This is a genomic window from Leifsonia sp. GW821-FHT13C05, from assembly GCF_058806515.1.
This window is the reverse complement of record NZ_JBXAPT010000001.1, coordinates 681,649-737,218: the sequence shown is the minus strand read 5'-3', so window position 1 is coordinate 737,218 and position 55,570 is coordinate 681,649. Positions and strand designations below refer to the sequence as shown.

General features: G+C 68.5%; 54 protein-coding genes and 3 tRNA genes (1 of these 57 cut by a window edge). 40 read left to right on the top strand and 17 right to left on the bottom strand.

All coding sequences use genetic code 11. The annotated features are described in order from the left end of the window. The 3 genes in view from AC1ROC_RS03575 to AC1ROC_RS03565 are tightly spaced (at most 13 nt apart) and all read left to right on the top strand, a layout consistent with a single transcriptional unit that may run on beyond the window. Positions 1-856, top strand: the 3' portion of a protein-coding gene (locus AC1ROC_RS03575) for an Fpg/Nei family DNA glycosylase (RefSeq protein ID WP_492998150.1). It extends 137 nt beyond the left edge of the window; only the last 856 of its 993 coding nucleotides appear in the window; its start codon lies beyond the left edge, outside the window; the stop codon is at positions 854-856. A 13-nt stretch (positions 857-869) separates the two neighbouring features. Next, positions 870-1,508: an FMN-binding negative transcriptional regulator gene (locus AC1ROC_RS03570; protein ID WP_492998148.1), complete on the top strand. Its 639-nt coding sequence runs from the start codon at positions 870-872 to the stop codon at positions 1,506-1,508. After that, on the top strand, positions 1,505-3,070 hold the full coding sequence (locus tag AC1ROC_RS03565) for an amidohydrolase (RefSeq protein WP_492998146.1): 1,566 nt from the start codon (positions 1,505-1,507) through the stop codon (positions 3,068-3,070). The genes AC1ROC_RS03570 and AC1ROC_RS03565 overlap by 4 nt, the downstream gene beginning before the upstream one ends. A 93-nt stretch (positions 3,071-3,163) precedes the next feature. On the opposite strand, the gene AC1ROC_RS03560 is transcribed toward AC1ROC_RS03565, so the two are convergent. Continuing rightward, on the bottom strand, positions 3,164-3,646 hold the full coding sequence (locus tag AC1ROC_RS03560; protein WP_434948467.1) for a Dps family protein: 483 nt from the start codon (positions 3,644-3,646) through the stop codon (positions 3,164-3,166). 178 nt (positions 3,647-3,824) lie between these two features. Here AC1ROC_RS03560 and AC1ROC_RS03555 point away from each other — a divergent pair, with 178 nt between their 5' ends. The 5 genes from AC1ROC_RS03555 to AC1ROC_RS03535 all read left to right on the top strand — a co-directional run bounded on the left by AC1ROC_RS03555 (position 3,825) and on the right by AC1ROC_RS03535 (position 7,509). Further along, positions 3,825-5,252: a sensor histidine kinase gene (locus AC1ROC_RS03555; RefSeq protein WP_492998143.1), complete on the top strand. Its 1,428-nt coding sequence runs from the start codon at positions 3,825-3,827 to the stop codon at positions 5,250-5,252. 108 nt (positions 5,253-5,360) lie between these two features. After that, positions 5,361-6,017 (top strand): response regulator transcription factor, encoded by a 657-nt coding sequence (locus AC1ROC_RS03550; protein ID WP_085368485.1) that lies wholly within the window; start codon positions 5,361-5,363, stop codon positions 6,015-6,017. Positions 6,018-6,087: 70 nt separating this feature from the next. After that, entirely contained in the window at positions 6,088-6,300 is a 213-nt protein-coding gene (locus AC1ROC_RS03545) for an antitoxin (RefSeq protein ID WP_492998141.1), read from the top strand. Positions 6,301-6,456: 156 nt separating this feature from the next. Beyond that, positions 6,457-7,035: a P-loop nucleotide/nucleoside kinase family protein gene (locus AC1ROC_RS03540; RefSeq protein WP_492998139.1), complete on the top strand. Its 579-nt coding sequence runs from the start codon at positions 6,457-6,459 to the stop codon at positions 7,033-7,035. Between the two features lie 9 nt (positions 7,036-7,044). Continuing rightward, positions 7,045-7,509: a GNAT family N-acetyltransferase gene (locus AC1ROC_RS03535; RefSeq protein ID WP_492998137.1), complete on the top strand. Its 465-nt coding sequence runs from the start codon at positions 7,045-7,047 to the stop codon at positions 7,507-7,509. 18 nt (positions 7,510-7,527) lie between these two features. On the opposite strand, the gene AC1ROC_RS03530 is transcribed toward AC1ROC_RS03535, so the two are convergent. After that, a tRNA-Gly gene (locus AC1ROC_RS03530) sits at positions 7,528-7,598 on the bottom strand. A gap of 196 nt (positions 7,599-7,794) precedes the next feature. Here AC1ROC_RS03530 and AC1ROC_RS03525 point away from each other — a divergent pair. From AC1ROC_RS03525 to clpX, 7 genes are all read left to right on the top strand, one after another. After that, positions 7,795-7,872 (top strand) — tRNA-Pro (locus AC1ROC_RS03525). 49 nt (positions 7,873-7,921) lie between these two features. Then, positions 7,922-9,343: a trigger factor gene (gene tig, locus AC1ROC_RS03520; protein WP_492998135.1), complete on the top strand. Its 1,422-nt coding sequence runs from the start codon at positions 7,922-7,924 to the stop codon at positions 9,341-9,343. 298 nt (positions 9,344-9,641) lie between these two features. Continuing rightward, positions 9,642-10,559: a DMT family transporter gene (locus AC1ROC_RS03515; RefSeq protein WP_492998133.1), complete on the top strand. Its 918-nt coding sequence runs from the start codon at positions 9,642-9,644 to the stop codon at positions 10,557-10,559. 138 nt (positions 10,560-10,697) lie between these two features. Beyond that, positions 10,698-11,288: an ATP-dependent Clp protease proteolytic subunit gene (locus AC1ROC_RS03510; protein ID WP_055893424.1), complete on the top strand. Its 591-nt coding sequence runs from the start codon at positions 10,698-10,700 to the stop codon at positions 11,286-11,288. Positions 11,289-11,313: 25 nt separating this feature from the next. After that, positions 11,314-11,982 (top strand): ATP-dependent Clp protease proteolytic subunit, encoded by a 669-nt coding sequence (locus AC1ROC_RS03505; RefSeq protein WP_168689343.1) that lies wholly within the window; start codon positions 11,314-11,316, stop codon positions 11,980-11,982. A 20-nt stretch (positions 11,983-12,002) separates the two neighbouring features. Continuing rightward, the gene (locus tag AC1ROC_RS03500) at positions 12,003-12,752 is read left to right on the top strand and encodes an AAA family ATPase (protein ID WP_492998130.1); all 750 of its coding nucleotides are present in this window, start codon (positions 12,003-12,005) and stop codon (positions 12,750-12,752) included. A gap of 110 nt (positions 12,753-12,862) precedes the next feature. Further along, positions 12,863-14,137, top strand: a complete 1,275-nt coding sequence (gene clpX / locus AC1ROC_RS03495; protein WP_085368477.1) for an ATP-dependent Clp protease ATP-binding subunit ClpX — start codon at positions 12,863-12,865, stop codon at positions 14,135-14,137. A 75-nt stretch (positions 14,138-14,212) separates the two neighbouring features. On the opposite strand, the gene AC1ROC_RS03490 is transcribed toward clpX, so the two are convergent. Further along, positions 14,213-16,249, bottom strand: coding sequence for a M3 family metallopeptidase (locus tag AC1ROC_RS03490; protein ID WP_492998128.1), 2,037 nt, complete (start codon positions 16,247-16,249; stop codon positions 14,213-14,215). A gap of 119 nt (positions 16,250-16,368) precedes the next feature. Between AC1ROC_RS03490 and AC1ROC_RS03485 the strand changes: the two genes are divergently transcribed. The 3 genes from AC1ROC_RS03485 to AC1ROC_RS03475 are packed head-to-tail and all read left to right on the top strand — an operon-like array spanning position 16,369 to position 18,553. Beyond that, a complete protein-coding gene (locus AC1ROC_RS03485; RefSeq protein WP_492998126.1) occupies positions 16,369-17,052 on the top strand; it encodes an ArsR/SmtB family transcription factor in 684 nt (227 codons plus the stop codon). Then, a complete protein-coding gene (locus AC1ROC_RS03480) occupies positions 17,049-18,353 on the top strand; it encodes an MFS transporter (protein ID WP_492998124.1) in 1,305 nt (434 codons plus the stop codon). Before AC1ROC_RS03485 ends, AC1ROC_RS03480 begins: the two co-directional genes overlap by 4 nt. Beyond that, positions 18,350-18,553 (top strand): hypothetical protein, encoded by a 204-nt coding sequence (locus AC1ROC_RS03475; protein ID WP_492998122.1) that lies wholly within the window; start codon positions 18,350-18,352, stop codon positions 18,551-18,553. Before AC1ROC_RS03480 ends, AC1ROC_RS03475 begins: the two co-directional genes overlap by 4 nt. Before the next feature lie 29 nt (positions 18,554-18,582). On the opposite strand, the gene AC1ROC_RS03470 is transcribed toward AC1ROC_RS03475, so the two are convergent. The 5 genes from AC1ROC_RS03470 to AC1ROC_RS03450 all read right to left on the bottom strand — a co-directional run bounded on the left by AC1ROC_RS03470 (position 18,583) and on the right by AC1ROC_RS03450 (position 23,910). Beyond that, positions 18,583-18,849: a hypothetical protein gene (locus AC1ROC_RS03470; protein ID WP_168689348.1), complete on the bottom strand. Its 267-nt coding sequence runs from the start codon at positions 18,847-18,849 to the stop codon at positions 18,583-18,585. Further along, a complete protein-coding gene (locus tag AC1ROC_RS03465; protein ID WP_492998120.1) occupies positions 18,849-19,313 on the bottom strand; it encodes a GNAT family N-acetyltransferase in 465 nt (154 codons plus the stop codon). The genes AC1ROC_RS03470 and AC1ROC_RS03465 overlap by 1 nt, the downstream gene beginning before the upstream one ends. A gap of 115 nt (positions 19,314-19,428) precedes the next feature. Further along, positions 19,429-19,875 carry a GNAT family N-acetyltransferase gene (locus tag AC1ROC_RS03460; protein WP_085368470.1) on the bottom strand — a complete coding sequence of 149 codons (447 nt, stop codon included), beginning with the start codon at positions 19,873-19,875 and terminating at the stop codon, positions 19,429-19,431. Beyond that, positions 19,872-22,481 (bottom strand): valine--tRNA ligase, encoded by a 2,610-nt coding sequence (gene valS, locus AC1ROC_RS03455; RefSeq protein WP_492998117.1) that lies wholly within the window; start codon positions 22,479-22,481, stop codon positions 19,872-19,874. The genes AC1ROC_RS03460 and valS overlap by 4 nt, the downstream gene beginning before the upstream one ends. Before the next feature lie 79 nt (positions 22,482-22,560). Further along, positions 22,561-23,910, bottom strand: coding sequence for an MFS transporter (locus AC1ROC_RS03450; protein WP_247597383.1), 1,350 nt, complete (start codon positions 23,908-23,910; stop codon positions 22,561-22,563). 78 nt (positions 23,911-23,988) lie between these two features. Between AC1ROC_RS03450 and AC1ROC_RS03445 the strand changes: the two genes are divergently transcribed. Continuing rightward, entirely contained in the window at positions 23,989-24,618 is a 630-nt protein-coding gene (locus AC1ROC_RS03445) for a TetR/AcrR family transcriptional regulator (protein ID WP_492998115.1), read from the top strand. A gap of 8 nt (positions 24,619-24,626) precedes the next feature. Here the strand turns inward: AC1ROC_RS03445 and AC1ROC_RS03440 are convergent, their stop codons facing one another. Genes AC1ROC_RS03440 through AC1ROC_RS03430 form a run of 3 tightly spaced genes read right to left on the bottom strand, consistent with a single transcriptional unit; the run spans position 24,627 to position 27,818 of the window. Continuing rightward, positions 24,627-25,289, bottom strand: coding sequence for an ABC transporter ATP-binding protein (locus AC1ROC_RS03440; protein ID WP_492998113.1), 663 nt, complete (start codon positions 25,287-25,289; stop codon positions 24,627-24,629). A gap of 8 nt (positions 25,290-25,297) precedes the next feature. After that, on the bottom strand, positions 25,298-27,490 hold the full coding sequence (locus AC1ROC_RS03435; protein WP_492998111.1) for a hypothetical protein: 2,193 nt from the start codon (positions 27,488-27,490) through the stop codon (positions 25,298-25,300). Between the two features lie 34 nt (positions 27,491-27,524). After that, positions 27,525-27,818: a hypothetical protein gene (locus AC1ROC_RS03430; protein ID WP_492998109.1), complete on the bottom strand. Its 294-nt coding sequence runs from the start codon at positions 27,816-27,818 to the stop codon at positions 27,525-27,527. Positions 27,819-28,227: 409 nt separating this feature from the next. On the opposite strand from AC1ROC_RS03430, the gene ileS reads away from it, so the two are divergent. From ileS to ndk, 4 genes are read left to right on the top strand one after another with little or no spacing between them, the layout of a single operon-like run. Continuing rightward, entirely contained in the window at positions 28,228-31,548 is a 3,321-nt protein-coding gene (ileS, locus tag AC1ROC_RS03425; RefSeq protein WP_492998107.1) for an isoleucine--tRNA ligase, read from the top strand. Beyond that, positions 31,545-32,915: a bifunctional folylpolyglutamate synthase/dihydrofolate synthase gene (locus tag AC1ROC_RS03420; RefSeq protein WP_492998105.1), complete on the top strand. Its 1,371-nt coding sequence runs from the start codon at positions 31,545-31,547 to the stop codon at positions 32,913-32,915. Before ileS ends, AC1ROC_RS03420 begins: the two co-directional genes overlap by 4 nt. After that, on the top strand, positions 32,894-33,319 hold the full coding sequence (locus tag AC1ROC_RS03415) for a DUF4233 domain-containing protein (protein ID WP_492998103.1): 426 nt from the start codon (positions 32,894-32,896) through the stop codon (positions 33,317-33,319). Before AC1ROC_RS03420 ends, AC1ROC_RS03415 begins: the two co-directional genes overlap by 22 nt. Continuing rightward, entirely contained in the window at positions 33,316-33,738 is a 423-nt protein-coding gene (gene ndk / locus AC1ROC_RS03410) for a nucleoside-diphosphate kinase (protein ID WP_055893466.1), read from the top strand. The genes AC1ROC_RS03415 and ndk overlap by 4 nt, the downstream gene beginning before the upstream one ends. A 77-nt stretch (positions 33,739-33,815) precedes the next feature. On the opposite strand, the gene AC1ROC_RS03405 is transcribed toward ndk, so the two are convergent. Further along, the gene (locus AC1ROC_RS03405; protein WP_492998101.1) at positions 33,816-34,421 is read right to left on the bottom strand and encodes a vitamin K epoxide reductase family protein; all 606 of its coding nucleotides are present in this window, start codon (positions 34,419-34,421) and stop codon (positions 33,816-33,818) included. Positions 34,422-34,744: 323 nt separating this feature from the next. Between AC1ROC_RS03405 and AC1ROC_RS03400 the strand changes: the two genes are divergently transcribed. Then, on the top strand, positions 34,745-37,516 hold the full coding sequence (locus AC1ROC_RS03400) for an Rne/Rng family ribonuclease (protein ID WP_492998099.1): 2,772 nt from the start codon (positions 34,745-34,747) through the stop codon (positions 37,514-37,516). A 34-nt stretch (positions 37,517-37,550) separates the two neighbouring features. Here AC1ROC_RS03400 and AC1ROC_RS03395 read toward each other — a convergent pair whose 3' ends face one another. Beyond that, entirely contained in the window at positions 37,551-37,826 is a 276-nt protein-coding gene (locus tag AC1ROC_RS03395; RefSeq protein ID WP_085368458.1) for a DUF4031 domain-containing protein, read from the bottom strand. A gap of 271 nt (positions 37,827-38,097) precedes the next feature. Here AC1ROC_RS03395 and rplU point away from each other — a divergent pair, with 271 nt between their 5' ends. The 12 genes from rplU (at position 38,098) to AC1ROC_RS03335 (ending at position 47,807) form a co-directional block, all read left to right on the top strand. After that, complete coding sequence (gene rplU, locus AC1ROC_RS03390) at positions 38,098-38,406, top strand: 50S ribosomal protein L21 (protein ID WP_055893478.1); 309 nt, start codon at positions 38,098-38,100, stop codon at positions 38,404-38,406. A gap of 32 nt (positions 38,407-38,438) precedes the next feature. After that, positions 38,439-38,696 carry a 50S ribosomal protein L27 gene (gene rpmA, locus AC1ROC_RS03385; RefSeq protein ID WP_055893481.1) on the top strand — a complete coding sequence of 86 codons (258 nt, stop codon included), beginning with the start codon at positions 38,439-38,441 and terminating at the stop codon, positions 38,694-38,696. Positions 38,697-38,791: 95 nt separating this feature from the next. Further along, positions 38,792-40,405, top strand: a complete 1,614-nt coding sequence (gene obgE / locus AC1ROC_RS03380; RefSeq protein ID WP_492998096.1) for a GTPase ObgE — start codon at positions 38,792-38,794, stop codon at positions 40,403-40,405. After that, positions 40,402-41,202 carry a glutamate 5-kinase gene (gene proB, locus AC1ROC_RS03375; protein WP_085368456.1) on the top strand — a complete coding sequence of 267 codons (801 nt, stop codon included), beginning with the start codon at positions 40,402-40,404 and terminating at the stop codon, positions 41,200-41,202. Before obgE ends, proB begins: the two co-directional genes overlap by 4 nt. 9 nt (positions 41,203-41,211) lie before the next feature. After that, complete coding sequence (locus AC1ROC_RS03370; RefSeq protein WP_492998093.1) at positions 41,212-42,480, top strand: glutamate-5-semialdehyde dehydrogenase; 1,269 nt, start codon at positions 41,212-41,214, stop codon at positions 42,478-42,480. Between the two features lie 54 nt (positions 42,481-42,534). Continuing rightward, the gene (locus tag AC1ROC_RS03365; protein ID WP_085368454.1) at positions 42,535-42,771 is read left to right on the top strand and encodes a hypothetical protein; all 237 of its coding nucleotides are present in this window, start codon (positions 42,535-42,537) and stop codon (positions 42,769-42,771) included. 14 nt (positions 42,772-42,785) lie between these two features. Further along, positions 42,786-43,388, top strand: a complete 603-nt coding sequence (gene nadD / locus AC1ROC_RS03360) for a nicotinate-nucleotide adenylyltransferase (protein ID WP_434948489.1) — start codon at positions 42,786-42,788, stop codon at positions 43,386-43,388. Further along, a complete protein-coding gene (locus tag AC1ROC_RS03355) occupies positions 43,385-44,758 on the top strand; it encodes a hypothetical protein (protein ID WP_492998089.1) in 1,374 nt (457 codons plus the stop codon). The genes nadD and AC1ROC_RS03355 overlap by 4 nt, the downstream gene beginning before the upstream one ends. Positions 44,759-44,810: 52 nt before the next feature. Continuing rightward, positions 44,811-45,188, top strand: a complete 378-nt coding sequence (gene rsfS, locus AC1ROC_RS03350; RefSeq protein WP_085368451.1) for a ribosome silencing factor — start codon at positions 44,811-44,813, stop codon at positions 45,186-45,188. 70 nt (positions 45,189-45,258) lie between these two features. Next, positions 45,259-45,552, top strand: a complete 294-nt coding sequence (locus AC1ROC_RS03345) for a TFIIB-type zinc ribbon-containing protein (protein WP_492998087.1) — start codon at positions 45,259-45,261, stop codon at positions 45,550-45,552. Positions 45,553-45,646: 94 nt separating this feature from the next. Then, positions 45,647-45,722 (top strand) — tRNA-Ala (locus AC1ROC_RS03340). A 174-nt stretch (positions 45,723-45,896) separates the two neighbouring features. Then, positions 45,897-47,807, top strand: a complete 1,911-nt coding sequence (locus tag AC1ROC_RS03335) for a glucoamylase family protein (RefSeq protein WP_492998085.1) — start codon at positions 45,897-45,899, stop codon at positions 47,805-47,807. A gap of 58 nt (positions 47,808-47,865) precedes the next feature. Here AC1ROC_RS03335 and AC1ROC_RS03330 read toward each other — a convergent pair whose 3' ends face one another. After that, positions 47,866-48,972 (bottom strand): GNAT family N-acetyltransferase, encoded by a 1,107-nt coding sequence (locus tag AC1ROC_RS03330; RefSeq protein ID WP_492998083.1) that lies wholly within the window; start codon positions 48,970-48,972, stop codon positions 47,866-47,868. A 155-nt stretch (positions 48,973-49,127) separates the two neighbouring features. On the opposite strand from AC1ROC_RS03330, the gene AC1ROC_RS03325 reads away from it, so the two are divergent. Both AC1ROC_RS03325 and AC1ROC_RS03320 read left to right on the top strand, forming a co-directional pair. Next, positions 49,128-49,874, top strand: coding sequence for a hypothetical protein (locus AC1ROC_RS03325; protein WP_492998081.1), 747 nt, complete (start codon positions 49,128-49,130; stop codon positions 49,872-49,874). Positions 49,875-49,985: 111 nt separating this feature from the next. After that, complete coding sequence (locus AC1ROC_RS03320; RefSeq protein ID WP_492998079.1) at positions 49,986-51,290, top strand: LCP family protein; 1,305 nt, start codon at positions 49,986-49,988, stop codon at positions 51,288-51,290. Positions 51,291-51,303: 13 nt separating this feature from the next. Here AC1ROC_RS03320 and AC1ROC_RS03315 read toward each other — a convergent pair whose 3' ends face one another. Together AC1ROC_RS03315 and AC1ROC_RS03310 are read right to left on the bottom strand one after the other, a co-directional pair. Beyond that, on the bottom strand, positions 51,304-51,510 hold the full coding sequence (locus tag AC1ROC_RS03315) for a DUF6186 family protein (RefSeq protein ID WP_434948498.1): 207 nt from the start codon (positions 51,508-51,510) through the stop codon (positions 51,304-51,306). Beyond that, complete coding sequence (locus AC1ROC_RS03310) at positions 51,507-52,175, bottom strand: hypothetical protein (protein WP_492998077.1); 669 nt, start codon at positions 52,173-52,175, stop codon at positions 51,507-51,509. The genes AC1ROC_RS03315 and AC1ROC_RS03310 overlap by 4 nt, the downstream gene beginning before the upstream one ends. Positions 52,176-52,266: 91 nt before the next feature. Between AC1ROC_RS03310 and AC1ROC_RS03305 the strand changes: the two genes are divergently transcribed. Beyond that, positions 52,267-53,652, top strand: a complete 1,386-nt coding sequence (locus AC1ROC_RS03305; RefSeq protein ID WP_434948500.1) for an MFS transporter — start codon at positions 52,267-52,269, stop codon at positions 53,650-53,652. Here AC1ROC_RS03305 and AC1ROC_RS03300 read toward each other — a convergent pair. Further along, positions 53,634-54,482, bottom strand: coding sequence for a UbiA family prenyltransferase (locus AC1ROC_RS03300; protein ID WP_492998075.1), 849 nt, complete (start codon positions 54,480-54,482; stop codon positions 53,634-53,636). The two genes, AC1ROC_RS03305 and AC1ROC_RS03300, sit on opposite strands and share 19 nt — an antisense overlap. Before the next feature lie 76 nt (positions 54,483-54,558). On the opposite strand from AC1ROC_RS03300, the gene AC1ROC_RS03295 reads away from it, so the two are divergent. Further along, complete coding sequence (locus tag AC1ROC_RS03295; RefSeq protein WP_168689366.1) at positions 54,559-55,569, top strand: LacI family DNA-binding transcriptional regulator; 1,011 nt, start codon at positions 54,559-54,561, stop codon at positions 55,567-55,569. Position 55,570 lies beyond the last annotated feature (1 nt).

Sequence of the window (55,570 nt, the reverse complement as noted above, 5' to 3'; positions counted from 1 at the left end):
CGCCCGCGCCGTGGGCAAGCAGATGTTCCTGGAGTTCGACAACGGGCTGTGGCTGCGCATCCACCTGGGCATCTACGGCGCGTGGGACTTCGCGGGCGACATCAGCATCGACCCGACCATCGCTGCGGCCAACGGTCGGATGGGGCAGACCAACCAGCGCGGAACAACCGTGGACGACGACACGGTGCTCGACAGTGCGGGCGAGAACTCGCTGCACAGCATCGGGGCGCCCCGGCGCACGCGGCTGCGCATGGCGGAGTCGGAGAAGGTGGAGGACGAGATCACGACCTTCCCGCCGGAGCCGATCGGCCAGGTGCGCGTGCGGCTGCTCAGCGACACCGCCGTCGCCGACCTCCGCGGCCCGACGGCGTGCGAGGTGCTCGACCTGGCAGAAGTGGATGCGGTGATCGCGAAGCTCGGCCCGGACCCGCTCCTCTCCGACGACCAGGCGGCAGAAGACCGCTTCGTCGCCGCCGTCCGGAAGAAGCCCACCTCCATCGCGCTGCTGCTGATGGACCAGAACGTGGTGGCGGGCATCGGGAACGTCTACCGGGCCGAACTGCTGTTCCGTGCCAGGCAGAACCCGCACACGCCCGGCAAGCAGGTGCCGGAGGACACGGTGCGCGAGCTCTGGCGCGACTGGGGGAGGCTGCTGCGCATCGGCGTGGAGACCGGCCAGATGATGACGATGGACGACCTCGACCCCGAGGCGTACCGCAAGGCGATGGCCAGCCGCGAAGACCGGCACTGGGTCTACAAGCGCGAGGGACTGCCGTGCCGCGTGTGCGGCACGCACATCGTGATGGAGCTGCTCGGAGGGCGCAAACTGTACTGGTGCCCCAAAGACCAGGCCTGAGCGGAGACCGACGATGAGACAGAATCCCAGCTTCGCCCTCGCCGACGTCCAGGAGATCAAGCGGCTGATCCGCCTCAACCCGTGGGCCACGATCGTCAGCTCCACCGAGGCCGGGCTGGTCGCGTCGCACTACCCGATCCTGGTCGACGAGTCGCGGGAAGACCTCTCGATCGTCACCCACGTCGGCCGTCCGGACGACCTGCTGCACGAGCTCGGGCAGCACGAGCTCCTCGTCGTCGTGCAGGGACCGCACGGCTACATCTCGCCCGGCTGGTACGACGCCAACCCGGCCGTGCCCACCTGGAACTTCACCGCGGCACACCTCAGCGGCGTCCCGGAGATCCTGACCGACGAGGAGAACTTCGCCGTGCTCGGCCGGCTGGTCGACCACTTCGAAGACCGGATGCCGTCGCCGCGCCGCATGGAGGGCACGCCACAGGACGCCGCGTATGCGCAGCGCATCTCCTCCGGCACGGTCGGGATGCGCCTCACGCCCACGAAGATCGTCGCCAAGAGCAAGCTCAGCCAGAACAAGCCGGCCGAGACCGTCGACAGGATCATCGGCGAGCTCGAGGGCGACGGCGTCTACGCCAGCCGCGACCTCGCCGCCGAGATGCGCAGGGTGCACGACCGGATGCGCGCAGCTCGGTGAGGCCGGATGCTGGCGCATCGTCCGAGCCGGAGGCGGCGCCGGCGGTTCCCCTGCTGCTGACGGGGGCGCGCATCCCGGGCGTGGACGGCGCGCACGACGTGCTGCTGCGCGACGGGCGCATCGCGGCGGTGGGCCCGTCCGGGAGCGGCGATGCGCGGTCGGCGTCACTGGAAGGCGGCGATGGTGTGCGGGTGGCGCATCTCGACGGCCGCTGGATCGTGCCGGGGCTCTGGGATCAGCACGTCCACTTCACGCAGTGGGCGCAGACCGCACGGCGCCTGGATCTCTCCCACGCACACTCGGCCGCGGAGGCCGCCGACCTGGTGCGCGACCGCATCGCCGCGGAGCGCAAGGCGGGAGCGGAGGCGGAGGAACCGCTCGTCGGCTTCGGCTTCCACGACGCTCTCTGGCCGGACCAGCCCACCCGCGCGCTGCTCGACGCGGCGGCGGACGGCCGGGAGGTCGTGCTGATCGCCGGCGACCTGCACTGCTCCTGGCTGAACACCGCCGCCGCGCGTCGGTTCGCTCCGGACACCGCCGACGACCCGTCGGCCGCCGTGCTCCGCGAGGACGCGAGCTTCGCGGTGACGAGCATGCTGTCGGCCGCGGACGACTCCACCCTCGACCGGTGGGCGGCCGAGGCGGCGGAGGCCGCCGCCGCGCGCGGTGTGGTGGGCGTCGTCGACCTCGAGTACGGCTGGAATCTGGAGGTGTGGCGGCGCAGGATGGGCGCAGCGGCATCCGGCGCCGCGCGATCGCTGCGAGTCGAGTTCGGCATCTACCCCGACGACCTGGAACGCGCCATCGCCGTGGGCCTCCGCACGGGCGCGACGATCGACGGCACCGGCGGCCTGCTCACCGTCGGTCCGGCGAAGATCATCAGCGACGGCTCGCTCAACACCCGCACGGCCCTCTGCGTCGGCGCGTACCCGGACGGCGGCCACGGCGTCGCCAACCTCAGCACCGCAGAACTCGTCCAGTGGATGCGCCGGGCCGCCTCGAACGGCATCGAACCGGCCGTGCACGCCATCGGCGACCGCGCGAACACCCTCGCCCTCGACGCGTTCGAGGAGGTCGGCTGCGGCGGCAGGATCGAGCACGCGCAGCTGCTCGCCGCCGCCGACGTTCCCCGCTTCGTGCGCCTGGGCGTCACCGCGAGCGTTCAGCCGGAGCACGCGATGGACGACCGCGACGTCGCCGACGTGCTGTGGCGGGGTCGCACGGGGCGGGCGTTCCCGCTCGCCGAGCTGCACGCATCCGGAGCGGTGATCGCGTTCGGCTCCGACGCTCCCGTCGCGCCGCTCGACCCGTGGATCGCGCTGTCGGCCGCGGTCACCCGCTCACGCGACGGCCGGGAGCCGTGGCATTCGGAGCAGGCGCTGGCACGGGACGCCGCGCTGCGCGCATCCACCCGGTCGGTCATCGGCGTGGGGGAGCCGGCCGACATCGCGGTGCTCGACGCCGACCCGTTAACCTGCCGCTCCGCCGACCTGCGCGGGATGCCCGTGGCCGCGACGCTGCTCGGCGGCCGCTTCACGCACGACGGCGTCGGCTGGGCGTAGCGCCCGGCCGGCCGCAGCATCCATCGGCCCTGACACACGGAACGGCCCCGGATCGTCGGGCGATCCAGGGCCGTTCCGTGTGTCTGTGCGACGCTACTTGCTGATGTGCGCGAACAGGAACCAGCGGTCCTTGTCGAGGCCGCGGGCGATCTCGATGGCGATGTCCTGGCTGGTCTGGTCGAGCTCGTCGAGTTCCTTGACCGCGGCGTTCACGTTGGCGAGCGCTGCGTCGATCTGGCCGATGACCTCGGCGATCGTGTCGTCCGACTGGCGGAAGCCGGCGGTGAGTTCGGTGGTGCTGGTCTTGGCAGCCACGGTGCCGAGGCGGGCGTCGACCGGGAGGCCGAGGGCGACGATGCGCTCCGCGGCGAGGTCTGCCCACTCCTGGGCGTGCGCGACGATCGTGTCGAGCAGCTCGTGGACGCCGATGAAGTTGGCGCCGCGCACATGCCAGTGCGCCTGCTTTCCGTTGACGACCAGGGCGGTCAGGTCGATGACGACCGGGCTCAGGAACTGCGCGACTCCTGCGGCGACGTCGGGGTTCGAAACACTCTGGGTTGCGGCGATGTCCGTCATGGGTTGGCGTCCTTTCATCTGACTGGTGACAACGCTACGCGTTCGGTGAAATTCCGCAACGAAGCTGAGCCTCCGCTAACTAAGGGTGGGGTAACCCCCGTACCGGTCCGGGCGGCCACCCGATACCGGCCGTACCGCCGGTTCGGAAGGCTGGAGCCATGACCAAGGAGACCACACCATGAGCACTGACACCCCTCCGCTCCACGTCGCCGCGGCGTCTGGCACTCTGGATGCTGTGAGCACCCCCGACCAGCCCGCCGGCGCATCCCCTGCACAGACGGCGCCCGCCGCATCCCGGCGAGGGTACGGCGCCCTGTGGCGCGGCGTTCCCCGCGAACTCGGGTTCCTGCTGCTGACCATGCCGATCGCGATCGTCGGCATGTCGGTGGGGCTGACCCTGTTCTGGACGGGCGTCGGCACGCTCATCATCTATGTCGGGCTGTTCGTGCTGATCGCCACGTTCTACGTCGTCCGTGCGTTCGGCACGCTCGAGATCACGCGGTTGCGCTGGGCAGGCCGTCCGGAGATCACCGAACCGCAGTGGACGGACCCGTCCCGGCCGCAGACGTTCTGGCGCACCATGTTCGGTCCGTTCGTGAACGGGCACTACTGGCTGTACCTGCTGCACACGCTCATCATCAACCCCATCGTCAGCATCGTCTCGTGGACGCTCACCATCGCGTGGTCGGCTGTCGCGCTAGGCGGCCTGACGGCGTGGTTCTGGGAACGGTTCATCCCGAACGGCGACCGCGAGGTGTACCTGTCGCGGATCATCGTGGACTGGGTGTTCAACGTCCGCTCGACGTTCGATCCCGTGATGGGCGAGGCGATCCTCGACCTCGTCCTCGGCGTGATCTTCGCCCTGACCCTCCCGTTCATCACCCGCGGGCTCATCTCGCTGCACAGTGTGATCGCGCAGGGGATGCTCGGGGCGTGGCGCTCGGAGGCGCTGCAGCGCGAGGTCGCCGACCTGTCCGCCTCTCGCGGCGCGGCCATCGTGGCGGAGGACCAGGCGCTGCGCCGTCTGGAGCGCGACCTGCACGACGGCCCGCAGCAGCGGCTGGTGCGGCTGCAGATGGACATCGCGGCGGCGGAGCGGAAGCTCGCCGACGATCCGGATGCTGCCCGCGCCATCCTCGCGGAGGCCGGCCAGCAGGCGCACGACACGCTGGAGGAGCTGCGGGCGCTGTCCCGCGGTTTCGCCCCGCCGATCCTGCAGGACAGGGGACTCGTCGCCGCCATCGACTCGCTCGCGGCACGCAGCCCCATCCCGCTGCGGGTGGAGTCGTCGATCGAGCCCGGCGTGCGGTTCTCGCCCGAGCTGGAGCGAAGCGTGTACTTCGTGGCGGCGGAGCTGTCCGCGAACCTGGCCAAGCACTCCGGAGCGACCGAGGCGCGGCTGTTCCTCGACCGCACGGTCGACCCGGCGACGGGCGCGGCGTGGCTGAGCGTGTGGCTGACCGACAACGGTGCAGGGGGAGCGTCGGCGGTGGCCGGCCACGGCCTCGCCGGACTGGGCGAGCGCGTGCACGGGCTGCGCGGCGAGTTCGTGGTGGACAGCCCGGTGGGCGGTCCGACGAGGATCGGGGCGCGCATCCCGGTGTAGTCGGCGGCGTGCTGGCTGCCTGCTGGCGGCGTGTGGGCGGTGGTGTGCGCATCCATTCGGGTGGGCGCCCCGCCGCTTCGTGCTGTGCGGCCCCTCTAGGCTGGTGGGGTGAATTCTCCTGACGGTCTCCGCCTGGTCATCGCCGACGACTCCGTGCTGCTGCGCGAGGGCCTGGTGCGGCTGTTCGACGAGGCCGGCTTCGAGACGGTCGGCGCGTACGGCGACGCGGACACCCTGCTGGAGTCGATCGGCTCGCTCGCGCCGGATGTGGCGGTGCTGGATGTGCGCATGCCGCCGACCTTCCGCGACGAGGGCGTGCGCGCTGCGCTGACGCTGCGGGCGACGCATCCGGAGATCGGCGTGCTGCTGCTGAGCCAGTATGTGGAGGGCACGTACGCCCAGGAGTTGCTGGCGAGCGGCCAGGGCGGCACCGGTTACCTGCTGAAGGACCGCATCGCCTCCCTCGACGAGCTGCGGGATGCGGTCACCCGCGTGGCGGACGGCGGCACCGTCCTCGACCCGCAGGTGGTCCGCGAACTGCTCGTGCGCCGCACGGACCCGCTCGCGTCGCTCACCCCGCGCGAACGCGAGGTGCTGCAGCTGATGGCGGAAGGCAGGACCAACGCCGGGATCGCCCAGCGCCTCGTCATCGGGGTGGGCGCCGTCGAGAAGAACGTCACTGCGATCTTCCAGAAACTGGGGTTGGAGGACTCCGGCGACGACCACCGCCGCGTGCTTGCGGTGCTGGCCTTCCTGCAGCGCTGACCCTTGCCGCGCGCGGGCGGGAACACCAGAATGTAGGCACTTCGATCCATCGACGAAAGCAGGTGCCACAATGGCCGGATTCGACGACATCACCAGCAAGGCCAAAGAGTTCCTCGACAGCGACCAGGTCAAGGACGCCCTCAAGAGCGAACAGGCCGAAGACATCAGCGACAAACTCCTCGACGGCGTCGCCGACGCGGCCAACAAGGTCACCGGAGGCAAATTCGAGGGCCAGATCGACGGCGCCCGCGACGCGGCCGACAAGGCGGTGGGGACGGAGTAGTCCCGCCGGTTTGTGCGTGTGAGCGGCCGTTCCTCTGCGGGGGAGCGGCCGCTTCTGCGTTGTGTGTGCGTCGTGGCGTTCTCTCGTGTGGGAGTGCCCGAACATGGGTGCATGGCGATGGTGTGCGTGCAGTGCGGGAGTTATGGCCGGGGCAGCGTGACGGGTCGCGTTGTCGTGTGCGACTTCTGTGGCGCGGAACGCGAACGCCCTGACCTGCCGTTCCTGGTCGTGACGGGCGTGCCTGCGTCGGGAAAGTCCCTCGTCTGCGCGGCGCTGACCGCTGCTCCGGGTGTGCTGGCGCTGGATGGGGACACTCTTGCATCCGGCGCGCACGCCGTCGCCGACGGCCGCCGCGACTACCTCGCGTTCTGGGCCTATCTGTGGCAACTCGGCCTCGAGATCCAGGACAACGGACTCATCCCCGTCCTCTGCGGGGTCGCCCTCCCCGAACAGGTGCTCACCACCCGGATGGAGGCATCCGTCCCCGTCCACTTCCTGGCTCTGACCGCCGACGAAGCGACGATCCGCGCCCGGATCATCGGGAGACGCGGGAGCCGCGAAGGAATCGATGTCGACCGCCACGTCGCGCTCAACGAGGAGTTGCGGCAGTCGCGTGTCGGTGCCCCCGACACGCTGACCGTGCTGGACACCACCGGGTGGAATCGCGAAGCCACCGTAGCTGCGGCCCAAAAATGGTGTGCGGCCTTCACGACGCCGGATGCGCACCTTCGGTAGTGTGCCCGGATGAACGTCGCCGTGGATGTCAGGATTGCCTCACCCTCTCAACTGCTCGACGTCGGTGGTCTGCGCTGGGATTCGCTGCTGGAGAACGGCGGCTCGCCGGACGAGTCGCGAGAGGTCTTCTCCGAGCGGTTCGCGGAATGGGGCGGCGCCCACCAGTCGACGCATACCTGTTTCGCCGCCGTCGCGTCCGACGGCATCGTGATCGGGATGGCCTGGCTCGCCATCACACAGCGGGTGCCGAGCGCGCGTGCGTTCGATCGCGCGTCCGGCGACGTGCAGTGCGTCTACGTCGTCCCCGAGCTTCGGAACTCGGGCATCGGTGCACAGCTCGTGCGCGCCGTGCTCGAACGCGCAGGGCACCTGGGGCTGGAACGGGTCACGGTGCACTCCAGTGCCGGGGCGGTGCCCTTCTACAGACGGGCGGGGTTTGCCTCCGAGGACGTGCTGCTGCACGTGCGAGCGTGACGCGGAAGCCGGAATCGGAGGGGATGACGGGAATCGAACCCGCGTAATCAGTTTGGAAGACTGAGGCTCTACCATTGAGCTACATCCCCGTTCCCATCTCGCGATGGGCACCAGGACATCGTAGTACAGGTTCGGACCCCGGTCCGACCGCCACGCGCGTGGCGGATCGCCGCGAGGGCTCTGGCGCGCGGCGGGTCGTGGTCGTGCAGTAGACTTGCGCGTGGTCTTTCGCCCCCGACGGGTTTGTTCGTGTCGGGGTACGGACCGGGCGGGTTGGCTAGAACCCGGGGCGTAGCTCAGCTTGGCTAGAGCGCCCGCTTTGGGAGCGGGAGGTCGCAGGTTCGAATCCTGTCGCCCCGACCAGTCATTTCCGACGAGACCATCGTTTCAATTATCAGGAGAAGCCAACAACGTGAAGACCACGGTCGAAAAGCTGAGCCCCACTCGCACCAAGCTCACCATCTCGGTGACGCCGGAGGAGCTCAAGCCGTCTATCAAGCACGCTTACGAGCACATCGCTGAGCAGGTCAACATCCCGGGCTTCCGCAAGGGCAAGGTTCCGCCGGCGATCATCGACCAGCGTGTCGGCAAGGCTGCCGTCCTGGAGCACGCCGTCAACGAGGGGCTGGACGGGTTCTACCGTCAGGCCGTCGACGAGAACGACGTGCGTCCGCTCGGACGTCCCGAGGCCGACATCACCGAGTGGCCCAACGAGAAGGACTTCTCCGGCGACCTGCTGCTCACCATCGAGGTGGATGTGCGCCCCGAGATCGAGCTGCCCGCATACAACGACCTGAAGATCACGGTCGACGCCGCGGACATCAGCGACGAGGACGTCGACACCGAGCTCGACAACCTGCGCAGCCGTTTCGGCACGCTCGTCACCGTCGACCGCCCCGCCAAGAAGGGCGACTTCGCGCAGATCGACCTCGTCGCCGTCATCGGTGACGAAGAGGTCGACACCGCCAACAGCATCTCCTACGAGATCGGCTCCGGCGAGCTCATCGAGGGCATCGACGAGGCGCTCGACACGCTCACCGCCGGTGAGACCACCACGTTCGAGGCTCCGCTCATGGGTGGAGACCACGAGGGCGAGAACGCCCAGATCACCGTGACCCTCACCGCCGTCAAGGAGCGCGAGCTTCCGGAGGCGGACGACGACTTCGCGCAGATCGCCAGCGAGTTCGACACCATCGCCGAGCTGCGCGAGAGCGTCCGCGAGCAGGTCGAGCGTTCGAAGACGTTCGGCCAGGGCACCGCTGCCCGCGACCAGCTGCTCGACACGCTGCTCGCGCAGGTGGAGATCCCCGTCCCGACCCAGCTGGTCGAGGACGAGGTGCACCGCCACCTGGAGCAGGAGAACCGCCTCGAAGACGACGTGCACCGCGCAGAGGTCGCCGAGTCCAGCGAGAAGACCTTCCGCACGCAGATCCTGCTCGACGAGATCGCCCGTGTCGAAGACGTCAAGGTCAACCAGGACGAGCTGAGCCAGTACCTCATCCAGGGTGCATCGCAGTACGGCATGGACCCGAACGAGTTCGTGAAGATCCTCAGCGAGAACGGCCAGATCCCGTCGATGGTCGGAGAGGTCGCCCGCAACAAGGCGCTCACCATCGTCCTCAGCCGCGCAGAGGTCGTCGACAGCAACGGCAAGAAGGTCGACCTGAGCGAGTTCACCATCACTCCGGAGGACGAGGAAGCCGACGCAGAGACCGCCGCGACCGACGAGGCTCCGGCCGCCGATGAGGCGCCCGCCGCCGAGGAGACCCCGGCCGAGGAGAAGCCCAAGAAGAAGGCTGCTCCGAAGAAGAAGGCAGCTTCCGAGAAGAAGTAGCACCACACGCGCAGGCCGGGCACGCACAGTGCCCGGCCTTTCGCGTACCCGGGGTGACGTCGCCGGGCGCGAGGCGGAGGCCTGCCGCTGTACCGGCGCGCCGTCGCCGCGTGTGCGCGCGACCTCACGACCCGGTAGCGTGGTCCTCGACAGTGCCTAGGGTTCCGTTCCCCGGAAGAGTTCGCGGGAGGTCTGGTCCGAGCGGCACCACGGCAGCGCGCAGCGCCGCCGTCATCTGACAGGACAAAAGCCCGGAGGATCCCTTCGCCGTGCCATCGCGGCGAACGAAAGGATCCTCGTGCCACCCGTCGCCCTTCTCCTCGTCATCGTCGCCGCGTTCGCGCACGCCACCTGGAACCTCGCCTCCAAACGGGCGAGCGCCAGCGGCCTGCCGTTCATCCTGCTCGGCGCCATCGCCTCCACCGTGCTCTGGCTGCCGATCGCCGGCGTCGACATCGCGATCAACGGTGCGGACCTGCGCTGGCTGCTGATCGGCTCCGGAGTGTCGGCGGTGATCCACGTCGGATACATGTGGGTGCTTCAGCGCGGGTATGCGCACGGCGACATCTCCGTCGTGTACCCGATGGCGCGCGGCACGGGGCCGCTGCTGTCCGTGGTTTTCGCGATCGTGCTGTTCCACGAGCATCCGTCCGCCCTCGCTCTCGCGGGTGCCGCAGTGGTGGTGGCGGGCATCGTCGGGATCGGCCTTACCACGGGGCGACCCGTAACAGGCGCGGACCTACAGCACGCCACCCCGCAACCCGGGATGCGTTCCTCCCGCCGACCCCGGATGCTCGGCCCCGGCATCCTCTACGGTCTCCTCACCGGCGTGACCATCGCGGTCTACACGCTCTGGGACGCCTTCACCGTCAACGACCTCGGCGTCTCGCCCGTGGCCTTCATGGTGGGCTGCAGCTTCGGCGAGGTGGTGCTGCTCGCGCCCGTGCTGATCACCCGGCGCGCCGAAGTCGTCGCGGTGTGGCGGCGGTTCCGCTGGCAGGCCGTGGTGGTCGGCGTGCTCTCTCCGCTGTCGTACATCCTGGTGCTGAGCGCTATCCAGCTGGCCCCGGTGTCGCTCGTCGCCCCGGCGCGCGAGCTGAGCGTGGTGCTGGTGAGCCTGGCCGGGTGGCTGATCCTGCGCGAGCCGCGGCCGGCCCAGCGGATGGCGGGAGCAGTCGTGGTGCTCGGCGGCGTCGCGATGCTCGCGCTCAGCTGATCGCGGTCGGACCCGACCGCCGACCCCGCCGCCCGACCCCACCGGCGGCGCGCTCGTCTGCCCAGGGCGAACAGGCCGGAAATGGGCCACGGGCTCCGATAGATTCATTCACGAAGCGACAAGGAAATGGAGCGACACATGGCCGACATGGGCATGCAACCCAGTGTTTTTGACCGACTGCTGAAGGACCGCATCATCTGGCTCGGGTCCGAGGTCCGGGATGAGAACGCGAACGAGATCGCCGCGAAGCTGCTTCTCCTCGCCGCGGAGGACGCTCAGCGAGACATCTACCTCTACATCAACTCGCCCGGTGGGTCGATCACGGCCGGCATGGCCATCTACGACACCATGCAGTTCGTGCCGAACGACATCGTCACCGTGGGCATCGGCATGGCGGCATCGATGGGGCAGCTGCTCCTCACCGCCGGCACCAAGGGCAAGCGGTACATCACCCCCAACGCCCGCGTCCTGCTGCACCAGCCGCACGGCGGCTTCGGCGGAACCGCGAGCGACATCCAGACTCAGGCGCAGCTCATCCTCGACATGAAGAAGCGCCTCGCGGAGATCACGGCGGCCCAGACGGGCAAGAGCGTCGAGCAGATCAACGCAGACGGTGACCGCGACCGCTGGTTCACCGCGCAGGAGGCCCTCGAGTACGGCTTCGTCGACCACATCCGCGAGACGGCGACCGAGGTCGTCGGCGGTGGCGGAACCGCGGACGAGAAGTAAGACCTCGGAAGGAATAGGAATCGACATGAACATCCCCAACTTCGGAGGTCAGGCGTTCAACGGAGTCCAGGCTCCGGGATCGCGCTACATCCTCCCGAGCTTCGAAGAGCGCACGGCATACGGCTACAAGCGCCAGGACCCATACGCCAAGCTGTTCGAGGACCGCATCATCTTCCTTGGCGTGCAGGTGGACGACGCGTCCGCCGACGACATCATGGCCCAGCTCCTCGTGCTCGAGAGCCAGGACCCGGACCGCGACATCGTCATGTACATCAACTCGCCCGGTGGCTCGTTCACCGCGATGACCGCGATCTACGACACGATGCAGTACATCCGCCCGCAGATCCAGACCGTGGTGCTCGGCCAGGCGGCCTCCGCAGCCGCTGTGCTGACCGCGGCAGGCAGCCCCGGCAAGCGTCTCGCGCTGCCGAACGCCCGCATCCTGATCCACCAGCCCGCCGTCGGCGAGGCCGGACAGGGGCAGGCGTCCGACATCGAGATCCAGGCCAATGAGATCATGCGCATGCGCACCTGGCTGGAGGAGACGCTCGCGCGCCACTCCAACCGCACGCAGGAGCAGGTCAACAAGGACATCGACCGCGACAAGATCCTGTCGGCCGCCGAGGCGCTCGACTACGGTCTGATCGACCAGGTGCTCACCAGCCGTAAGACGCTGCCGGCGCTGGTCAAGTAAGACAGCATCCGGAGCCCGCGATGAACGAACGGGGCGATCGTCTGGACGACGATCGCCCCGTTCGGCGTGTCAGGGCCTATCGGGATGCTCCGTACGATCCGGATGCGTGGCCCGCGAACATCCCGGCCGTCGCGCAGGTGCTCTGCCAGGGGCTGGAGCTCGCGCCCGGCGTCACCTTCCTGGTGGGGGAGAACGGCAGCGGCAAGTCCACCATCGTGGAGGGTATCGCGACCGCGTACGGACTGCCGCCGGAGGGCGGGAGCAACCAGGGCTCGCACAGCACCCGACCCAGCGAGTCGCCGCTCGGCGAGTGGCTGCTGGTCGAGCGCAGCCCGTCCGCGCCGCGCTGGGGGTTCTTCCTGCGGGCGGAGACGATGCACGGCTACTACTCCTATCTGGAGTCGCTGCCCGGCAGTCCGGATGCGCACCTGCACACGCTGAGCCACGGCGAGTCGTTCAACGACCTGCTCGAGAACAAGCTGAACCACCCGCAGTACGTCGCCGGCCTGGTCTGCCTCGACGAGCCGGAGGCCGCGCTGTCGTTCGAGTCGTCGCTGCGCTGGCTGTCCAACCTCAACGAGATGGTGGCGCGCGGCACGCAGGTGCTGTGCGCGACGCACTCGCCGATCCTGGCCGCGCTGCCCGGCGCGCGCATCCTGGAGGTGGGCGAGTGGGGCATCCGGTCGACGACCTGGGAGGAGCTGGAGATCGTGCGGCACTGGCGCTCGTTCCTCGACGCGCCCGGCCGGTACTTCCGCCATCTGCTGTAGGCAGAACGGGATGCGCGTGGCGCGCGTGACCAAATGCGGCCAGGTGCGCGCCAATGTCGCTCGCACAGGTTAGGCTCGACGGGAAAGACCCTGAGAAGGAGGGGAGAGGGATGGCACGCATCGGGGAAAGCGCCGATCTGCTCAAGTGTTCCTTCTGTGGCAAGAGCCAGAAGCAGGTCCAGCAACTGATCGCCGGACCGGGCGTGTACATCTGCGACGAGTGCGTCGAGCTGTGCAACGAGATCATCGAAGAGCGACTCGCCGAAGCAGGCGAAGAGACGGCAGGCGAATTCGACCTGCCGAAGCCCAAGGAGATCTTCGGATTCCTCGAGGAGTACGTGATCGGCCAGGAGGCCGCGAAGCGTGCGCTGGCGGTGGCTGTCTACAACCACTACAAGCGTGTTCGCGCCAAGGCGTCGATCACCTCGGCCGACGTCATGGACGACGTCGAGATCGCGAAGAGCAACATCCTGCTGATCGGCCCGACGGGCTGCGGCAAGACCTACCTGGCCCAGACGCTGGCGAAGCGGCTCAATGTGCCGTTCGCCGTCGCAGACGCGACAGCCCTCACCGAAGCGGGCTACGTGGGCGAAGACGTCGAGAACATCCTGCTGAAGCTCATCCAGGCCGCAGACTACGACGTGAAGCGCGCCGAGACGGGCATCATCTACATCGACGAGGTCGACAAGATCGCGCGCAAGGCGGAGAACCCGTCGATCACGCGCGACGTGTCGGGCGAGGGCGTGCAGCAGGCGCTGCTCAAGATCCTCGAGGGCACGGTCGCCTCCGTTCCTCCGCAGGGCGGACGCAAGCATCCGCACCAGGAGTTCATCCAGATCGACACCACGAACGTGCTGTTCATCGTGGCCGGCGCGTTCGCCGGGCTCGAAGACATCATCTCCCAGCGTGCAGGCAAGAAGGGCATCGGCTTCGGCGCCCCGCTGCACTCGAAGGGCGACGACGTCAACCTGTTCAGCGAGGTGCTGCCGGAAGACCTGCACAAGTTCGGGCTCATCCCGGAGTTCATCGGCCGTCTTCCCGTGGTCACCACGGTGACGCCGCTCGACCAGGATGCGCTGATGCAGATCCTCACGGTGCCGAAGAACGCTCTGGTGCGTCAGTACCAGCGCATGTTCGAGCTCGACGGTGTGCAGCTCGAATTCGAGCAGCCGGCCCTGGAAGCCATCGCCGACCTGGCGGTGCTCCGCAAGACCGGCGCCCGTGGACTCCGCGCGATCATGGAAGAGGTCCTCGGGCCGATCATGTTCGAGGTGCCGTCGAGCGCAGAGGTCGCCCGCGTCGTGGTCACCCGCGAAGCGGTGCTCGAGAACGCGGCGCCCACGATCGTGCCTCACCGTCCGCGCCGCGAGGAGAAGTCCGCGTAACGCGCGTTCCGGTTGATCCGGCCTCCCCGCGCGACGCCCCGCCGGAGCGGAGCGGGCGCGGGGGAGACCGACGGATCAGTCGGCGAGGCCGCGGCGTTCGAGCAGGGGCTCGATCACCGCGTCGCGGCCGCGGAAGTCGCGGTAGGCCTCTAGCGGGTCCTTCGAGCCGCCGACACCGAGCAGGCGCTGGCGGAAGCGGTCGCCGTTGTCGCGGGTGAGGCCGCCGTTCTCGGTGAACCAGGCGACCGTGTCCGCATCCAGCACCTCGCTCCAGATGTAGGAGTAATACCCGGCGTCGTATCCGCCCGAGAAGGTGTGCGCGAAGTACGTGCTCGCGTAGCGGGGCGGCACGGCGGGGTTGTCGAGGCCGGCGTCCGCGAGCGCCTGCGCCTCGAAGACGGCTACGTCGGTGACCGTGTCGTCGGCGGTGATCGCGTGCCAGGCCTGGTCGAGCAGGGTCGCAGCCAGGTATTCGCTGGTCTGGAAGCCCTCGTTGAACGCCTCGGACTCGTGCAGCTTGTCGACGAGCTCCTGCGGCATCCGCTCGCCCGTCTCGTTGTGCACGGCGTAGTTCTCCAGGATCTCCGGCCAGAGCATCCACATCTCGTTGACCTGGCTGGGGAACTCGACGAAGTCGCGGTAGACGTTCGTTCCCGCGAACTTCGGGTACGTGACCCGCGCGAACAGCCCGTGCAGGGCGTGCCCGAACTCGTGGAAGAGCGTGTTGGTCTCGTCGTAACTGAGCAGCGTCGGCTCGCCGGCGGCGGGCTTCGGCACGTTAAGGTTGTTGACCACGACGGTCGGGTAGTCGAGCAGTGCCGACTGGGAGATGAGCGGGTTCATCCACGCTCCGCCCCGCTTCGAGTCGCGCGTGTACAGGTCGAGGATGTAGAGGCCGAGCTCGGAGCCGTCCTCGTTGCGCACCTCGAAGACCCGCGCCTCCGGGTGGTAGGCGACGAGGTCTGGACGCTCCTCGAACGTGATGCCGTAGAGCCTGGTGGCCGCGTAGAAGACGCCGTCGCGCAGCACGCGCTCCGCTTCGAAATACGGGCGCATCGCGGCGACGTCGATGTCGTACTTCGCCTGCCGCACCTTCTCGGTGAGGTACGCCCAGTCCCAGGCGGCCAGCTCGGTGCCGTCGGGGAGCTGCTGCTGCAGGTCGGCCTGCTCGGCGCGGGCGTTGCGGGCGGCAGGAGGCGCGAGCCGTCCGAGCATGGCGGCGACCGCCTCCGGGGTCTTGGCCGTCTGCCCGGCCGTGACATAGCCGGCGTGGGTCTCGAAGCCGAGCAGCCGGGCGCGCTCGGCGCGCAGGCGGGTGATGTCGAGCACGAGCTGACGGTTGTCGTTGTCTCCGCCCCGGATGCCGCGGGACCGGGATGCGGTCATGATCCGCTCCCGCACCTCGCGCCTGGTGAGGCTCGCGAGGAACGGGTGGCCGGTGGGCAGCACCAGGGTGACCACGTACTTCCCGTCGAGGCCGCGCTCCTTCGCCGCCTCCGCCGCAGCGGAGATCGCGCCGTCGCCGAGGCCGTCGAGGTCGGCGACGTCGTCGAAGACCACCGCGAGGTCGTTGGTGTCGGCCAGGAGGTTCTTCTCGAATCGGGTGGTCAGAGTGGACAGCTGCTGGTTGTACTCGCGCAGCCGTTCCTTGTCCGCGTCGCTGAGGCCGGCGCCGGCGAGGGTGAACTCCTCGTAGTACCGCTCGACCAGGTAGCGGGATTCGGGGTCGAGCCCCAGCGCATCCCGTTCGTCGTAGATGGCCTTGATTCGGCTGTACAGCGCCGGGTCGAGCCGGATGGCGTCCTGGTGGGCGGCCAGCAGGGGAGCGATCTCCTCTTCGAGCGCGTTGGTGAAGTCGCTGGAGTCCGACGAGCTCTTGTTGAAGAAGACCTCGGCGACCCGCTGCAGTGTCTGGCCGGACTTCTCCAGCGGGACGAACGTGTTCTCGAAGGTGGGCTCGTCCGTGGAGGCGGTGATCGCCGCCACCTCCGCCAGCTGCTCCTCGAAACCCCTGTCGAAGGCGGGCCGGTAGTGCTCGTCCCGGATGTCCGCGAACGGCGGCAACTGGTACGGGAGCGTGCTGGGGGAGAAGAACGGGTTCGTGTCTGCCATTGATCCAGCCTAGGGCCGCACACCGCCGCCGCGCAGGATCCCATGCAAACGAATGATTGCAAAGAACCAATTGCAAAGAACCTGTTGCAAAGAAGTCTTTGCATTGCTACTCTCTCACCATGGCCACCGAAGAAAAGCCCGAGCAGCCGCAGAACGCCGGCACGAAGCCCCCGGCGATCTCGTACCCGATGCACGACGCACTGGGGATGGAGGCGCTCCGGGCGCTCGCGCATCCGCTGCGGGTGGAGATCATGAACGAGCTCTCCGACTTCGGGCCGGCGACGGCCAGCGGCCTCGCCGAGCGGCTGGGGGAGTCGAGCGGGTCGACCAGCTACCACCTGCGGCAGCTCGCCAAGCACGGCATCATCGTGGAGGACGCCGAGAAGGGGTCCGGCCGCGAGCGCTGGTGGAAGATGGCACCCGGCGGCGTCACCATCGGTTCGCCCGAGACCCTCGCCACCCCGGCAGGCCGGGAAGCCAACGAGCTCATCTCCCGCGAGTGGCAGCAGAACAACGAGCGCCGCCTCACGGCCTTCCTGCGCCGCGGCCTCGACGTCTACGGCAGCGAGTGGATGCAGGCCAGCACCCTCTCCACGTCGCACCTCCAGCTCACCATCGACCAGCTGGCCGAGTTCGGCCGCGAGTACTACGCGATGCAGACCAGGCTGCGCGAGAAGTGGCGCGCCGAGGGCAACGGCCCCGACAGCCACGACGGCGGCGGAGACGGCGCCGGCGCGGAAGGCAGCCTGCGTGTGCAGGTGCAGTTCAACGCGTTCCCGCTGGTGGAGGCGAGCGACCGATGAGCGCAGACACCCAGCAGCGGGTGACCAGGGCGCCGATGAGCGCCGGGTTCAACAGGCTCTGGACGTCGGCCATCGCCAGCAACCTCGCCGACGGGATCGGGCGCACGGCCGTGCCGCTGATCGCGACGACGCTCACCAGGGATCCCGCCCTCATCGCGGGCCTGAGCGCCGTGACGTTCCTGCCCTGGCTGCTGTTCGGCATCCCGGCCGGCATGCTGCTCGACAGGGTCGACCGCCGCATCGCGATGGCGGTCGCGAACACGCTCCGCTTCGCCGTCGCCGCCCTGCTGGCCGTGCTCGTCTCGACGGACTCGCTGACGATCTGGCTGCTCTACGGCTGCGTGCTGCTGTTCGGGATGGGCGAGACCGTCTTCGACAACGCCACCACCACCGTCGTCCCGAGCCTCGTCACCCGCGATCAGCTCGACAGGGCGAACGGCCGGATGCAGTCGGCCGAGATCGTGGTGCAGAACTTCATCGCCACCCCGATCGCCGGCTTCCTCTTCGCCGCCGCCATCGCGCTGCCGGTCTGGCTGACGGGTGGAGGGTTCCTGATCGCCGGGCTGCTGGCGCTTACGATCCCCGCCGCCGCTGCCGGCGCGTACCGGAAGGGGGCGGCCGCACAAGCCGCACAGGCCGCACAGAGTGCAGACGGCGTCGCCGCCGACACCCGGCCCCCGTTCCGCGCCGTCGTCTCGTTCCTGGTCCACCACCGGTTCCTGCGGACGATGATCATCCTGACCTCGCTGACCGCCTCCGCCCTCGCCTTCGCGCAGGGGAGCGTCGTGCTGCTCCTGCTGCAGACCTTCTCCGTCCCGGCCGCCCTCATCGGCGTCGTGACGGCGGGCGTCGGCGTCGGAGCCCTGGCCGGCGCGCTCATCGCGAGCAGACTCGTCGAGCGCTTCGGCCGCGGTCCGGTGATGTTCTGCTCGATGCTCGTGTGCGGGATCGGCATGTTCTGCGTCGGGGTCACCGCCAACGTGGTCGTCGCGATCGTGGCATACGCGGTCGGCGCGTTCGGCGTCGCGGTCTGGAACGTGCCGTGGGGCGCGCTCCGTCAGGCCATCGTCCCCAACGACATGCTAGGGCGCGCGATGGGGATCGTGCGCACCATCGGCTGGGGGCTCACCCCGATCGCCACGGTGCTGGGCGGATTCGTCGCCCGCATCGACCTGCGCCTGCCGTTCGTCATCGGCGGCGCCGTCGTCCTCGCACTGACGCTCATCGCGGTGCGACTCCTGCTCTCCGCCGGCTCGCACGAGCCGGCGCACGAAACCACCACGGAAGGAACCGGATCATGACCGTCATCGACGTCACTGTTCCCAGCATCCACCAGGCCACCTGGACCCAGCGCACCGCGATCCGCTTCGGCAGCGCCCTCACCGAGTGGGGCGTGCGCCGCGCGACGCTCCGCACGGCGCCGACCTTCGCCGACCAGCTCGCGGCCGTCGAGCGGACCCGCGACGAGGCGGCACGTCAGCTGCCTCAGCTGCCGCGCTAATGGATGCGCGACTCGGCCACGCAGACTCGTCAGTCCTGGTCGAACTCGTCCGGCTCGCCTTGGACCGGCTGCGTGATCGTCGCCGAGTCCTCCTGCGGGTTGAACCGGATGACCGTGCCGTCGTCGAGTTCGACGACCGGCTTGCCCTCCAGCCAGGTGAGCGTCCACTTCCAGCCGTCCGTGGCGACGTCGGTCGCCACGAGTTCTTCCTCGACAGTCGTGACCGCGTACGCGACCACCTCGGGGAGGCTGCTCGGCGCTTCGCCGCCGACGGACCAGCGCGTTCCCAGCTGCATCAGGCGCTCGCCCGCGCAGCGGGAAGGTCGATCTCGTACGTGACCCACGAAGTGCGGGTGGCGACGGAGTCGTAGACCTGCTGGGCCTCGGAGTTGTCGCGCGCGGTGATCCACTGCACGACGCCGAGGCCGCGCTCCTCCGCCAGGGAGCGGACGGCGTCGATGAGCGTGCGGCCGATGCCCTTGTGGCGGTCCTCCTCCGCGACGAACAGGTCGTCGAGGAACAGGCCCCTGTCGCCTTCGAGCGGACGGGCGAACTCGCGGACGTGGGCGAGGCCGACGATGCGACCGTCTTCGACGGCCACCAGTCCGTCCTCTTCGTGGTCGGGAGCGGTCAGCCAGGACCAGAGCAGCAGGGCCTTCTGGTCGCTGAGCTGGGTCTCGTAGAACGCCGCGTACTTCTCGTACAGGTCGAGCCAGGCGAAGAAATCGCCGTCTGCGACCGGTCGGACTTCAATCGACATGGGTGCCTCCGTTCGCCTTCCCCGCACGGCTGGATCTTGGTGCGTGTGTTTCGACCTTATCGCGCGCATCCCGGCCGGTCGATGCCGTCGGGGGTGGTGGATGCGCGCGAGGGGTTCACGGGACGAGGTCGTACGTGACCCACTTGGTCTTCTCGGCCACGCGGTCGTAGACGCGCCTGGCCGTCTCGTTGTCCTTCGCGGTGATCCAGCGAACGACGGACAGGCCGTGCTCGCGGGCGCGGTCGCGCAGCGCTTCGAGGAGGGCCGTGCCCGCCCCGTCTCCGCGGGCGTCCTTCGCGACGAACAGGTCGTCGAGGTAGAGACCGCGGCTGCCGTCGAGCGGCCGGACGAACTCGCGCACGTGCGCGAGACCGATCGGCGTGCCATCGTCGTTGACCGCGAAGTACGCTTCGAGTTCGTTGTCCGGATCGGTGATCCAGCTCCACACGAGCAGCGCCTTCTCGTCCGTCAGCGGCTGCTCGTAGAACTCGCCGTAGCCTGCGTAGAGGTCGAGCCAGGTGAAGAACTCGTTGTCTTCCACACTCCGGACCGTCACGGTCATCGTTCCTCCTCGCTCGGGGCCTGGGCCAGCAGGATATCGGTCACGGAAAGGTCAGTGGCTGCAGCGAAACGCAGTTCGGCGATCTTGCCCACCGAACGGAGGTCGCCCGCCGCACTCTCGATGGCCGCGATCTCGGCCTCTGGGCCGGCGATGACAGCCGAGTCGACGGGCGTGCGCTGGGACGCCTTCGCGGTGGTCTTCGCGCCGCGGATGGCGGTCAGCGCGCGGCCGACGATGCCGAGCACTGCTGCGTCGTCAGGCCACGCGCCCGCGACCTCCGACGCCTCCGGCCACGCCGCGGTGTGCACGGAGCCGTCGTTGAACCAGCTCCACGCCTCCTCGGTGGCGAAGGGCACGACGGGGGCGAACAGGCGCAGGAACGCCGACAGTGCGATGCGGAGGGCCACGACGGCCGAGGTCTGCTCGGCGCTCTGCTCTCCGTATGCGCGCTCCTTGACGAGCTCGAGGTAGTCGTCGCAGAACGTCCAGAAGTACGTCTCCGCGATCTCCAGGGCGCGCGCGTGGTCGTAGCCGTCGAGCGCCGTGGTGGCGTCGGAGACGACCGCGGCCAGGTTGTGCAGCATGCTCCTGTCGAGGGGGCTGGTGACCAGTGCGAGGTCGTCGGCGCCCGTCGCCGCGAAGCCCAGGATGAACTTCGCCGCGTTCAGGATCTTGATGGCGAGGCGCCGGCCGATCTTGATCTGCGTCGGGTTCTGCGGGTCGAAGGCCGCGTCGGTACCGAGGCGTGACGATGCCGCCCAGTAGCGCACGGCGTCCGAGCCGTGCTTCTCCAGGATGTCGGCGGGCGTGACGACGTTGCCCTTGGACTTGGACATCTTCTTGCGGTCGGGGTCCACGATGAAGCCGGAGAGCGCGGTGTGCGCCCACGGGGCAACGTGGTTCTCCAGCTCGGAGCGGAGCATGGTGGAGAACAGCCAGGTGCGGATGATGTCCTGGCCCTGCGGGCGCAGGTCGAACGGGTAGACGGCGTCGAACAGCGCGTCGTCCCTCTTCCATCCGCCGGCGAGCTGGGGGGTGAGCGAGGAGGTCATCCAGGTGTCCATCACGTCGTGCTCGCCGATGAAGCCGTTGGGCTGGTTGCGCTGCGACTCCTCGAAGCCGGGGGCAGCATCCGACGACGGGTCGACGGGCAGCTGGTCGTGCGACGGCAGGATCGGCTCGTCGAACACCGGGTTGCCGTCGCCGTCGAGCGCGTACCAGACAGGGATCGGCACGCCGAAGAAGCGCTGGCGCGAGATGAGCCAGTCTCCGGTGAGGCCGCCGACCCAGTTCTCGTAGCGCACGCGCATGAACTCGGGGTGCCAGTCGATGCTCTGGCCGAGCTCGATCAGCCGCGCGCGGAGTGCTTCGTCGCGGGCGCCGTTCTTCACGTACCACTGGCGCGTCGAGACGATCTCGAGCGGCTTGTCGCCCTTCTCGAAGAACTTGACCGGGTGCTGGATGGGCTTGGGGTCGCCCTCCAGGTCGCCGGAGGCGCGGAGCAGCTCGACGACGGCCTGCTTGGCCGAGAACACGGTCTTGCCCGCCAGCTCGGCGAACGCGGCCTTGCCGGCCTCGGACGCGATGGCGTCCGGCGCCTCGCTGACGATGCGGCCGTCGAAGCCGATGATCGCGCGGTTCGGCAGGTCGAGCTCGCGCCACCAGGTGACGTCGGTGATGTCGCCGAAGGTACAGATCATGGCGATGCCTGAGCCCTTGTCCGGCTGCGCGAGGTGGTGAGCGAGCACCGGGACCTCGACACCGAACACCGGCGTGGTGACGGTGGTGCCGAACAGCGGCTTGTACCGCTCGTCGTCGGGATGCGCGACCAGGGCCACACAGGCCGGCAGCAGTTCGGGACGCGTGGTCTCGATCCAGATCGGCCCGTCTGCGCCGTGGAACGACACCCGGTGGTATGCGCTCGGCTGCTCGCGGTCTTCGAGCTCCGCCTGGGCGACGGCCGTGCGGAAGGTGATGTCCCAGAGCGTCGGGGCCATCGCCTGGTACGCCTCGCCGCGCTCGATGTTGCGCAGGAACGCCAGCTGGGAGGTGAACAGCGCCTCCTGGCCGATGGTGCGGTACGTCTGGGTCCAGTCGACGGAGAGGCCGAGCGAACGCCACAGCGCCTCGAACTGCTTCTCGTCCTCGACGGTCAGGCGCTCGCACAGCTCGATGAAGTTGCGCCGCGAGATCGGCTTCTGGTCAGCGGCCTTGCTCGACTTGTTGTCCCCGCCCTCGAACGGCGGCACGAAGTCGGCGTCGTAGGGCAGGGTGGGGTCGCAGCGGACGCCGTAGTAGTTCTGCACGCGCCGCTCGGTGGGCAGGCCGTTGTCGTCCCAGCCCATCGGGTAGAAGACGTGCTGGCCGCGCATCCGGTGGTAGCGGGCGATCACGTCGGTGTGCGTATAGCTGAAGACGTGACCGATGTGCAGCGAACCGCTCGCCGTCGGCGGGGGCGTGTCGATGGAGTAGATGCACTCGCGGTCGGCGGCGAGGGCCGCATCCCGGGGGAACAGGTAGGTTCCTGCAGTCTGCCAGTGGGAGCCCCACTTGGCCTCCAGGCCTTCGAGGGCGGGCTTGTCAGGCACCGGGTTGGCGGCGTTCATCGTTCTCCGATTCGCTATATGCGGCACCGTGTCGATGGTGAGGTGCCTGAGTGTGCAGTCCCTCCAGGGTACCTGAGCGTCACTCGGGAGAGACGACCTCGTCGATGATCGGCCTGCGGCGGGCGGCGAACAGGGCGGCGACGAGGGTGATCACGCTCATGATGCCGAGCACGATCCCCGGGTGCCACCAGGCGTTTCCCGTCGCGTTGCCGAGCAGCAGGGTCAGTGCGGGGACGAACGCCGTGAGGAGGGCGGCGATGCTGTACGCGACGGAGAGGCCGCTGTATCGCACGTCGCTCGGGAACAGGTCGGACATCAACCCGCCGAGCCCTGCCCACGACAGCGTCGGAAGGATGCCGCCGACGATCATGCTGCCGACCAGGATGGGGAAGGTCGCGTACTGCAGCAGGAAGTACATCGGGAACGCGATCACGAGCGTGCCGATCGCGCCGATGGCGACGACGCGCGCCGAGCCGATCCTGGTCGCCCAGACGCCGAACAGCGGGATGGTCACCAGCTGCAGCAGTCCGCCGATGGTGGTGGCGATGAGCAGGTCGGAGAAGCTGAACTTCAGCACGGCCGTGCCGTAGTCGACCATGTACGTGTTCATCAGCGAGTACGAGCCGATGCCGAGGATCGCGGCGCCGATGGCGATCACGAACCCGGTCGGCGCCTTGCGGAACACCTGCAGCACGGGGAACCTGTCGCGCTTGCCGGTCTCCAGCAGCTGCTTGAACACCGGGGTCTCGTCGATCGACCAGCGCAGGTAGAGCGAGACGAGCAGCAGCGGGATGGCCGTGAGGAACGGGATGCGCCAGCCCCACGCCGCGATGTCTTCCGGGCTGAGCAGCGTCGACATCAGGATGAACACCACGGCGCTCAGGATCGACCCGACGGGGGAGCCGAGCTGGGGGAGGGCGGCGTAGAAGCCGCGCCGCTTCGGGTTGGCGTACTCGGTCGCGAGCAGGATCGAGCCTCCCCACTCCCCGCCGAGCGACAGGCCCTGCACGAGGCGCAGCAGCACCAGGGCGATGGCGCCGAACCAGCCCGCGACCGCGTACGTCGGCAGCACGCCGACGAGGCCGGTGCCGATGCCCATCATCAGGATGGTGATGAGCAGCGTGGGGCGGCGACCGATCCTGTCGCCGAGGTGGCCGAAGACGATGGCGCCGATGGGCCGGATGACGAACCCGGCCGCGATGGTGAGGAACCCGGCGAGCACTCCGCCGAAGACGCCGAGCGGCTGGAAGAACAGCGGGCCGACGAAGAACGCGCTGAAGTAGGCGAACAGATAGAAGTCGTACGACTCCAGCGATGTGCCGACGAACGAGGCGATGGTCACCCTGCGGGCGGTGCCGGGGGTGATGCCTGGACGGTCGGTGTCGCTGCGGACGATGGTGTCTGGTGCTGTCGCGTTGGGGGAGGTCACGGGGTTCCTTGTCTGGCGGGCTGCAGTGGTCCGTTAATATGTGGACCGGGTCCAATAATAGGCGTGAGGAGGTAACGCGTGGCACAGGCAGACCATTCCCGCTCCGGGCGCCCCCGCGCATCCAGTCGCCGGATGCTCGCCGAGGCCGCCGGTGAGCTGTTCCTCGAGAAGACCTACGACGGCACCACCGTCGACGACATCGCGCGCCGAGCAGGGGTGAGCAGAGCCACCTTCTTCAACTACTTCGGCTCCAAGAGCGACCTGCTCTGGCTGGAGGTGGACGAGAGCCTGCGCGGGTTCGACAGGGTGCTCGCCGCCGCCGACCCGAGCGCTCCTCCGATGACCGCCGTGCTGGATGCGGTGACCGCGCTCGCGAACGAGTTCGGCCCCGCCCGACTCCCGCTCGCCGTGACGCAGTACGAGCTGATGGGCACGGACGGCGAGCTGGAGGCGTCGGCCCTCCCGCGCTTCCTCGCGCTGGTGCGCCAGCTGAGCGCCTTCGTCGCCGCGCGGCTGGGCGACAGGCAGGATGCGCTCCTCCCGCGCGCCATCGCCACCTCCGTGATCGGGGCGGCGGGTGCTGCTGCGGCGGTCTGGGCGCGCAGCGGCGTGCGTCGCGGTCCGCTCGCGCCGGTGATCGTGGCCGCGGTCGGGCCGGTCTGCGCCGGGTACGCGTCCGCGCTGGGCGAAATGCCCGGCTTGGACTGATCAGCCCATCACGCGGTGAGCGATCCCGAGTCGAGCTCGAGGATCCGATCACACCGGTCGGCGACTCGACGGTCGTGGGTGACGACGATGAGCGTCTTTCCGTAGTCACGCTGAAGGCTGAGCATCTCCGTGACCGCACGTTCGGCCAGGGCATCGTCCAGCGCTCCCGTCGGTTCGTCGGCGAGGATGAGTTCGCCAGGTTTGAGCAGGCAGCGCGCGAGCGCCACTCGCTGACGCTCACCACCGGAGAGTGTCATTACTTTGTCGCGGGCAACGCCGTGCAGCCCAAGGTGCCCAAGCAACTCCATGATCTGCTTCTCCTTGACTGCGCGGCGTAGCTTGACGCTATGGAGCCCGATGAGGATGTTCTCGATCGCCGACGACGAATTGATCAACGCGAAGGACTGGAACAGATAGTTGATGTGGTCGCGGCGAAGGGCAGTCGCCGCCGATCTATTGATTCGTGGGAGTGTCGTTCCGCGGAAGGTCATCGTGCCCGAGGTTTGCTGCTCGAGAAGCCCGATGATGTTCAAGAGCGTGGACTTCCCGCTGCCGGATCGTCCCATGATGGCGATCGAATCACCGTTCGCCACGTCAAGCGTGATGTTGTCCAGAACGGTATGAGAGCCGTAGGTCTTCGTAAGATTTTCGATGGTGAGCAAGGGCTTCACGGGGGATCCTATTCTTTGAGAGTCGAGCTGATCTGCAGCCGCGAATACCTTCTGCCGAGGAGCGCGATCATCAGCACTTGAATGGTGAGCATCACGATGTTCGCGAGAAGAGCGCTGGTGGATTGCGCGAGTATCGCCGATCCAACGGCAAGAGCGCCGGCCGCGCCGACCACGATGATCGTTGAGGCGAAGAGGCGGCTCAATGAGTGGCCGAGCATGCGCTTGACCGCCAGCGATTCGCGATACGTCGTTGAGAAGAGCTTCATCAGGGTCACCAGCAATATGAGGCAGAACACACAAAGGAAGACGGCAACGGTTGCGAACAATGCGAGGAAATCGTGAATCGTCTTCTTGAGGCCTGCGATGAAACTGCTCACGGGGAGGAACTCGGGCTTGTTGTCCGCGAGGCTGAACCGGTCTAGGTAGGACGGGCTGGTGAAGTTCTGCGCTGCCGCCACGGTCAGTTTCACGTAGCTGTTCTCCAGCCCGACGGCTGCAAGGCTTTCACTTTCGAAGGGAATCATGTTCTCGGGCGTGAGAATGAGGATTACGGGGTCGACGACTCTCTGAGCCAGCGTCGGCTCGACATTCCACATGAACAGAGGTGTTCTCGGGGAATACTCCACGAAGCTCACGGCTGGGCTCTTCAGGTAGCTCGTCTCGACCGACGCTTCATAGTCAATACGACTATCTTCGGTAAGCCATTCGTGCATGGCTTGCTTCGTTCGTGCTGTCCATGAGTCGGGAATGAGGTAAGTGCGTTCTCCGCGCGACGCACGATGGACGAGGTCGTCGGCGAGAGTGAATCCCTGCGAGGCGAGATAGCTCGGCGAAGCGGCCATGTACCAGAACGGCTTCTCAGGCACAGAACTGTAGATACCGTGCCACTGGTCGAGCACCCTCCGATCGTAGTGTTCTGTGTTAACGAGGCTGACTCCTGGCTCGTCGGAAATGGACCTGTACCACTCGTAAATATCGCGTGCGTGCTTGCTGGACTGACCGGTGAAGCTTGCCTGATCATTGCCGGGGGCCTCGCGATAAAGGATCTGCTGATCTTCGATATCTGCCCACGAACGCCCGACATCCGTGAGTGCGCCAACTTCCTTCATCGGTCCATCGAGCGCGAAGAACGCCACCGAGAATCCGGCGACCGAGAACAGATAGAAGCCGGATATGGCCACGAGAAGAATCTTTTTCGAGTAGCGCCCGAGAATCGCATCCACGGGCTTGATCGATAGTGGCCCGGCAGCTGCGACGGCAATGCACATCAGGGTCACCGCCGTCCCAGCAGCAGCGGAGCTTACGGCGGTGAACGCGAGAGCAGGGCTGAGCGCATAACCCGGCATCAGCACGAGGACGAGGGCTGAAGACGCGACAGCTGCGAACCCACACGAGAACAGGACTGGCCTGAAAAGTGAGAGGACGAATCCGCTGGCCGACCGTCCGAGCAGAAGGTGTACCCCGAGCGCACGTGAGGACCGTATTGCCTCGAAGACGAGGAGGAAGAGCAGCAGAAGTGACGCCGCAAGGAGGAAGCCCAACAGAATGAATGCAGCGAGCCCGGCGTCAGTCTGCTTGCCGCGGAGTTCCGTCTGCATCGTTTGGGCGGACTGATTGGTGAGGGGTTCGAGCGAAGCGAGTAGGTCGTCGATCTGGGCTTCGTTCGCGCCGGCTATGCGGTAAGCCCCGTTGATGGTTCCTGACGTCTCAACGAGGCGCGACAGCTGGACTGCGGCGATACGGGGAGCGAAAGCCAGCTCCGGAATCTTATGGATGACGTCCGCCTCGTTGGCGTCGAGACCGATCGATCGGGCACGATCGCCGGTGAGTAGATCGCGGAGCTCGCCAGCCCCGAAGAGTGTAGTGCCGAGGAAATGGAGAGGGAGCGCAGACGAAAGGTTGACCGGGTCTGCCACCAGACCGATCCGCACACCGGTCAAACCTCCGTCGAGGCTTGACAACCGATCGTCGATTCGAACGATCGATCGTCCGTCTGTCTCCGCGAACGCGCTGAGAACCGCGAGGATGCGATCCGAACGCTCCTCCGGAATACCGGCCAGGTGAACGGTGGTGGATGCACCGGGGTAGTGGTCAAGATCTTGCTTGAGCGCCGCGCCCTGACTGAACACGAGAAGGAAACTTCCCAGGCACCCGATCAGGATGACGAGGAGCCAGCACAACACCTTCGACGAGAAGGACATGGGTGTCACCGCCGACCGATCTATCGGAGGGTGATTAGCCTCGCGCGTTCCAGTACGCGGTGGCCGTTCCAGTGCCTACGTACTGGGAGGCGCTAGCCACGACACCGGGCTTCTTCCAGCCGGAGACCGTGGTATTGGCGGTCGAGTGGTGTTCGTACGAACCTGACTGGACATCGGACTGACTGTAAACGCCCCAGGCGCGACCGTAGTCCCACGAGATTGCGCTGCCCTTGTAGTACACGGTGGCAGCCTGCGCCACGCCTGCTCCGCCCACGATGAATGCGGCGGAAAGGATCGTGGCGGCAATGGCCTTTTTGACTGATTTCATATCTAGTTCCTTGTTCTTTCGGAGTCGACGGTGACACCTGATATGCAGAATAGAAGCATGGCGGTGCTGAAATCAAATGCGTTTCAATGCAATCGCGCGGAACTATGGCCTCCTCATCGACGACCGTGCGCATCCGACCGCCAGTTGGCTGGGCGAAGTGCCCGAAATCCGCTCGTAAACGAGCTAGAATCGTGCGTACAGACATCGACCCGGCGATCACCGGCGAGTCTTCGGAAGAACAGCGCACCGCGAGGCGCGCCCAGTAGAACCGAACGGGTCTGGCCCGTCACAGCCAACGAAGAGCGGTCGCATCCACACCGTGAGTGGATGCGGCAAGCGGGGTGGTACCGCGGCGGACGTTTCGAGCGTCCGGCGTCCTCGTGCAGACGAACGACCTGCCAGGAGTGAGATGCCGTACCCCAAGTCACCGGACGAATCGTCGGCGCGCGACGCCGAGCAGGCGGGCGTCAGCCCGAGCCCGAGCTTCCCGGAGATCGAGACAGAGGTTCTCGCGTTCTGGAAAGAGGACGGCACCTTCCGCGCATCCATCGACAACCGGCAGGATGCGCCGGAATGGGTCTTCTACGACGGCCCTCCCTTCGCCAACGGCCTGCCGCACTACGGTCACCTGCTCACCGGCTACGCCAAAGACGTCTTCCCGCGCTTCCAGACGATGCGCGGCAAGAAGGTCGAGCGCCGGTTCGGCTGGGACACCCACGGCCTGCCCGCCGAGCTGGAGGCCGAGCGGCAGCTGGGGCTCACCGACAAGAGCCAGATCGAGGAGATGGGCATCGCGGCCTTCAACCAGGCCGCCAAGGACTCGGTGCTGCACTACACCCGCGAATGGCAGGAGTACGTCACCCGCCAGGCGCGCTGGGTGGACTTCGACAACGACTACAAGACGCTCGACGTCACCTTCATGGAGTCGGTGATCTGGGCGTTCAAACAGCTGCACGAGAAGGGCCTCGCCTACGAGGGCTACCGCGTGCTTCCGTACTGCTGGCGCGACCAGACCCCGCTGTCCAACCACGAGCTGCGGATGGACGACGACGTCTACAAGATGCGTCAGGACCAGACCGTCACGGTCACCTTCCCGCTCACCGGGGCGAAGGCGGAGGCGCTCGGCCTCACCGGCGTGCGTGCCCTGGCCTGGACGACCACCCCGTGGACCCTGCCGACCAACCTCGCGCTGGTCGTCGGCCCTGACATCGAGTACGCGGTCGTGCCCGCCGGTCCGAACGGCGCGGCCGACGCGCACGGCACCTCCGACGACGAGGTGCTGAGCGGCGAATACCTGCTCGCCACCGAGCTGGTCGGCAACTACGCGAAAGACCTCGGCTACGAGACGGCGGCGGATGCGCTGGCCGCGATCACCCGTCGCGTCCGCGGTGCAGAGCTCGAGGGCGTCACCTACGACCGGCTGTGGGACTACTACGCCGACGTCGAGGAGTACGGCACCCAGAACGCGTGGCGCATCCTGGTCGACGACTATGTCACCACCGAGGACGGCACCGGCATCGTGCACCAGGCGCCGGCATACGGCGAGGACGACCAGCGCGTCTGCGAGGCGGCCGGCATCCCCGTGATCATCTCGGTGGACGACGGAGCGCGTTTCCTGCCCGTGATCGAAGACGTGGCAGGCCTGCAGGTGTTCGAGGCGAACAAGCCGCTCACCACGCTGCTGCGCGAGAACGGCAGGCTGCTCCGCCAGGCGAGCTACGAGCACTCCTACCCGCACTGCTGGCGCTGCCGCAACCCGCTGATCTACAAGGCGGTGTCGAGCTGGTTCGTGCGCGTCACCGACTTCCGCGACCGGATGGGCGAGCTCAACCAGCAGATCAACTGGGTGCCGGAGAACGTGAAGGACGGCCAGTTCGGCAAGTGGGTGGGCAACGCCCGCGACTGGTCGATCTCGCGCAACCGCTACTTCGGTTCGCCGATCCCGGTCTGGAAGAGCGACGACCCCGCATACCCGCGCATCGACGTGTACGGCTCGCTGGCCGAGCTGGAGGCCGACTTCGGCACCATCCCGACGAACGCGGCGGGGGAGCCCGACCTGCACCGGCCGTTCATCGACGACCTCACCCGTCCGAACCCGGACGACCCGACCGGCCGCTCGACCATGCGCCGCATCCCGGATGTGCTCGACGTCTGGTTCGACTCCGGTTCGATGCCGTTCGCCCAGGTGCACTACCCGTTCGAGAACCGCGAGTGGTTCGATGGGCACAACCCGGCCGACTTCATCGTGGAGTACATCGGGCAGACCCGCGGCTGGTTCTACATGCTGCACACGCTGTCGACCGCCCTGTTCGACCGCCCGGCGTTCAAGAACGTGATCAGCCACGGCATCGTGCTCGGCAGCGACGGGCAGAAGATGTCGAAGTCGCTGCGCAACTACCCGGACGTCAACGAGGTGTTCGACCGCGACGGCTCCGACGCGATGCGCTGGTTCCTGATGGCGAGCCCTGTGCTGCGCGGCGGCAACCTGATCGTGACGGAGGAGGGCATCCGGGAGGGTGTCCGCCAGGTGCTGCTCCCGCTGTGGAGCACCTGGTACTTCTTCTCCCTGTACGCCAACGCCACCGGATACGAGGCGAAGCGCCGCACCGACTCGACGGACGTGCTCGACCGCTACCTGCTGGCCAAGACGCGCGACCTCGTCGAGGACGTCACGGCCGACCTCGAAGCGCTCGACAGCACCCTCGCGGCCGCCAAGCTGCGCGACTTCGCCGACATCCTCACCAACTGGTACGTGCGGCGTTCGCGCGACCGGTTCTGGCAGGGCGTTTCGGCCGACGGCACGGGCACCGAGGCCTTCGACACCCTCTACACGGTGCTCGAGACGGTCGCCCGCGTGGCCGCCCCGCTGCTGCCGCTCGTCACCGAGCGGATCTGGCGCGGCCTCACCGGCGAGCGGAGCGTGCACCTGACCGACTGGCCGGACGCCGCAGAGTTCCCCGCGGACGACGCGCTGGTGGATGCGATGGACCGCATCAGGAGCATCAGCTCCACCACGCTGTCGCTGCGCAAGCAGGCCGGGCTCCGCGTGCGGCTGCCGCTCGCCTCGCTGACCGTCGTCGCCGAGAACGCGGATGCGCTGCGCCCGTTCGAGGGCATCCTGCGCGACGAGCTCAACGTCAAGGCGGTCGAGCTGGTCGAGCTGCACGACGACAGCGCAGCCAGCTACGGGATCACGAGCAAGCTGACCGTGAACGCGCGCGCCGCCGGTCCGCGGCTCGGCAAGCAGGTGCAGCAGGTCATCCAAGCCGCCCGCGCCGGCGACTGGTCGGAGGCCGACGGCGTCGTGACGGCGGGTGGCGTCGAACTGGCCGACGGCGAATACGAGCTGGTGCTTGAGACGGCGCAGGCGGACGGCGAGTCCACGTCGGCGCTGGCGCTGCTGCCGGGCGGCGGGTTCGTGCTGCTCGACACGGTGACCACGCCGGAGCTGCAGGCCGAGGGCCTGGCGCGCGACATCATCCGCGCGGTGCAGGACACCCGCAAGGCGGCAGGACTCGACGTGAGCGACCGCATCCGGTTGAGTCTGCTGTTGCATTCTGAAGATTCTGAGCTGCTTTCGTTGGCCGAAGGTGTAGACATTGCGGCCGAGACTCTGACCGTTGAGTTCGGTGAAACGGCGGGCGCGTTCGAGAAGACCTTCTCCGCCGGCCAGTTCGCCAACGCGGGGGAGTTCACGGTCGGCGTGACCAGGATCGAGGAGGCAGAGTGAGCGACGAGTCCGAGGAGTTCCGCGACCAAGCGGACGCTGTCTACCAGGCGCTGCTCGCGCGCATCGGAGAGGGTGCGCCGGAGCGCAGGCTGGATGCCACCCGGCGCGCCGTCGAGCTGCTGGGCGACCCCCAGCGCGCGTATCCGATCGTCCACATCACGGGGACGAACGGCAAGACGTCGACGAGCCGCATCACCGAGAGCATCCTGCGTGCGTACGGCCTGCGGACGGGCCTGCTGACCAGTCCGCACCTGGTGCGCTTCAACGAGCGCATCGTGATCGACGGCCAGCCGATCTCCGACGAAGCGCTGGTGCGCAACTGGGAGGACGTGCAGCCGTACATCGAGATCGTCGACGGCGAGCTCGCGGAGAAAGGCCAGGCGCCGCTCACGTTCTTCGAGGCGCTGACCGTGCTCGCGTACGCCGCATTCGCCGACGCGCCGGTCGACGTGGCCGTGATCGAAGTCGGCATGGGCGGCGAGTGGGACTCCACCAACGTCGGCGACGGCCAGGTGGCGGTGTTCACCCCGATCTCGCTCGACCACACCAAGGCGCTCGGCGACACCGTCGCGGAGATCGCGCGCACCAAGTCCGGCATCATCAAGCCCGCCGCCGACGTGGTGAGCTCCGCCCAGACACCGGATGCGCTGGCCGAGCTGACCACCGCGGCCGGGCTCACCGAGTCCACCATCGCCGTGCAGCCCGGAGCGTTCGACGTCGCATCCACCTCGGTGGCCGTCGGCGGGCAGCTGGTGAGCATCCGGGGCCTCGCCGCGACATACGACGAGCTGTTCCTCCCGCTGTACGGCGACCACCAGGCGCAGAACGCCGCCGTCGCGGTCGCCGCCGTCGAGACGTTCCTCGGCCGGGGGACGCAGCCGCTCAAGGCCGACCTCCTGGAGGAGGGCTTCGCCACGGCGACCTCGCCGGGACGCCTGCAGCTGATCGGTGTCGACCCGACCGTGCTGGTCGATGCCGCCCACAACCCCGCCGGAGCCCAGACCCTCGCGGATGCGATGCGCCGCTACTTCGACTTCGACGAGCTGACCTTCGTCTTCGGGTCGCTCGCCGACAAGGATGCGCGCGGCATCGTGCGCGCGCTCGCCCCGGTCGCCACCCAGTTCTACGTGACGGAGCCGCGCTCCGATCGTGCGCTTCCGGCCGACGAGCTGGGCGAGATCGTGCTCGACGAGGTCGGCGACGAGGCGACCATCGTCTACGGCGACCTCGAGGAGGCCCTGGACGCCGCCCGCGAGTGGGCGGCGGAGGAGCCGAAGCGCGCCGTGGTCGTCACAGGCTCGATCGTGCTCGTCGGTGACGCGATGGCCATCGCGGAGGCCGGCGAGTGGAAGTCGACCAGCTCGTGAGCGACGCGGAGAAGCCCGCGAAGGCCGCACGGCCGCGCCGGGAGCGGACGGTCAGGGAACTGCTCGGCTCCATCGTGCTCGGCTTCGAGCTGATCGTCGTCTTCCTCGGCGCCCTGGTGCTGTTCGGCCTCGGCTCGCTGCCCGCCGGCGTCGCGCTCGGCGGGGGAGCGGCGCTCGTCGTCCTGATGATCGTCGCCATCGGCACGTTGCGCTCCCCGGTGGGCATCGTGCTCGGCTGGTTCGTCCAGCTCGTCGTCGTGGCGGCGGGCTTCCTCGTCCCCGCCTTCTTCATCGTCGGCGCCATCTTCACGGCCATGTGGGCGTACTGCATGATCGCGGGCGCCCGCATCGACCGCAACAAGAAGGCCGCGAACGCGGCCGCAAACGGAACGGAGAATCCATGACCACCCCCGTCGAAGAGACCCTGGTGCTCGTCAAGCCGGACGGCGTCGCTCGCAACCTCACGGGCGAGATCCTGCGCCGCATCGAGGCGAAGGGCTACTCGCTCGTCGACATCCGGATGCTGCAGGCCGACCGCGACCTGCTCGCCGCACACTACGCGGAGCACGAGGGTAAGCCGTTCTACGAGCCGCTTGTCGAGTTCATGGAGTCCGGCCCCATCGTCGCGATCCGCCTCGCGGGCAACCGCGTGATCGAGGGCTTCCGCTCGCTCGCCGGCACCACGGACCCGACCACGGCCGCGCCGGGCACCATCCGCGGCGACTTCGCCCGCGACTGGGGCCTCAAGGTGCAGCAGAACCTCGTGCACGGCTCCGACTCGCCCGAGTCCGCCGCGCGCGAGCTCGCCCTCTGGTTCGCCTGAAACCCATCGAGTCCGAACTTGTTCACGCGACACGCCGAGTGTCACCGTGAATAAGTTCGGACTCGAATTTATGGGGGCTAGACGAAGACGTTGTTGATCCAGTCGAGCTGGATCTGGGCGAGGATCGCGACGATCGCGTAGGAGATCACCGTGATCAGGGGCACCCAGGAGTAGAGCTTGCCGAAGAAGACACGCCCGGACTCCGGGATGGGGATGTTGCCCGATTTGAGGTTGTAGAGCGTCACTCCCCAGAAGGTCGGGATGGTGACCAGCCAGGTGACCATGCACCACGGGCAGAGCACGTTGAGCACGGTGATCGACTGCGTGATGAGGAAGATGACGAGGGCCATCGCGCCGATCACGCCGAGGTTGAAGAGCATCCAGAACCACTTGGCGAAGCGCGCCCCGGCGAGCACCCCGACGCCCACCGCGATGGTCGCGGTCCAGCCGATCAGGCCGAGCAGCGGGTTGGGGAAGCCGAACAGCGACCCCTGCCAGGAGTTGAGGTTCTTCGTGCACCCGACGAGCAGGCTGAAGTTGCACGACAGCTGCGCATCCGGGTTCTCGAGGAGGTGGAACTTGTCCATCGTGAGCATGAAAGCAGCCCAGAGGCCGATGGCCCCGGCGACGATCAGGAAGATGGCGAGTACGGTCGGGCGGCGCTCGGCTGTAGGGGTGGACACAGTCGGATTATGGCATGACCGATCGCGTGTCGACCTGAGAGGCAGCCGCGTTCCTGGTGCGGTCATGCGATAATCGTTGCAACTGGTCTCTGCGGCGTGTGCCGGAGAGACGCCAGCGAAGGCTTATGGGCGTTGCGACGCCCGAACGGCCGGCCGAGGTGGCCGACCGACAACGAACGTAAAGAAACGAGATCGCCTGCGGACCGCGCCACGAGCCGACCGCACGCGTGAAGGATTGGCGGTCGCAGGCGCAACGCGTCTGCTGCCCTTATGAAAGTACCCGGCGCGCGGGAGACCGCGGCTGGTCGAGGAGTGCACCAGCGATGGTGGAAAACGAAAATACTGACAACACGCAGAACAACGGATCGGAAGCGGGGCCCAGGAAGCGATCGCGCCTCTTCGGTTCCAGGAAGAGCGCCAAGAAGAGCGCCTCCGCCGTGCCTGCGAACGATTCGCGTGAGGCCATTGCGTCCTCCGCGCCGACGGTGGCCGGGCATGCCTCGACCGCGCCCGCCGTCCAGGAGAGAACACCCATGGACGAGAAGATCCACGACAACCACGACGACATCATCGGCTCCGGCCCGTTCCCGGCCGGACAACCGGCGGTGACGCCGGAGCAGACTCCGGATGCCGGCGCGGCCCAGCCCGCCGACGCGGCGACGGACAGCGCCGACGCCGCAGGCTCAGCTCCTGCCGCTCCTGCCGCACCGGATGCTCCCGCCGCCGAGGCGGACACGGCGCTGCCCGGCCTCCCGCCGACGACGCTGCTGTTCCAGGCCCCGGACATCCTGCCGCTGCCTCCGCTCCCACACGACGAGTACGACGACGACGAGCCGAGCACGGTCCGCCGCCGTTCGCGCCGCCGCGCAGGCGAGGAGAACCGCTCCGGGTCGAACGACCCGGCCAACACGGTCGTCAAGGTCCGCGCCCCGCGCGAGCCGGAGCTCATCACCGAGCCGCAGCGCATCAAGGGCTCGACCCGTCTCGAGGCGAAGAAGCAGCGCCGCCGCGACGGCCGTGACGCCGGCCGCCGCCGTCCCGTCATCACCGAGGCCGAGTTCCTCGCCCGCCGCGAGTCCGTCGACCGCCAGATGATCGTGCGCGAGAAGGGCGGCCGCATCCAGATCGGCGTGCTCGAAGACAAAGTGCTCGTCGAGCACTACGTCGCCAAGTCGCAGGAGGCGTCGCTGATCGGCAACGTCTACCTGGGTCGCGTGCAGAACGTGCTGCCCAGCATGGAGGCTGCGTTCGTCGACATCGGCCGTGGCCGCAATGCCGTGCTGTACTCCGGCGAGGTCGACTGGGATGCCGCGGAGACCGGCAACCAGCCGCGCCGCATCGAGCTGGCGCTCAAGCCGGGCGACCGCGTGCTCGTCCAGGTCACGAAGGACCCCGTCGGGCACAAGGGCGCCCGCCTCACCAGCCAGGTCTCGCTGCCCGGCCGCTACCTCGTCTACGTGCCGAACGGCTCGATGAACGGGATCAGCCGCAAGCTTCCGGACACCGAGCGTGCCCGTCTGAAGAAGATCCTCAAAGAGGTCCTGCCGGAGAACACCGGCGTCATCGTGCGCACCGCCGCCGAGGGCGCGACCGAGGAGCAGTTGACGCTCGACGTCACGCGCCTCACTGCGCAGTGGGCCGACATCAGCAGGCAGGTCGAGACCGTCGGGGCGCCCGCGCTCCTGCACAGCGAGCCCGACCTGCTGATCAAGATCGTCAGGGACGTCTTCAACGAGGACTTCCAGAAGCTGATCATCGCCGGCCAGGATGCGCAGAGCACCATCGAGAACTACCTCCGTCAGGTCGCCCCCGACCTCCTCGACCGCGTCGAGGCGTACACGGGCGAGCGGGATGCGTTCGACGAGTTCCGCATCACGGAGCAGATCGAGAAGGCGCTCGACCGCAAGGTCTGGCTGCCGTCCGGTGGCTCGCTCGTGATCGACCGCACAGAGGCGATGACGGTCGTCGACGTCAACACCGGCAAGTTCGTCGGCTCCGGCGGGAACCTGGAAGAGACCGTCACCAAGAACAACCTGGAAGCCGCCGAGGAGATCGTCCGCCAGCTACGCCTGCGCGACATTGGCGGCATCATCGTCGTCGACTTCATCGACATGGTGCTCGAGTCCAACCGCGACCTCGTGCTCCGCCGCCTGATCGAGTGCCTGAGCCGCGACCGCACCAAGCACCAGGTGGCAGAGGTCACCTCGCTCGGCCTCGTGCAGATGACGAGGAAGAAGCTCGGCCTCGGCCTGCTCGAGACGTTCAGCGAGGCGTGCGAGGCCTGCGCAGGCCGCGGTGTCATCGTGCACCACGACCCGGTCGTCAAGCACCGTCAGACCCCGCAGCAGCAGCCGCAGAGCGAGCGCCGCCGCGGCCGTGGCGGTCAGCAGTCCGGCGGCAACGGCTCGTCGAACGGCAACGGCAATGGCAACGGCTCGTCGAACGGAAACGGCAACGGCGGCTCGAACGGGAACGGCGGTGGCACCCCCACCGGCGTGACCCACGCGATCACCGACGACGCCAAGAACGCGCTGGCCCAGATCGCGGCGAGCACACTGGCCCACCCGCACGACGAGCACCAGCAGCCGGTGGACGCGCCTGCCGCCTCCGCGGAGTCCGCGCACGGCAAGCACGTCGCCGGCGAGCAGGAGCAGCAGCAGGATGCGCCGAAGAAGTCCCGCAGGAAGAGCGGCAAGCGCGACAGGGCCAAGGCGGCGGAGGCCGAGCAGGCAGCCACTGAGCAGCCGGCGACGCAGGAGAGCGCCCCGCAGGCCGAGACGGCGCCGGTGCGCGACCAGCAGCAGCGCGAGCCGCAGGCGCCCGCTGAGCGCCCGGCAGCGGCCCGCGAGAGTGCGGACGCGTCCGTGCCCCTGATCGAGCTTCCTGAGCCCGCAGCGGCTCCTGTGACGCGTCGCACGCCCACCAAGGAGGCCGAGCTGCTGCTCGACTCCGTGCTGGACGCCCTTCCGCAGCCGAAGCAGCCCGGTCAGGGCCGCGGACGCAGCCGCAGGGTGAGCACGGCGGCGATCGTCGGTGGAGACACCGCGCCCCAGATCACGCGGGCAGAGATCACCCGGGCGGAGCAGGGCGAGTAGCCCACCGCATCCCGAACCGCGTGAAGGCGCGGGGTCAGTGCTTGCGCACTCGATCCCGCGCCTTCACTCGTAGTCCGCTGGCGCGCAGCCGGATGACCAGCTCCTTGCCGTCCACGGCGGTGGCTCCCGCAGCCACCAGCTCGTCGTAGCGCTTGTCCGGCACGTCGTAGTGGTCCAGGTCGAACGCGCGCCGCGCGATGTCGTTGGCGGCCGCGAACGCGTGCAGCTCGTCGAGGCTGGAATCGCTCACCAGGTGCGACCACAACATGCCGTGGGCGGGCCATGCCGGGGGATCGATCAGGACCGTCATACAATGATCATAGGAACCGACGCCGTCGATGGCGTCGATCGGCCCCGGAGCCCTCTCGTTGAATTGACGATAGAAGGGTCGTCGGGTAAAGTTGACCGTTGGTGTGTGTCGGGCGTATCCCGCTCGACCATCATGGTTTTCTGAGAGCCGCTCCGTCGCACTGCGACGAAGACGGACTCGCCAGTAACTTCCTGAAGAGTAAACAGACAGGACCAGGTCCGCGGCTCATCGAGCCGAGGGGAGCTGTTCCCCGAAGAAAAGGTACGTAAAAGTGGTTTACGCAGTTGTGCGCGCCGGAGGCCGGCAGGAAAAGGTCGAGGTCGGCACCATCGTGACGATGGACCGGATCAAGGCTGATAAGAACGGCAACGTCGAGCTGGCTGCTGTGCTGCTTGTCGACGGCGACAAGATCACCTCCGACGCCGGTTCGCTGGCGAAGGTCAAGGTCACCGCTGAGGTCCTCAACGACCTCCGTGGCCCGAAGATCGTGATCCAGAAGTTCAAGAACAAGACCGGCTACAAGAAGCGCCAGGGGCACCGTCAGGACCTCACGCGCGTCAAGATCACCGGCATCAAGTAGCCGATCGACCTCAGGCTTAGGAGAAGAAGCAGATGGCACACAAAAAGGGAGCGAGCTCCACTCGCAACGGTCGTGACTCGAACGCACAGCGCCTCGGCGTGAAGCGCTTCGGTGGCCAGGTCGTCGGAGCGGGCGAGATCATCGTCCGCCAGCGCGGCACCCACTTCCACCCCGGCGTGAACGTCGGACGTGGCGGCGACGACACCCTGTTCGCCCTCGCAGCCGGCTCGGTCGAGTTCGGCAACAAGGGCGGCCGCAAGGTCGTCAACATCGTGGCCGCCGAGGCGTAAAGCCCCGCACCACGCACCAGCATTCGAGGATGGGCGGGCTTCGGCCCGCCCTTTCTCCATTTACAGACTGAACAGTCAGGAAACGAGGGACCCCCATGGCAACGTTCGTGGATCACGTGACGTTGCACCTGCGCGCCGGCAACGGCGGCAACGGGTGCGTCTCCGTCCGACGGGAGAAGTTCAAGCCGCTGGCAGGACCGGACGGCGGCAACGGAGGCAACGGCGGCGACATCGTCCTCGTGGCCGACCCCCAGGTCACCACGCTGCTCGCCTACCACCGCGCGCCGCACCGCTCCTCGCAGAACGGCGGCTTCGGCATGGGAGACCACCGCAGCGGCCACCTCGGCGAAGAGCTCGAACTCCCCGTCCCCGTCGGCACCGTGGTCAAAGACCCGTCCGGCGTCGAACTGATCGACATGAACGAGCCGGGGATGCGCTACGTCGTCGCTCCCGGCGGCATCGGCGGGCTCGGCAACGCCGCCCTGTCGAACCCCAAGCGCAAGGCCCCCGGCTTCGCGCTGCTCGGCACGCCGGGCTGGGAGGGCGACGTCCTCCTCGAACTCAAGACCGTCGCCGACATCGCGCTCGTCGGCTACCCGTCGGCGGGCAAGTCGAGCCTGATCGCCGCCCTGTCGTCCGCGAAGCCGAAGATCGCCGACTACCCGTTCACCACGCTGCACCCCAACCTCGGTGTCGTGCAGGCGGGAGACACCCGTTTCACCGTCGCCGACGTGCCAGGGCTGATCGAGGGCGCGAGCGAGGGCAAGGGCCTCGGGCTCGAGTTCCTCCGCCACGTCGAGCGCTGCAGCGCCCTGCTGCACGTCCTCGACTGCGCGACGCTGGAGCCCGGCCGCGACCCGCTGAGCGACCTCGACGTGATCCTCGGCGAGCTCGGCGCGTATCCCGTGCCGGAGGGGCAGACCCCGCTGCTGGAGCGCCCGCAGCTCATCGCCCTGAACAAGATCGACGTGCCGGAGGGCCGCGAGCTGGCCGAGTTCGTCCGGCCCGACCTGGAAGCGCGCGGCTACCGCGTGTTCGAGATCTCGACCGTCAGCCACGAGGGCCTGCGTCAGCTGTCCTTCGCCCTGGCCGAGGTGGTCGAGCAGGCACGTGCGGATCAGGCGGCGGCCGAGGCGGAGCGCCCGCGCATCGTCATCCGCCCGCAGGCCGTGGACGACGGTGGGTTCGTCGTCAAGGTCGAGGGCGGCTCGGACGGCCCCGTCTACCGCATCCTGGGCGCCAAGCCGGAGCGCTGGGTCGCGCAGACCGACTTCTCGAACGACGAGGCCGTCGGCTTCCTGGCCGACCGGCTGGCGAAGCTCGGCGTCGAGGACCGCCTGTTCAAGGCGGGAGCCGTCTCCGGTTCCACTGTGGTCATCGGCAGGGACAACGGCGTGGTCTTCGACTGGGAGCCGACCCTCACCTCCACGGCCGAGCTCATCACGTCGCCCCGCGGAACGGACGTGCGCCTCGACGGCAACGCCCGCCCCACCCGCAATCAGCGTCGCGAGGACTACTTCGACAGAATGGATGCGAAGGCCGAGGCCCGCGCGGAGCTGCTGCGCGAGCGCGAGGCCGGCCTCTGGCAGGACGACGACTATGCAGACGATGTCGCAGACCTCGCCCCCGCAGAGGGCGAGAGCGGGCAGAACAGCCAGGGCGGCCAGAACAGCCAGGGCGGCCAGAACAGGGAGACCGATTCGGAATGACCATCGACGACCGCAGCCAGGTCCCCACCGCGCGACGCGTCGTCGTCAAGGTGGGTTCGTCCTCCATCAGCGGGGAGAACGCCGGGCAGATCGGTCCGTTGGTCGATGCTCTCGCCGAAGCGCACGGGCGCGGCACCCAGGTGATCCTGGTGTCGTCCGGTGCGATCGCCACGGGCATCCCGTATCTGGCGCTGCAGGAGCGCCCGACCGACCTGGCGACGCAGCAGGCCGCCGCCGCCGTCGGGCAGAACGTGCTCATCTACCGCTATCAGGACAGCCTCGACCGGTACGACATCGTCGCCGGCCAGGTGCTGCTGACCGCCGGTGACATGGAGACCCCGACGCACCGCATCAACGCCAAGCGGGCGATGGAGCGGCTGCTCGACCTGCGCATCCTGCCCATCGTCAACGAGAACGACACCGTGGCGACGCACGAGATCCGGTTCGGCGACAACGACCGGCTGGCCGCGCTCGTCGCGCTGTTGGTCGAGGCCGACCTGCTCGTGCTGCTGTCCGACGTGGATGCTCTCTACACCAAGCCGCCGCAGGAGCCGGGCGCGGAGCGCATCGACGTCGTCGAGTACGACGACGCCCTGGAGGGCGTCGAGATCGGGTCGACCGGGCTGTCCGGCGTCGGTACCGGCGGCGCTCTGACGAAGGTGTCCGCTGCGCGCCAGGCCGCAGAGAACGGCACGGCCGTGATCCTGACCGCCACGTCGAACGTCTCGCAGGCCCTCGGCGGCGAGGCGGTCGGCACCTGGTTCGCCCCAGCGCGGGATGCGGTCGCAGCGCCCTAAACTTGAGTCATGGTCGACACCATCACCGAACCGCTCTCGCTCGTCGAGAAGCTCGCAGCTGCCAAGCGGGCGTCGCGCGTGCTCGCCACGGCGAACACCGACGCCAAGAATGCCGCCCTCCGCGCGGTCGCGGCCGGTCTGCGGTCGCAGGCTCCGCGCATCCTGGAGGCGAACGAGCTCGACCTGGCCAACGGCCGTGAGAACGGGCTGTCGACCGGGCTGCTCGACCGGCTCACGCTGACCGAGACGCGTCTCGGCGCGCTGGCGGACGCGGTGCTGGAGGTCGTCGGCCTGACCGACCCCGTTGGCGAGGCCGTGCGGGGGAGCACGCTGCCGAACGGCGTGTCGATCACGCAGGTGCGCGTGCCGTTCGGAGTGGTCGGCGCGATCTACGAGGCGCGCCCGAACGTGACGGTCGACATCGCGGCCCTCGCGCTGAAGAGCGGCAACGCCGCCGTGCTGCGCGGCGGAAGCGCGGCGATCAACACCAACTGCGTGCTCGTCGCGGTGATCCAGGATGCGTTCGCCTCCGTCGGGCTGCCGTCCGACGCCGTGCAGATCATCGACGAGTTCGGTCGCGACGGCGCCACCCAGCTGATGAAGGCGCGCGGCTACGTGGATGTGCTCATCCCGCGGGGGAGCGCAGACCTGATCCGCACGGTCGTCACCGAGTCGACGGTCCCCGTGATCGAGACCGGCGCGGGCGTCGTGCACATCGTGCTGGACGAGTCGGCCCGCGAAGACTGGGCGGTCGACATCGTGCGGAACGCCAAGGTGCAGCGGCCGAGCGTCTGCAACGCCGTCGAGACGCTGCTCGTGCTGCGCTCCGCCGCCGACCGGCTGCTGCCTCCCGTGCTCGGCGCGCTCACCGCATCCGGTGTCACCATCCACGCGGACGAGCGCTCCATCGGCTACGCGGAGTCCGCCGTTCCCGTCACCGAGGAGGACTGGGCGACGGAGCACATGAGCCTCGACATCTCGGTGAAGGTCGTCGACGACCTGGACGAGGCGATCGAGCACATCCGCACATACTCGACCCAGCACACCGAGGCGATCATCACGAACGATCTCGCCAACGCGGAGCGCTTCCTGGCGGAGGTGGACTCCGCGGTGGTGATGGTGAACGCCTCCACCCGGTTCACCGACGGAGGCGAGTTCGGCTTCGGGGCGGAGGTCGGCATCTCCACCCAGAAACTGCACGCGCGCGGGCCGATGGGCCTGCCGGAGCTGACCAGCACCAAGTGGATCGTCCGCGGGTCAGGGCAGTTCAGGGCGTGACGCGCCACTAGACTGGTTCGCAGGCGTTCGCGCCACCGGAAAGGAAGAAACTCGATGACCCACCTGTCGCTGCTGCTGGCCGAGGCCGAAACGCACGTTGAACTCCCCATGCCGACATGGGCGTACGGCGCGATCGCGATCGTGATCTTCACCGTCCTCGGTTTCGTCATCTGGTCGTACCGCGACGTGGCGAACCGCCACAGCCACAAGGCCGGCCCCGGTGCCGCCTCCCACGCAGGAGCGCCAGGCGCCACGCACCACGGCGACGGCCACCCCACCCAGGGTCACTGACCACTGCCTGACGAATGCAGCTGACGGAGAAGCGTCGCACGCGCATCGGTGTGATGGGCGGCACGTTCGACCCCATCCACCACGGGCACCTGGTCGCGGCCAGCGAGGTCGCCCAGTCGTTCGATCTGGATGAGGTCATCTTCGTCCCGACGGGCCACCCGTGGCAGAAGGGCGAAGTGACGCCGGGGGAGCACCGCTACCTGATGACGGTGATCGCGACGGCCTCCAATCCGCGCTTCACGGTCAGCCGCGTCGACATCGACCGCGAGGGTCCGACGTACACGATCGACACCCTGCGCGACCTGCACGAGTCACGACCGGACGCCGAACTCTTCTTCATCACGGGGGCGGACGCCATCGCGCAGATCCTCAGCTGGCGGGATGTGCAGGAGCTCTGGGACCTCGCGCACTTCGTGGCTGTGAGTCGTCCGGGACATGACTTGAGTATTTCTGGATTGCCGACCCAGGACGTAAGCTTGTTGGAAGTTCCGGCCTTGGCGATCTCGTCAACCGACTGCCGGACCCGGGTGAGCAGGGGATTCCCGGTCTGGTACTTGGTGCCGGACGGGGTTGTTCAGTACATCTCCAAACACCATCTGTATCGGAGTGTGGCATGACTTTGTGGCAAGACCCGCCGCCACAGACACGGCGACAGGCGCGCGAGAACGAGCGTTCGGCGGAACAGCAGGCTGCTGGCCAGGCGTCCCGCCGTGCTGGCACGGCTCAGCCGACGCCGGGTGGCGAGATCCCGACCTTGACGACGCCGTACACCTTCTCGTCCGACCAAGCCGACCGTGACACCCTGGGCGATGCAGGCACGGACGAGGCCGCCGAGCGGCCCGCGATCCCCGCCTCCGCCTTCGAGGAGCCCGGCGTCACCCCGCCGTCGCGCCCGAACCTGCCGACGTTCGGCAACGCCTTCGATCTTCCGGCCGCGCCCGCTGCGCCCGTTGCGTCCACCACTCAGGATGCACCGGAGTCGTCGACCATGTTCAAGCAGGCGAGTGACGTGTCCCAGCCGGAGCCGGTGACGGTTCCCGTCCCCGTCGTCAAGCCCGAGGCTTCAGCTCCCGCACCCGCAACGCCAGCGTCGCAGGGCACCCCCGAGCGTGCTCTCACGCGTCGCGAGCTGCGCGCCATGCTGCAGGCCCAGGAGGCCAACCAGCAGGCTGGGCAGCCGGATGCGGTCATCCCCGTCACGTTCACTCCGCCCGCCGACCCGGCACCCGCGCGTCCGGCCGCCGAGCCGGAGGTCGCGTCGTCGTCGCCGACCGCGTGGCCGTTCGCCCCGCTCGGGGCGTCGTCCGACAGCGCAGCAAGCGCCGCGTCGTCCGCTCCCGCCTCCTCGCCGGAGGGCACCGCTGCTCCGGCCGCTTCGGTCAGCGCATCCACTGCCGACTCGTCGTTGCTCGCACCGACGTCGGCGCGTGCCGAGAAGTCGTCCGGCTCCGATGCGGACGCGAGCTCCGACGAGGCCGACAGCACGCTGGAGCGCCAGCCGTTCACCCCGCCGACCGGTCACTGGTCGACGGCGGCCGAGCTGGACGACAAGAACCAGCCGTTCGACCAGATCATCTCGCGCAACGTCGGCCAGTCCGGCTCGGCGACCACCACGAACGCGCTCATCCTGCCCGTGCTGCCCACCGCAGACGCGACCGGTCCGCTCACCGCGACCGGCGAGATCCTCGTCACCGGCTCGATCGACCTGCCCCGCGGGCTCGGCGCAACGGGCGCCCACCCGGACAGGATCGATTCCTCCGACCTCGACCGCCTGCTCGACGGCGACGAGAACGAGTTCAACACATCCGAAGTCGCGCCGATCCGTGCATCCAGGGCCATCAGCTCGCACACGTCGACCCGCGGCGTCATCGCCCCGCCGAAGAAGCGCGGCGGCAAACTGCCCGTCGTGCTGATCGTCACCGCCGGCGTGCTCGCCGTCGGTGTCATCGGCCTCCTCATCTCCGCTTACGTCTTGAAGGTGTTCTGATCATCCTTTCCACCCTGTTCCAACCGGCCGCCCCCACGACGGAGGCCCGACCGTGACCGCGACAGAGCACGCCAAGCAGATCCTGCAGCTCGCAGCGAAGGCAGCGGACTCCAAGTCCGGGGAAGACCTGGTGGCGCTCGACGTCTCCGGCCCGCTGCCCCTCACCGACGCGTTCCTGCTGGTCAGCGGCCGCGTCGAGCGCAACGTCATCGCCATCGCCGGCGAGATCGAAGACCAGCTGAACGAGGCCGGTGTCAAAACCCTGCGCCGCGAAGGCAAGGCGGAAGGCCGCTGGGTCCTCCTCGACTTCGGCGACCTGGTCGTGCACGTCTTCCACGAGGAAGACCGCATGTACTACGCGCTCGAACGCCTCTGGAAAGACTGCCCGGTCATCCCGCTCGAACTGCCCGTGCACGAGGGCGCCGAGTAACGCATCCCGGTTCGGCGTTCTTTGCGCAGTGTGTGAGAGTTCTCTCATACTGCGCTGATTGACTGACGGCATGAGATGCCCGACAGACAACGCCACCCTCGTGATGAGCGAGCGCAGTGGAATCGAAATCGACTACTGCCCCGAATGCCGCGGAGTGTGGCTCGACCGCGGAGAGCTGGACAAGATCATCGACCGCGCGCAGCCGGTGGCTGGTGGTGGAGCGGGTGGCGGAGCGCAGCCGTATGGCCAGCAGCAGCGGTACGGGCAGGCCCCGCAGCAGGGGTACCAGCAGCCCGGCCACGCGCAGCAGCAGTACCCGTACAAGAAGAAGCGCGAGAATTGGCTCAGCGAACTCTTCGACTGATTTCGGCACGCCCGAGCGTCGCGCTGGTTTCTTCCAGACCTGGATCATGTAGTACGCTAAACGAGTTGTTTCGGAGAGATCGGGAACAGCGTCTGGGTCTGTGGCGCAGCTGGTAGCGCACCTGCATGGCATGCAGGGGGTCAGGGGTTCGAGTCCCCTCAGATCCACCACCGAAGGGTCAGCCCCCGCGAGAAATCGCGGGGGCTGACCCTTTTTCGCGTCCGTCCTGACCCTCGGCCGTCGGGCTGAGTGGTTGCCATTTCGGGATGTATGCGCATACACTGTCCCGAATTGATATCCCAGCACGACCACCTCGGGATGCTCCACACCGAAGGAAGCCAGCAATGAAGCGGACGACGATGCCCCCTCCCACCCTCTCCAGAGCGATCGGCGCGGGTGTCGCGCTGGTCGCCTCTACCCTCGTCGGTGGGGCGATCGCCGCGCCCGCGAGCGCGGCCCCACCGACCACCAGCACCGTCGACACCACCGGCCCCGCATCCAGCGACGCCACCCCGTACACCGCAGAGCTCACGCGGTGGGCCGCGGACACCTGGCGGTCGATGGCAGCCATGACCGACCCCACGACAGGCCTTCCCGCTGACAACATCGGGGGCGATCTCAGCCCGGCCAGCGCATCCGGGTTCACCTCACCGACGAACATCGGCGGCTACCTGTGGTCGACGCTCGCGGTGCGCGACCTCGGCATCATCGGCGGCGCGGAGGCGCACGACAGGGTGGCGACCACCATCGGCACCCTCGAGGCGCTCGAGCGGAACGCCGCGAGCGGCATGTTCAACAACTGGTACTCACCGGCGGACGGCTCGAAGCTGACCACCTGGCCGGAGAACGGCACCGTGGTCAACCCATTCCTCAGCACGGTCGACAACGGCTGGCTGGCCGCCGGGCTCCGGATGGTCGCCAACGCCGAGGCGGACAGCGATCCGGCCCTCAGCGCCCGGGCGCGCGCCCTCTACGACTCGATGGACTTCGGCGTCTTCTACGACAAGCAGGGCAAGCAGCCCGTGCTCCCCGCCGGCGCCAACCGCGGCGGATTCTGGGAGACGCCGCCCGTCGGAGAGACCGGATGCGAGGCCCCCGCGTACAACGGCGCGCCCGTGACGCTCGTCTACACCTGCCACCACTACGACACCACCGTCAGCGAGAGCCGCATCGCCACCTACCTGGGCATCGTGAACGGGCAGATCCCCGCATCCGGGATGTACGGCACGTTCCGCACCATGCCGGACGGCTGCGACTGGTCGTGGCAGGAGCAGCGGCCCACCGGGCAGAACCGGGTGTACGACGGGCTGACCGTGTACGAAGGGGCGTACTCGTACGACGGGATGTCGTTCGTGCCGAGCTGGGGCGGGAGCATGTTCGAGGCGCTGATGCCGTCGCTGCTGGTGCCGGAGGAGCAGTGGGGGCCGACCTCGTGGGGCCTCAACCACCCGATCACCGTCGCCGTGCAGGAGAAGCACGGTGAGGACGCCGGATACGGATACTGGGGGTTCTCGCCGTCCAGCAACCCGGCGGGCGGCTACCGCGAGTACGGCGTCGACCTCGCCGGGATGAAGGCGGACGGCTACCTCTCCGACCAGGAGAACACCGACGTCGACCAGCCGTACCGCGACTGCCCGGACGCCGACCGCGGCCACAATCCGGACCCGTCGTTCGGCGACGGCGTCGTGACCCCGCACGCCTCGTTCCTCGCGCTCGGCTACGACCCGGCCGCCGCGGTCGCCAACCTGCGCGGCATCGAGCACGACCTGCACGCGTACGGGCCCGGCGGGTTCTATGACGCGGTCGCGGTGAAGAGCGGGACGATCGCGAAGCGCTACCTGTCGCTCGACCAGTCGATGGTCCTCGCGGCCGTCGGCAACGCGGTCGACCACGGCGCGATGCGACGCCACTTCGCCGACGACCAGGTGCGGGATGCGCTGCAGCCGCTGATGGCGGCGCAGACGTTCTCCGCGGCGTGGGCCACGGACGACGCGGAGACCGTGCCCGGCGACGGGGGAGCGGGCGGCGCGTGCGAGCCCGGGCAGACGGAGACGCAGCCCGTGGACGACCCCGGACCGTCAACGTCCGACCTCGCCGACGCGACCACCGCCGCACCCACGACGGCCCTCGCGGCGACAGGATCGCGCGCGGACGACAGCGCGGCGTGGTTGGCAGCACTCGCCCTGATCACTGTCGGCGCGGGCGCCGCCGCCGGTCTCCTCGCCCGAGCGATCAGACGCCGCCGAGACGCGTGACACCGGATGCACAGGGCCGGGCGGGCACATCCCGCCCGCCCCGCGCATCCACCGGCCGTCAGCCGATCGTCTTCTTCCAGCGGGCCGAGTACGCCAGCGGGCGGAAGCCGACGGCCTCGTTCACGTCGAGCATGTGGCGGTTGTCTTCCGCGTTCATCGTCTCGACCGACCTGCTGGCCGGGAAGCGGTCGCCGAGCTCGCGCAGGTTGGTGAGCTTCAGCAGCATCCCGAGGCGGCGGCCGCGGTGGCCGGCGAGCACGAGCGTGTCCATCTGCTCCACCGCGCGGTCCGGTTCGGCGGGCACGTCGAGTTCGGTGTACCCGGCGGGCTCTCCCGTCTCCGCATCCACCACGATGGTAGTGAGGATAGTGCGCGGGCTCGCCTCCCAGTGGTCGTCGACGGAGCGGACGCGCTCGGCGGTCCAGACGTCTTCGGACTGTTCGATCCCGGCGTTCGGCGTGTCGGTGCTCATCCTGGTGCGCATGAGGGCGAGCGCGTCGACCCAGGCGTCGGGCGTTCGGCCCTGCCAGGTGACCGTGCGATACCCGGCCGAAGCGGCCAGCGCCTCCCGCAGGCAGGAGGCCATGACGTCTGCCTCCATCGGGAGGGCAAGGCTGCTCAGCCGCCCGATCTGTTCCAGCGTGAAGCCGAACCGGAGCAGGAACCGGGTGGAGGCGAGGTCCAGCGGCATGGAGCCGAACCCGGTGGGCGCAGGAAGGCTGTCGCCGCCGATCCCGGCCGCGTAGTCCGTCTGGTTCTGGATGGTGCGGCGACCGGCATCCACGGCCAGCTGTTCGAGCCGGGCGTAGATGGCCGCCCCGATGCCGTCGCCGCGGTAGCCGGGGAGCACCGCCACCGCCGCCCAGCACTCGGACGCGCCGGCGGGGAGCACGAGAGTGCCGCGCCCCACCACCCTGCCGTCCACGTGGGCGACGAAGCCCCTGCTGCCGATGGACTCGTCCTTCCAGTTCGGGAGGAGCTCGGCGGCGGCGATCTCGGGGGCGGGCAGCGGCGAGGTGTCGCCGCGCAGCTCGGCGATGACCGCGCTGCGCACGGCGGCCAGGCCGATGAAGTCGGCGGCGTCCGGTGCGTCGATGGTGTCCGGCACTGTGACGGCGGAGATGGTGAAGGCCGGGGCGGGACGGGTGTGATCGTAACGTGACATGAGAAACCTTTGTTTGCAGGATCGGTCGACTCACCCACGGTCGTGGGGAGGAGGGAATCGCTGCTAACGGATCACGGTGGATAGTGTTGCACGCCGCTCGGGCGCGGGACAAGGGGTTCTTGTGCTGCTCATCCCGATGCCGATTGAATGAGGGCATGAGCACCGTCGACCCGACCATCGCCCGGCGCGAGCGAGCGGAGCGACGGCCGTCGAACGTGCGTGTGGTCGTCACGCTGATCCTGCTGCTGGTCGGAGGGTTCGCCGCCGGGTACGGCTGGGGCGGCTTCGGGACGATGATGGCGACCCAGCCGGAGGAGCCTCCCGTGCTCATCCTGGTCGCCATCCCGCTCGGGATGATGCTCGCCATCGGGGCGTCGATCGCGTGGGCGGCGCTCGTGATGAAGCGGGGCGACCTCGGCATCATGTACGGGAACGCCGCCGTGCTGCTCGGCGCGGGGGCGGGCGTGATCGTGGTTTCTGCGGAGAGCGGCCCGGCGTTCGTCACGATCATCGGCTACGGGCTCATCGCCCTCGCGGGCGTCTGCCTGGTGCTCGGGATCGCGGCGGCCGGTGCGCGGGCGCGGCGCGAGAACGCGGACGAGGCGGCGATGCGGACGGGCACGCAGGTGACGGCGGTCGTCACCGACAAGGGATATGCCCTGTTCCACGAGAGCGACCGGATCTTCACCACGGTCACGTTCGGCTTCACCGACCTGCAGGGCACGCAGCGCTGGGTGCAGCGGCCGATGCTGATCACGGCGGCGGACCCTATTCAGGACGGGCAGCAGACCCGGCTGTGGTTCGACCCGGCGAATCCGGGGAACGACAAGGCGATCGTGGTCGAGCTGGCGCACCGTTCGCCGCTGCGTGCGCGGACGCGCAGGGCCGGCGCGCAGGGCTGAGCGGCGTGAGGGGGCTTTCAGAACACCCAGTGAGCCTCCAAGGTCATCGCGAGGACTTGTAGCTAGGATTCCGTCATCCCTTCTTTCGCCCGACCCTCCGAAGGACCTTCGATGACCGACCTCCCGCGCCGGCACCAGCGCGCACAGGGGCCGACCGCCGTTCGGCACGGCCGTCTGCCCCGCCGCCGCGCCGTCGGCACGGTCATGCGCATCCTCGCCGCGGCGGTGGCTGTCGTGGTCGTGAGCATCGGCTCGGTGGCCGCGTTCGCCGTGTGGGATGTCGCCCGCTCGGTGAAGACGGGCGTCGCCCTGCCCGCACTGCCGGGGCACACCAAGCAGGCGATCCCGAACGTCGGGGCGATCCAGGGCGGCGTGAATCTGCTTCTCACCGGCACGGACAGCCGCAGCAACCTGGGCGGGGTCTACGACTCGGCGGAGGAGCAGGACGCGAGCACCGGGGAAGGCAACAACGATGTGACGATGCTGCTGCACATCGCCCAGGACCACAAGAGCGCGATGGTAGTGAGCTTCCCCCGCGACCTGATGGTGAAGATTCCGGACTGCCCGGCCCCCAACGGCGGCGGCACCATCGACGGTTCGAGCAGCGCGATGTTCAACACGGCGCTGTCGCGCGGCGGGCTGGGCTGCGTGGTGCTGACCGTTGAGCAGATGACAGGCATCGACATCCCGTTCGGCGCCGTGATCAACTTCAACGGCGTGAGTGCGATGTCGAATGCGATCGGCGGCGTGAGCGTCTGCCTCGCGACCCCGGTCACCGACGACTACACCAACCCGCCACTCGACCTCCCCGCCGGTGAGAACACCCTCGTCGGCGACGTGGCGCTCTCATTCCTGCGCAGCAGGCACGGGGTGGGAGACGGCAGCGACCTCGGTCGCATCAGCAACCAGCAGGTCTTCCTCTCCGCCCTGGCCAGAAAGGTCGTCTCCGGCGGCGTCCTCAGCAATCCGGTGCAGCTGTACGGGCTGGCGAAGGCGGCGGTCGAGAACATCACGCCGTCCGACACGCTCACCAACCCGACGACGCTCGTCGAGATCGCCCTCGCCCTCAAAGACACCGGGCTCGACAACATGGTGTTCCTGCAGTACCCGGCGATCACCGATCCGGACGATGTGAACAGGGTGATCGTCGACGACAACGCGGCCTCCGCCATCAACACGGCCCTCGTCAACGACCAGCCGGTGAAGCTCACCGGCAGCATCGGCCGTGCGGCGGAAGACCCGACGGCGCCGGGCACGCCCGAGCCGACCACCCCGACGACGCCCGACCCGACCGCACCGGATGCGTCGGCGCCCGCCACTCCCGGCGCGCCCGCGACCTCCGGTCCGGTCGAGTTGCCGAGCAGCATCACCGGGCAGACGGCGGCCCAGGCGACGTGTACGAAGGGGAACAACTAGCGGGTCGCCCACCTCACGGCGACGGCGGAGACGCCAGGAAGTGCCAGCCGAGCCACCACCAGAACAGCAGGATGGTGAACCGGGCCGCGCGGTCGGCGAGCACCACATCCAGTAGGGCGGAGAACGGCGCCAGCCGCAGCGGGTCGCGGTGCGACCGAACCACGAGCAGCGCCATGACGGCGCCGCACAGCAGGAAGCCCGCGATGGTGACCTCTCTCATCGCCGTCCTCTCCTGAGCAGGGCGTATCCGCCGGCGAGCCAGAGCACGACGAGCGCAGCGCGGGCGGGCGGCCAGGCGACGGCCGGGTCGACCAGGTCGGACAGCGCAGGGAACGCATTCTCGGCCGCAGGGGAGGAGCGGCCGAGGAAGAACGCGGCGATCTCCCACGCGCAGCCGGCGACGATCACCGCCGACCAGGCGATGGCGGCGCGGCGGATCGCGGCGCGCGCCTCCGGTGCCGCGTCCTGGCTCTGCGGCCTGCCGTCCGCATCCACTGCTCCGGATGCGCTGGGCCGGTCCGCCCACACCACCGGGAACAGCAGCACCCCGAGGCCCACCACGAGTGCGGTGTCTGCGCCGCCGTAGAGCGGGGCGAACGCGAAGGTGAGCGCGGCGACGCCGATCAGGCTGAACGCGATGACGCGGCGCGAGAGCGTCTGCCCGTCGGGCAGCGCGCGCACCGGGATGTGCAGCCAGCCCAGCGCGTCGAGCGCGATGACCACCGCGCCGCCGAGGAAGATCCACGCATCCACCGGAACGCCTCTGAGGAAATGGAAGACGGCGGTGAGCCCCAGGACGAGCAGCCAGGAGACACGGGTGATGACGGCGATCCGGGTCGCTGCGGGCCCGGAGCGCGCGGAGACAGGGCGCGGCTCGTCGGACATTTCAGGGTCAGGCTACGCCCTGCGCGCACCCGCGGCACGCTGGGAGGCGTCTGCGGTTGCCATTACGGCTCGCTCCCCGTTTACTGAGAACATGACCACCGAGCGCATGTCTTCGTCGCAACTCCGGGTGCTCGTCATCGCGATCCTCGCCAGTTTCGTCGCCTTCCTCGACGGTGCGGTGATCAACGTGGCGTTGCCCGCCATCGACAAGGAGCTGGGCGGCGGGCTGCCGCTGCAGCAGTGGGTGGTCGACGGCTACCTCGTGACGCTCGGGTCGCTCATCCTGATCGCCGGGTCGCTGTCGGACGTGTTCGGCCGCAAGCGCGTGCTGTACGCGGGCCTGATCGGGTTCGGCGTGACGTCGCTGCTCTGCGCGTTCGCGCCGACCGGCGTGTTCCTGGTGATCGCACGGGCCCTGCAGGGTGTCTCCGGCGCGCTCCTGGTTCCGAGCTCGCTCGCGCTGATCATCTCGACGTTCTCCGGCGCGGCGCAGGCGAAGGCGATCGGCCGCTGGACGGCCTGGACGGGCGTTGCCATGATCGCGGGCCCCGTGCTCGGCGGCGTGTTCGTCGACACGCTCTCCTGGCGCTGGGTGTTCGTGATCAACGTCATCCCCATCGGCATCACGCTCGCCATGATGATCGGGCTGAAGCAGGACCACGGGACGGGCGGCCGCGTCGACATCCTGGGCGCCGTGCTCGGCTCCCTCGGGCTGGCGGGAACCGTGTTCGCGCTGATCGAGCAGGGCGTGTACGGCTGGGGAAGCCCGCGCGTCTTCCTCCCGCTCATCGTCGGCATCCTGTCGCTCGCGGCGTTCTTCTTCTGGCAGACCAGGGCCAAGCAGCCGATGCTGCCGCTCGGGCTGTTCCGGGTGCACAACTTCTGGGTCGGCAACATCGCGACGGCGCTGGTCTACGGCGCGCTCGCCTTCGCGCCGCTGACCGTCACGCTCTATCTGCAGCAGGTCGCCGGGTTCGGGGCGACGGAGGCCGGGTTCGTGTTCATCCCGTCGACGCTGTGCATGCTGCTGCTGTCCGGGGTGTTCGGCGGTCTCGCGGGCAAGTACGGCCCCCGGCTGTTCATGGCCATCGGGCCGGTGATCGCCGGCTGCGGGTTCCTCTGGTTGCTGATGATGGGGGAGGACGTCAATTTCTGGACCAACCTCCTGCCTGCCGTCCTGCTCTTCGGCGTCGGCCTCTCGATCACGGTCGCCCCGCTCACCAGCGCGATCCTCGGCGCCATCCACCCGGCCCAGGCGGGCATCGGCTCCGCGGTGAACAACGCCGTGTCGCGCATCGCCGGGCTGGTGACGGTGGCCATGATCGGCCTCATCGTGGGAGGCACGCTCGACCGGGCGGGACTCGACAGGGCGATGATCGTCGCCGCCGGGCTGATGCTGGTCGGCGGCATCGTCTCAGCGGTCGGCATCCGCAACCACGAACCGGCAGCGGAGAAGGTTCAGACCGCGGTCGACTGACCGGCGAAGGCGAGCATCACCACGTCGACCACGGCGCAGCCCATGATGAGCTGCATGAGCAGCCGCGTCGGCGAGCGGCGCAGCAGCAGGACGACCCCGGTCACCGCGATGACCACGCCGATGGCAAGCCCGATCAGCAACGGGATGCGCGGAGGCCAGCCCGGCCCGAACGCGATCAGCACGCTGGCCGCGGCGAGGCAGGCGAAGGCGAGCAGCCCGCTCGGCACGACCCCCATCCGGTGCGGCAGGCCCCGGATGCCCGTGCGGTCGTCGTCGGCGAGGTCCGGCAGCACATTCGTGACGTGCGCGGCGACACCGAGCAGTGCGCCGGCGGCGACCACCCAGGCGGCCGCGAGTCGCGGCGGCTCGAGTCCGAGCGTGACGATGGCGGGCAGGATGCCGAAGCTCACCGCGAACGGCAGAAACGAAACGGCCGTGGCTTTGAGGCCGAGGTTGTACGCCCAGCCGCCCGCGATGGCGACCACGTGCGCGACGGCGGCGAACGGGCCGAGCACGAGGGTGACCGGGACGGCAGCGACCAGGGCTACGAAGGCCGCCGTGCGCACGGTGCCGACGCCGATCGCGCCGCGGGCGGCCGGCTTGTCCGCCCGCTCGACCTGCGCATCCCGTGCTGCGTCGAGCCAGTCGTTCGACCAGCCGATGGACAACTGGCCGAGCAGGATCGCGAGCGCCAGCACCGCCAGGCGGCCGGGCGGATAGCCCAGACTCGCGCCGAGCACGGTCGCGACGACGGTGACAACCACGGTCGGACCCGGGTGGCTGGCGAGCAGCAGCGCCGTGACCTTGTTCGCCGCCGTCGCATTCGTCATGGCCGCCATGCTAGGCCGTCCGGAGGGCTTGCAAAAGACTTGCGCTGTCTTGCAAGGAATTGCGTATGCTGAGCGCATGTCGAAACGTCTCGCCGAGGTCGCTCGCAAGGTCGGGGTCAGTGAAGCGACGGTCAGCCGCGTCCTGAACGAGAAACCAGGGGTGTCCGAGGCGACGAGACAGGCGGTTCTCACGGCACTGGATGTGCTGGGGTACGAACGCCCGACCAAGCTGCGCGGAGAGCGTGCCCGGCTGGTGGGGCTCGTGCTCCCCGAGCTGCAGAACCCGATCTTCCCCGCCTTCGCGGAGGTGATCGGCGGCGCTCTCGCGCAGAACGGATACACGCCGGTGCTCTGCACCCAGACGGCCGGAGGCATCTCCGAGGCGGACTACGTGGAGCTGCTTTTGCAGCAGCAGGTGTCCGGCGTGGTCTTCGTCGGCGGGGCGTACGCGCAGCAGGATGCGTCGCACGAGCACTACGCCAGGCTCACCGACCTCAATCTGCCGACGGTGCTGGTCAACGCGCCGGTCGACGACCTCCCGTTCGCCACGGTGTCCTGCGACGACACAGTCGCGACGGCGCAGGCGCTCGGGCATCTCCGCTCGCTCGGGCACGAGCGCATCGGGCTGCTGCTCGGGCCGCGCGATCACGTGCCGTCACAGCGGAAGCTCGCCGCCGCCCGGCGGATCGTGGCGGGCTGGGGAGCCGAGCTCGACGATGATCTGATCGTGCACTCGCTCTACTCGCTGGAGGCCGGTCAGGCCGGGGCGGCGCGGCTGCTCAAGGCCGGGGTGACGGCGATCGTCTGCGCCAGCGACCCGATGGCGCTCGGCGCGATCAGGGCGGTGCGGCGCGCCGGCCTCTCCGTGCCGGCGGACGTGTCGATCGTCGGCTACGACGACTCGGCGCTGATGAACTGCACGGAGCCGCCGCTGACCACGGTCCGGCAGCCGATCGAGCCGATGGGGCGCACCGTGATCGAGCTGCTGCTGCGGCAGATCTCCAGCGACTCCGCCATCTCGGACGAGCTGTTCTTCGAACCGGAACTGGTGGTCCGAGGGTCGACGGGACCGGCTCAACACGCGTAAT

What these genes read in the sequence shown, in the direction of transcription:
- AC1ROC_RS03570 (WP_492998148.1), top strand. Translation starts at nt 870, where the DNA reads ATGAGACAGAATCCCAGCTTCGCCCTCGCCGACGTCCAGGAGATCAAG.
- AC1ROC_RS03560 (WP_434948467.1), bottom strand. Translation starts at nt 3,646, where the DNA reads ATGACGGACATCGCCGCAACCCAGAGTGTTTCGAACCCCGACGTCGCC.
- AC1ROC_RS03555 (WP_492998143.1), top strand. Translation starts at nt 3,825, where the DNA reads ATGAGCACTGACACCCCTCCGCTCCACGTCGCCGCGGCGTCTGGCACT.
- AC1ROC_RS03545 (WP_492998141.1), top strand. Translation starts at nt 6,088, where the DNA reads ATGGCCGGATTCGACGACATCACCAGCAAGGCCAAAGAGTTCCTCGAC.
- AC1ROC_RS03535 (WP_492998137.1), top strand. Translation starts at nt 7,045, where the DNA reads ATGAACGTCGCCGTGGATGTCAGGATTGCCTCACCCTCTCAACTGCTC.
- AC1ROC_RS03510 (WP_055893424.1), top strand. Translation starts at nt 10,698, where the DNA reads ATGGCCGACATGGGCATGCAACCCAGTGTTTTTGACCGACTGCTGAAG.
- AC1ROC_RS03505 (WP_168689343.1), top strand. Translation starts at nt 11,314, where the DNA reads ATGAACATCCCCAACTTCGGAGGTCAGGCGTTCAACGGAGTCCAGGCT.
- AC1ROC_RS03500 (WP_492998130.1), top strand. Translation starts at nt 12,003, where the DNA reads ATGAACGAACGGGGCGATCGTCTGGACGACGATCGCCCCGTTCGGCGT.
- clpX (WP_085368477.1), top strand. Translation starts at nt 12,863, where the DNA reads ATGGCACGCATCGGGGAAAGCGCCGATCTGCTCAAGTGTTCCTTCTGT.
- AC1ROC_RS03490 (WP_492998128.1), bottom strand. Translation starts at nt 16,249, where the DNA reads ATGGCAGACACGAACCCGTTCTTCTCCCCCAGCACGCTCCCGTACCAG.
- AC1ROC_RS03485 (WP_492998126.1), top strand. Translation starts at nt 16,369, where the DNA reads ATGGCCACCGAAGAAAAGCCCGAGCAGCCGCAGAACGCCGGCACGAAG.
- AC1ROC_RS03480 (WP_492998124.1), top strand. Translation starts at nt 17,049, where the DNA reads ATGAGCGCAGACACCCAGCAGCGGGTGACCAGGGCGCCGATGAGCGCC.
- AC1ROC_RS03475 (WP_492998122.1), top strand. Translation starts at nt 18,350, where the DNA reads ATGACCGTCATCGACGTCACTGTTCCCAGCATCCACCAGGCCACCTGG.
- AC1ROC_RS03470 (WP_168689348.1), bottom strand. Translation starts at nt 18,849, where the DNA reads ATGCAGCTGGGAACGCGCTGGTCCGTCGGCGGCGAAGCGCCGAGCAGC.
- AC1ROC_RS03465 (WP_492998120.1), bottom strand. Translation starts at nt 19,313, where the DNA reads ATGTCGATTGAAGTCCGACCGGTCGCAGACGGCGATTTCTTCGCCTGG.
- AC1ROC_RS03460 (WP_085368470.1), bottom strand. Translation starts at nt 19,875, where the DNA reads ATGACCGTGACGGTCCGGAGTGTGGAAGACAACGAGTTCTTCACCTGG.
- valS (WP_492998117.1), bottom strand. Translation starts at nt 22,481, where the DNA reads ATGAACGCCGCCAACCCGGTGCCTGACAAGCCCGCCCTCGAAGGCCTG.
- AC1ROC_RS03435 (WP_492998111.1), bottom strand. Translation starts at nt 27,490, where the DNA reads ATGTCCTTCTCGTCGAAGGTGTTGTGCTGGCTCCTCGTCATCCTGATC.
- AC1ROC_RS03430 (WP_492998109.1), bottom strand. Translation starts at nt 27,818, where the DNA reads ATGAAATCAGTCAAAAAGGCCATTGCCGCCACGATCCTTTCCGCCGCA.
- ileS (WP_492998107.1), top strand. Translation starts at nt 28,228, where the DNA reads ATGCCGTACCCCAAGTCACCGGACGAATCGTCGGCGCGCGACGCCGAG.
- ndk (WP_055893466.1), top strand. Translation starts at nt 33,316, where the DNA reads ATGACCACCCCCGTCGAAGAGACCCTGGTGCTCGTCAAGCCGGACGGC.
- AC1ROC_RS03400 (WP_492998099.1), top strand. Translation starts at nt 34,745, where the DNA reads ATGGTGGAAAACGAAAATACTGACAACACGCAGAACAACGGATCGGAA.
- AC1ROC_RS03395 (WP_085368458.1), bottom strand. Translation starts at nt 37,826, where the DNA reads ATGACGGTCCTGATCGATCCCCCGGCATGGCCCGCCCACGGCATGTTG.
- rpmA (WP_055893481.1), top strand. Translation starts at nt 38,439, where the DNA reads ATGGCACACAAAAAGGGAGCGAGCTCCACTCGCAACGGTCGTGACTCG.
- obgE (WP_492998096.1), top strand. Translation starts at nt 38,792, where the DNA reads ATGGCAACGTTCGTGGATCACGTGACGTTGCACCTGCGCGCCGGCAAC.
- proB (WP_085368456.1), top strand. Translation starts at nt 40,402, where the DNA reads ATGACCATCGACGACCGCAGCCAGGTCCCCACCGCGCGACGCGTCGTC.
- AC1ROC_RS03370 (WP_492998093.1), top strand. Translation starts at nt 41,212, where the DNA reads ATGGTCGACACCATCACCGAACCGCTCTCGCTCGTCGAGAAGCTCGCA.
- AC1ROC_RS03365 (WP_085368454.1), top strand. Translation starts at nt 42,535, where the DNA reads ATGACCCACCTGTCGCTGCTGCTGGCCGAGGCCGAAACGCACGTTGAA.
- nadD (WP_434948489.1), top strand. Translation starts at nt 42,786, where the DNA reads ATGCAGCTGACGGAGAAGCGTCGCACGCGCATCGGTGTGATGGGCGGC.
- AC1ROC_RS03355 (WP_492998089.1), top strand. Translation starts at nt 43,385, where the DNA reads ATGACTTTGTGGCAAGACCCGCCGCCACAGACACGGCGACAGGCGCGC.
- AC1ROC_RS03345 (WP_492998087.1), top strand. Translation starts at nt 45,259, where the DNA reads ATGAGATGCCCGACAGACAACGCCACCCTCGTGATGAGCGAGCGCAGT.
- AC1ROC_RS03335 (WP_492998085.1), top strand. Translation starts at nt 45,897, where the DNA reads ATGAAGCGGACGACGATGCCCCCTCCCACCCTCTCCAGAGCGATCGGC.
- AC1ROC_RS03330 (WP_492998083.1), bottom strand. Translation starts at nt 48,972, where the DNA reads ATGTCACGTTACGATCACACCCGTCCCGCCCCGGCCTTCACCATCTCC.
- AC1ROC_RS03325 (WP_492998081.1), top strand. Translation starts at nt 49,128, where the DNA reads ATGAGCACCGTCGACCCGACCATCGCCCGGCGCGAGCGAGCGGAGCGA.
- AC1ROC_RS03320 (WP_492998079.1), top strand. Translation starts at nt 49,986, where the DNA reads ATGACCGACCTCCCGCGCCGGCACCAGCGCGCACAGGGGCCGACCGCC.
- AC1ROC_RS03315 (WP_434948498.1), bottom strand. Translation starts at nt 51,510, where the DNA reads ATGAGAGAGGTCACCATCGCGGGCTTCCTGCTGTGCGGCGCCGTCATG.
- AC1ROC_RS03310 (WP_492998077.1), bottom strand. Translation starts at nt 52,175, where the DNA reads ATGTCCGACGAGCCGCGCCCTGTCTCCGCGCGCTCCGGGCCCGCAGCG.
- AC1ROC_RS03305 (WP_434948500.1), top strand. Translation starts at nt 52,267, where the DNA reads ATGACCACCGAGCGCATGTCTTCGTCGCAACTCCGGGTGCTCGTCATC.
- AC1ROC_RS03300 (WP_492998075.1), bottom strand. Translation starts at nt 54,482, where the DNA reads ATGACGAATGCGACGGCGGCGAACAAGGTCACGGCGCTGCTGCTCGCC.
- AC1ROC_RS03295 (WP_168689366.1), top strand. Translation starts at nt 54,559, where the DNA reads ATGTCGAAACGTCTCGCCGAGGTCGCTCGCAAGGTCGGGGTCAGTGAA.